This is a genomic window from Providencia sp. JUb39, assembly GCF_012272845.1.
Lineage (GTDB): Bacteria > Pseudomonadota > Gammaproteobacteria > Enterobacterales > Enterobacteriaceae > Providencia > Providencia lanzhouensis.
Map to the genome: position 1 here is coordinate 3,974,220 of NZ_JAAWXD020000001.1, position 42,388 is coordinate 4,016,607.

Sequence of the window (42,388 nt, forward strand, 5' to 3'; positions counted from 1 at the left end):
AATGGCGGGGTATACAAAATGCCATCTTTCACTTCAAAGATATTCTCGCCTGCACCCTCAGAAAGATAACCATGAACATCCAGAGCGATACCTTCTTGGTAACCATGGCGGCGCGCTTCGCTACCAACCAGTAATGAAGACAGGTAGTTACCACCTGCTTTTGCGCCAGTAGGGATAGTATTCGGTGCAACACGATTCCATGAAGAGACCATTGCATCAATTCCTTGGTCTAATGCCTCTTCACCTAAATATGCTCCCCATGGGAATGCCGCTAAAATGACATCAGTACTGTAGCCATCTGGTGGATTCACCCCCATGCCCACATCACCAATGAAAACTAATGGACGAATATAGGCGCTGACTAAGTTATTTTTACGCAGAGTTGCACGACAAGCTTCCATTAACTCATCAACACTATAGCTGACTGGCATACGGTAAATTTTCGCAGAATCATGTAAACGCTGCATGTGTTCACGATGGCGGAAAACCACAGGTCCCTTGTGTGAATCATAGCAACGGACGCCTTCAAATACGGAAGTTCCGTAATGCAGAGCGTGAGACATTACATGAACTTTAGCATCTGCCCATGGCGTCATTTCACCGTTAAACCAAATAAAGTCAGCTTTCTTAGTCATTTTATCTATTCCTTACATTGCACTTTGTGTGCGTAATAGTCGCGATTCTTGTTGTTTTATTTCAACTTCAGTGATGTCAGCCAACTTCGTTAACTGTGCACATAACTGTGCCAACGGTCTCTGGCTGCTGACAGTCAGTTCGATACTTACATTATCACTATCTGATAATTGATCCACATTCATAGAACTAATCCGAAATCCACGATGGCGAGTTACTCGCAAAATACGCTCTAAAACCTCGGGGCGGAAACGGGCTAATATCGAGAGTTGATGTTGCATCATAACGGTTTCTCCATCATTTTTTCGTTACTAGCCCCTGGTGGAACCAATGGCCAGACATTTTCTAATTCATTAATTGATACCTGTAATAAAAACGCGCCCTCACTTGTCAGTAGCTCATCGAGTGCTGCATCCACTTCTGATTTACATGTAATACGGCGACCTTGAATGCCAAAAGCGCTCGCTAATGCAACAAAATCTGGATTGTCAGTCAAAATGGTTTCACTGTAGCGTTGCTCAAAAAACAGCTCTTGCCATTGACGAACCATTCCTAATCGTTGGTTATCTAACAATAAAATCTTAACGGGTAATTGCTTACGCTTGATAGTTCCCAGCTCTTGCACGTTCATCATGAAAGATCCATCGCCAGATACACAAACAACGGTATCCTCAGGGCGAGCGACTTGGGCACCCACCGCTGCAGGGATCCCAAAACCCATCGTTCCTAACCCGCTTGACGTTAAAAAATTCTCTGGTCCATCAACAACAATATGTTGAGCAGACCACATTTGATGCTGGCCAACATCTGTTGTAACAACAGTATTGGGTTTCATTTTGTCTGACAGCTGTTTCAGCAATAATGGGGCGTAGATTGGTTCGCCGGGGTGGTCATAGCGCCAGCCAAACTCGTGCTTGAGTTGTTGAACTTCTTCCTGCCAACTTGTGATATTTTTTGTCACCATCAATTGAGGCAATAGCGCTTTCGCATCCCCCAATAGTGCTACATGGGTTTGACGTAATTTATCCAACTCAACGTGATCAATGTCGATATGAATAACTTTCGCATTAGGAGCAAAAGTGTTTAATTTACCTGTAACTCTATCGTCAAAACGCGCACCAACCGCGATGAGTAAATCACACCGTTGCACTGAAATATTCGCCGCTTTCGTACCGTGCATTCCCAACATACCGAGATAATTTTTGTCTGATGGATGTACGGCACCTAAACCTTTTAAAGTCACAACTGATGGGATCCCTGTTTGTTCTATAAAGGTTCTTAATTCAGTTACTGCCCCTGACATTCCTACTCCACCACCAATGTACAACATCGGTTTTTCTGACTGTTCCAACAGCGTTCTTGCTTGTTGGATTGCATCCTCAGAAGTCGAGTCTTGTTGCTCTACAGGCATTAAATAGGGCGATAAATCTGCACGTTGCAGCTGAATATCTTTCGGAATATCAATCAGTACTGGTCCGGGACGCCCACTATTTGCGATTGCGAAAGCTTCAGCAAGAATACGAGGTAAGTCCTCTATGGATTCCACCAAAAAACTATGTTTTGTACAGGCCAAAGATAATCCTAAAACATCAATTTCCTGAAAGGCATCTGTACCAATAAACTCTGAAGCTACCTGCCCGGTGATAGCAACAACAGGGACGGAGTCGAGCAATGCGTCAGCCAATCCTGTAATCACGTTTGTTGCTCCAGGACCTGAAGTCGCAATACAAACACCTGTTTTTCCTGTCGAACGAGCATAGCCGATGGCAGCGATAACTGCGCCTTGCTCATGGCGACACAGCAAATGCTCCACACCACCATCGTACAACGCGTCATAAACAGGCATGATAGCGCCACCTGGATACCCAAAAACAGTATCAACGCCTTGGGTTCTTAATGCTTGAACTAACCACTGTGCTCCGTTCATGTTTATCACCTATCTGCCTTTATTTATTTACTTGTATTTATTATGTTTTTATTATCTTTGTTGGTTTGCATAAATTTTATGTCAAAAAAAACCCCGCGCCTTTCGGTGCGGGGTTCTCGTAAGATTTAGCTATTATTTCAGCTTTCGTCGTCCAAGTGCAGCCCCGCACGGTGGGATAATAATCACCACCACGCTAATAATTAGGCTAATCACTTGGATGAATTTGTTCATGTGTTTAATCTTTTCAACTTTAATCGTTATCTTTATTAAAGAACTATCATTTTAAAATTACTTTGACAACTCTTATTTATTTTTTTAATGATTAAGTTTTTTATTTCATTTAAATTCAATGAATTACAATCAAATCAGACTAAACAACTATTAATAAATCAAAAAACTAGCGATTAGCAATAATATTTGCCCATGATTTAGCTCAATTCTCTATCTCTAATTTAGCGAAATGTACGCCATCAAGCCTATCTAAAAAATTAACCTCACTTAACCAATTTGCTGTTGAAACTATTGTTATTCAAAAAATAAAATGAATGTAACTAGCTAAATTAAAGCCTTCAAAGCGTATCTAGAAAAAATGAAACACCCATGCAATTAAACAATTTAATTATCGAGTCGCTTCGCAAATATCAAAATCACAATAGAAAAATACGTCTGATTCACAACAGAATATTATGCTAGTCAACCAAAGAGGTGATTTATGACATTAGCTATTGTTTACACTCGAGCATCTATTGGATTAGACGCTCCTCTTGTGACCGTTGAAGCTCATATTAGTAATGGACTACCGGGGTTAACTCTAGTTGGATTACCAGAAACTGCAGTTAAAGAAGCGCGAGATAGGGTACGGAGTGCTATGGTCAATAGTGGCTTTGAATATCCAGTAAAAAAGATGACGGTAAACTTAGCGCCAGCAGATTTACCTAAAGAAAGTGGTCGTTATGATTTAGCTATTGCGATTGCAATACTGGCGGCATCTGGACAAATTCCTGATCAATTATTGGAGCACCATGAGTTTCTTGGTGAATTAGCTCTCTCTGGAGATATACGTTATGTCAACGGCGGGATCCCTGCCGCTCAAGCAGCAATACACCAAAACAGACAATTAATTCTATCGAAAGATAATCAATATCAACTCAGTTTATTAGCAGATAGTAGCGTCTATTTTGCCGCATCCTTACTGGAACTTTGCCATTACTTGCATCAAAAAAGTACACTATCGAGTAATCAACAAGTTATTCAACATGCTTATCCCTCTGACCATGAAAATGATATTCGCGATATCATAGGTCAAGAGCAAGGAAAGCGAGCATTAGAAATCAGCGCAGCAGGTGGACACAATTTATTACTGCTAGGTCCTCCCGGTACAGGTAAAACTATGTTAGCCCACCGGTTGATAACTTTACTGCCGCCCTTAACGCCTCAAGAAGCACTGGAAGTCACAGCATTACATAGCCTTAGCCAAACCATGGAAACCATAAATAAGTGGCCTGCACGACCATTTAGGTGCCCTCATCACAATACATCAATGACCGCTTTGATTGGTGGTGGCTCCTTACCTAAGCCAGGAGAGATATCCCTCGCCCATCACGGCATATTGTTTCTAGATGAATTACCTGAATTTACACGCTCCGTATTAGACTCTTTACGAGAACCGCTAGAATCTCATCAAATTGTCATTTCAAGAGCAAAAGCTAAGGTGTGTTTCCCTGCTAACTTCCAATTAATCGCAGCACTTAACCCTAGCCCCACAGGGCATTACCAAGGAGAAATGAGCCGTACCTCTCCAGCGAAAGTACTACGATACTTATCACGCGTTTCAGGGCCATTCTTAGACAGGTTTGATCTCTCTATTGAGATCCCATTACTTCCTCTAGGTACTTTAAGCCAACAAACGCACCAAGGCGAAACTAGCAAGCAAATTCGCTTACGAGTTATTGAAGCAAGAAACCAACAAATTAATCGAGCGGGTAAAATTAATAGTCAGCTAACAGCAAGTGAAACAACAAAAACCTGCCTACTGGCTGCTGAAGATGCACTATTCTTAGAGAATGCACTTATTAAACTAGGGTTATCTATCCGTGCTTGGCACAGGATTCTTAGAGTTTCGCGAACAATTGCAGATCTTAGCTATTCACCGAATATACAACGTGAGCATTTACTAGAGGCGCTAGGGTATCGGACAATGGATAAGTTATTGCTTCATTTGCAAAAACAAGTAAGCTGAAGGAATTAAGACAAAAGTTAATGCTTAGACATAAACAACAAAAGGGACCTAAGTCCCTATTTGTTTTAATGCTTATACTGTTTTAATACTAATGAAATTAATCATCCGTATCAGTATAGTCTTCTGATGGATCTATCTGTGGCTTACCACCCGATAGTGTGTGGAAGCGCTTTGGACGGTTAATTCTGCTAGAATATTTCACCCATACTTTTTCTTCAAGGGTTGTAGGTTCGCGCTCTCCACGGCAAACAGCGACGAATAATTTTTCTTCTTCTGTTTGCGCTGCGCGTTTTCCTGTATCAAGCTCATTGAAAGCTTGACCATGACGTTCTAGCAACTGAGCTTCTTTGATGGTGAAATCACCATGACGAGAAAAGCCACGTGGGTAATGTTTATTATCAAAAAAACGATTAGTCGTGATGAAGCTATCTGCCATCTGACACACTCCTAACTGATTACGGTCAACTCTATATGGCGCGGAGTATTAGACAGCATTGACAATCTGTAAAACAAAACATTTGAATCATCACGACAAAAATTATTGGAGATACGTGTGGACAGCGAGTTATTAAGAACTTTTTTAGAAGTTAGTAGAACCAGACACTTCGGCAGAGCCGCAGAATCTCTCTACTTAACGCAGTCTGCCGTTAGCTTTCGTATCAGACAGTTAGAAACCCAATTAGGTACAAGTCTATTCACACGACACCGAAATAATATTCGTTTAACTGCTGCTGGAGAACGTTTAGTTCCTTATGCTGAATCTCTAATGAATACATGGCTTCAAGCCAAAAAAGAGATATCACACGCATCCCAGCATACAGAGCTGTCTATCGGCGCTACTTCATCATTATGGGAAAGTTATCTCACTGGCTGGTTGGAAGTTTTATATAACCAACATGATGAGCTACGATTAGAAGCTCGCGTATCTACACGCCAATCACTCGTCAAACAGTTACACTCTAGAGAATTAGACTTACTGATAGCGATCGAGCCACCAAAAATGGATGAATTTGAAAGTACCATCATTGGTTCTATTCAACTTCAATTAATGGCATCCCAAAAGAATATAGCCCTTACTCAGTATAATTTTATCAAGCTAGAATGGGGGGCTGATTTTCATCCCAAGAATGAACCAACGCTACTTCAAGATGATTCCCCTGTAATGATTACGACGTCCGCAGAAATTACGCGTCAATTGTTGCCTGTATCGCTTTCAGCGGCATTTTTACCAACACATTGGCTCCAACATTATCCAACGTTAAAAACACTCTCAAATAACGTTATTACTAAGCCTTTATATGCAATTTGGCTGAAAAAAAATGATCAGCAAGTTCTAATTAATCAACTTATTAAAACACCAATACCAAACACCCAATAGACATTAGAGAATTCAAAACAGGGCGAACTATCGCCCTTTTTTATTGTAAATAAGTTATGACTTAGATTGAGCATTTAAAGGGGTAGATAGGTAGATAGATAGGATAAGTGCTAGAAAATTTTATATTTAGGAAGAAAATGAATAGATGCAAAAAGAAAAACCCGATTAATATAATCGGGTTATCAATAGATACTTCTTTTATTATTACTTAATTGGTAACTGGCAGGGGCGGAGAGACTCGAACTCCCAACACCCGGTTTTGGAGACCGGTGCTCTACCAATTGAACTACGCCCCTAAATTAAGTGGCGGAACGGACGGGACTCGAACCCGCGACCCCCTGCGTGACAGGCAGGTATTCTAACCAACTGAACTACCGCTCCACTTATTCTTTTTGCCTTTCGGCAACTTATTGCTTCGCAATAAGTTTTAATTTAATGTCTGGCAGTTCCCTACTCTCACATGGGGAGACCCCACACTACCATCGGCGCTACGGCGTTTCACTTCTGAGTTCGGCATGGGGTCAGGTGGGACCACCGCGCTATTGCCGCCAAACAAATTCTGTTCGTTCCCGTCTAAGTTTTCTCTTAAACCAGAACTTCAATCCTGAACAAGCTGTGTGTCCTTCACCTTTCGGCTTCTCACTTGCTTTGAAAATCAACTCAATCTCTCTTCTCGAAAACACCTTCGGTGTTGTCAGGTTAAGCCTCACGGTTCATTAGTATTGGTTAGCTCAACGTATCGCTACGCTTACACACCCAACCTATCAACGTCTTAGTCTTAAACGTTCCTTTAGGACCCTTAAAGAGTCAGGGAAGACTCATCTCAAGGCAAGTTTCCCGCTTAGATGCTTTCAGCGGTTATCTCTTCCGCACTTAGCTACCGGGCAATGCCATTGGCATGACAACCCGAACACCAGTGGTGCGTCCACTCCGGTCCTCTCGTACTAGGAGCAGCCCCTTTCAATCTTCCAACGCCCACGGCAGATAGGGACCGAACTGTCTCACGACGTTCTAAACCCAGCTCGCGTACCACTTTAAACGGCGAACAGCCGTACCCTTGGGACCTACTTCAGCCCCAGGATGTGATGAGCCGACATCGAGGTGCCAAACACCGCCGTCGATATGAACTCTTGGGCGGTATCAGCCTGTTATCCCCGGAGTACCTTTTATCCGTTGAGCGATGGCCCTTCCATACAGAACCACCGGATCACTAAGACCTACTTTCGTACCTGCTCGAGCCGTCACTCTCGCAGTCAAGCTGGCTTATGCCTTTGCACTAACCGCATGATGTCCGACCATGCTTAGCCAACCTTCGTGCTCCTCCGTTACTCTTTGGGAGGAGACCGCCCCAGTCAAACTACCCACCAGACACTGTCCGCACCCCGGATTACGGGGCTACGTTAGAACATCAAACATTAAAGGGTGGTATTTCAAGGTTGGCTCCACGCAGACTGGCGTCCACGCTTCAAAGCCTCCCACCTATCCTACACATCAAGGCTCAATGTTCAGTGTCAAGCTATAGTAAAGGTTCACGGGGTCTTTCCGTCTTGCCGCGGGTACACTGCATCTTCACAGCGAGTTCAATTTCACTGAGTCTCGGGTGGAGACAGCCTGGCCATCATTACGCCATTCGTGCAGGTCGGAACTTACCCGACAAGGAATTTCGCTACCTTAGGACCGTTATAGTTACGGCCGCCGTTTACTGGGGCTTCGATCAAGAGCTTCTCCTTACGGATAACCCCATCAATTAACCTTCCAGCACCGGGCAGGCGTCACACCGTATACGTCCACTTTCGTGTTTGCACAGTGCTGTGTTTTTAATAAACAGTTGCAGCCAGCTGGTATCTGCGACTGGCTTCAGCTCCATGGGTAAACCACTTCACCTAATGCCAGCGTGCCTTCTCCCGAAGTTACGGCACCATTTTGCCTAGTTCCTTCACCCGAGTTCTCTCAAGCGCCTGAGTATTCTCTACCTGACCACCTGTGTCGGTTTGGGGTACGATTAATGATAATCTAGAGCTTAGAGGCTTTTCCTGGAAGCGGGGTATAAGCTACTTCGCCACCGTAGTGACTCGTCATCAGACCTCAGCATATAGTGAACCGGATTTGCCTAATTCACCTGCCTACATCCTTAAACCGGGACAACCGTCGCCCGGCCAGCCTAACCTTCTCCGTCCCCCCATCGCAATTATCACCAGTACGGGAATATTAACCCGTTTCCCATCGACTACGCATTTCTGCCTCGCCTTAGGGGTCGACTCACCCTGCCCCGATTAACGTTGGACAGGAACCCTTGGTCTTCCGGCGTGCGGGTTTTTCACCCGCATTATCGTTACTTATGTCAGCATTCGCACTTCTGATACCTCCAGCATGCCTCACAGCACACCTTCACAGGCTTACAGAACGCTCCCCTACCCAACAATATTTACATATCGCTGCCGCAGCTTCGGTGCATAGTTTAGCCCCGTTACATCTTCCGCGCAGGCCGACTCGACCAGTGAGCTATTACGCTTTCTTTAAATGATGGCTGCTTCTAAGCCAACATCCTGGCTGTCTGAGCCTTCCCACTTCGTTTCCCACTTAACTATGACTTTGGGACCTTAGCTGGCGGTCTGGGTTGTTTCCCTCTTCACGACGAACGTTAGCACCCGCCGTGTGTCTCCCGTGATAACATTCTTCGGTATTCGTAGTTTGCATCGAGTTGGTAAGTCGGGATGACCCCCTAGTCGAAACAGTGCTCTACCCCCGAAGATGAGTTCACGAGGCGCTACCTAAATAGCTTTCGGGGAGAACCAGCTATCTCCCGGTTTGATTGGCCTTTCACCCCCAGCCACAAGTCATCCGCTAATTTTTCAACATTAGTCGGTTCGGTCCTCCAGTTAGTGTTACCCAACCTTCAACCTGCCCATGGCTAGATCACCGGGTTTCGGGTCTATACCCTGCAACTCATTCGCCCAGTTAAGACTCGGTTTCCCTACGGCTCCCCTATACGGTTAACCTTGCTACAGAATATAAGTCGCTGACCCATTATACAAAAGGTACGCAGTCACACCATAAAGGTGCTCCCACTGCTTGTACGTACACGGTTTCAGGTTCTATTTCACTCCCCTCGCCGGGGTTCTTTTCGCCTTTCCCTCACGGTACTGGTTCACTATCGGTCAATCAGGAGTATTTAGCCTTGGAGGATGGTCCCCCCATATTCAGACAGGATAACACGTGTCCCGCCCTACTCGTCGAGTTCACAACACTAACACCTTCGGATACGGGGCTATCACCCTTTACTGCCGGCCTTTCCAGACCGTTCTCCTGATGCTAATGCTGATTAAGACTCTGGGCTGCTCCCCGTTCGCTCGCCGCTACTAGGGGAATCTCGGTTGATTTCTTTTCCTCGAGGTACTGAGATGTTTCAGTTCCCTCGGTTCGCTTCGTTTGACTATGTATTCATCAAACAATAGTGCAACGAATTGCACTGGGTTTCCCCATTCGGAAATCGTCGGTTGTAACGGTTCATATCACCTTACCGACGCTTATCGCAGATTAGCACGTCCTTCATCGCCTCTGATTGCCTAGGCATCCACCGTGTACGCTTAGTCGCTTAACCTCACAACCCGAAGGTGTCTTTACCAACTGACCCGACGGTCAATTGAACACATTCACGTTGAGATTTTTGAGAGACTCTCACATTGTTTAAGCGATAAACAATGTGCGTTGTTTTCAATTTTCAGCTTGTTCCAGATTGTTAAAGAGCATAATTGTTAAACCAACTACAACGTAATTGGCTTAATCATTATTTGTGGGGAACGTCTTTCACTCATTCTCCGCGCAATTGGCGTCCCCTAGGGGATTCGAACCCCTGTTACCGCCGTGAAAGGGCGGTGTCCTAGGCCTCTAGACGAAGGGGACACTACAGTCAGCTTCGCAGACGCGCTTTTTGCTCTACTTTCTATCAGACAATCTGTGTGAGCACTTCACAAGTACACTTCAATGGTAAGGAGGTGATCCAACCGCAGGTTCCCCTACGGTTACCTTGTTACGACTTCACCCCAGTCATGAATCACAAAGTGGTAAGCGCCCTCCCGAAGGTTAAGCTACCTACTTCTTTTGCAACCCACTCCCATGGTGTGACGGGCGGTGTGTACAAGGCCCGGGAACGTATTCACCGTAGCATTCTGATCTACGATTACTAGCGATTCCGACTTCATGGAGTCGAGTTGCAGACTCCAATCCGGACTACGACGTACTTTATGAGTTCCGCTTGCTCTCGCGAGGTCGCTTCTCTTTGTATACGCCATTGTAGCACGTGTGTAGCCCTACTCGTAAGGGCCATGATGACTTGACGTCATCCCCACCTTCCTCCGGTTTATCACCGGCAGTCTCCTTTGAGTTCCCGACCGAATCGCTGGCAACAAAGGATAAGGGTTGCGCTCGTTGCGGGACTTAACCCAACATTTCACAACACGAGCTGACGACAGCCATGCAGCACCTGTCTCAGAGTTCCCGAAGGCACCAAAGCATCTCTGCTAAGTTCTCTGGATGTCAAGAGTAGGTAAGGTTCTTCGCGTTGCATCGAATTAAACCACATGCTCCACCGCTTGTGCGGGCCCCCGTCAATTCATTTGAGTTTTAACCTTGCGGCCGTACTCCCCAGGCGGTCGATTTAACGCGTTAGCTCCGGAAGCCACTCCTCAAGGGAACAACCTCCAAATCGACATCGTTTACAGCGTGGACTACCAGGGTATCTAATCCTGTTTGCTCCCCACGCTTTCGCACCTGAGCGTCAGTCTTTGTCCAGGGGGCCGCCTTCGCCACCGGTATTCCTCCACATCTCTACGCATTTCACCGCTACACATGGAATTCTACCCCCCTCTACAAGACTCTAGCTGACCAGTCTTAGATGCCATTCCCAGGTTAAGCCCGGGGATTTCACATCTAACTTAATCAACCGCCTGCGTGCGCTTTACGCCCAGTAATTCCGATTAACGCTTGCACCCTCCGTATTACCGCGGCTGCTGGCACGGAGTTAGCCGGTGCTTCTTCTGTTGGTAACGTCAATCGTTGATGATATTAGCATCAACGCCTTCCTCCCAACTGAAAGTACTTTACAACCCTAAGGCCTTCTTCATACACGCGGCATGGCTGCATCAGGCTTGCGCCCATTGTGCAATATTCCCCACTGCTGCCTCCCGTAGGAGTCTGGGCCGTGTCTCAGTCCCAGTGTGGCTGATCATCCTCTCAGACCAGCTAGGGATCGTCGCCTTGGTGAGCCATTACCTCACCAACTAGCTAATCCCATATGGGTTCATCCGATAGCGCAAGGACCGAAGTTCCCCTGCTTTGCTCCTAAGAGATTATGCGGTATTAGCTACCGTTTCCAGTAGTTATCCCCCTCTATCGGGCAGATCCCCATACATTACTCACCCGTCCGCCGCTCGTCAGCGAGAAGCAAGCTTCCCCTGTTACCGCTCGACTTGCATGTGTTAGGCCTGCCGCCAGCGTTCAATCTGAGCCATGATCAAACTCTTCAATTAAAAAGCTTGATGCTCAAAGAATGTTACTGTCGTTTGATTTCCGAAGAAACCAAATTACCTATTAGTTCATATATATGAATTAACGTGTTAGTCACTCTTCAAGACTTAAAATCAAATATTTTTTTGATAGTGTCCTGTGAGTGCCCACACAGATTGTCTGATAAATTGTTAAAGAGCGGTGCGACTTAATCTTTTGATTATCGACTTTAGGTCGTTGTCGCGAGGTGTCGTATACTACGTTTTTTATTTAGAAAGTCAAGCGATTATTTTCAACTATTTTCTTTCTTCACCTCTGTTATCACGGGGCTTCGAGGTTTTCTTCGAGCCGGTTTGTCGTGATAACGGATGCGCATTATAGGGAGCTCGAAAAATTACACAACCTTTTTTTTTAAAAAAAATATCGTTTGCAGATAATTTCATCATTATGCTTTTTTTACTATCACTATGATTATAAAAACAGCTATTTTGTCGTATAATTCTATTCTTATCGCACCGTCTTAATTATTTAAATCTTAATTAAGATCATCCTTATAGTTACTTTTATATCCATCTACGTTTTATGGCTACGAATATGAATACATCTTTAAGACCTTATTTAGAAACTCTCCCTTCTGTCGCAGCAAATGTTTTTATTGACCCATCTTCTGTCGTCATTGGAGATGTTCGCTTAGCCGAAGATGTAAGCATCTGGCCACTATCAGTACTACGTGGTGATGTGAATTATATCTCTATAGGTGCACGAACAAATATTCAGGATGGTTCCGTGCTACATGTCACCCATAAGTCCACCAGCAATCCTGATGGAAATCCGTTAATCATTGGGGAAGATGTCACTGTTGGGCATAAAGTCATGCTGCACGGATGCACGATCGGTAATCGAGTTCTTGTCGGTATGGGATCTATCGTGATCGATGGGGCTATTATTGAAGATGATGTAGTGATCGGCGCTAATAGCCTCGTCACTCAAGGAAAAAGATTGGAGTCTGGCTACTTATATATGGGGAGCCCAGCCAAAGCGATTCGAAAACTCACCGAAGCTGAACTTAACCATTTACGTTATTCAGCTAATAACTATGTTGAGTGGAAAAATAATTATCTATCGTCCAACAATTCATAGAAGCCATTTTCATTATCGAGTCCTTGTTCAATCAAGGCCTCGAACTCTTCTTCTATATCCCAACGATAATGTTGAAAAAGCGCCAGTGGTGTTTCATTCTGGCCATATCGTTTAATAAGTAAGGTTTGTGAAATAACGCACTCTGACAGTAGTCCATTGACTAAAACAGGGAACCGTACCTTATTAATAGCCGAGTCCCATACTTCCCTATCTGGAAATTGAATCGCCTGATTCATTATTCAAGTTCCTTTTTTAACTCTTTTAATACTGGCTCAATCTCTGGTACCACCCCATGCCAAAGTTTAAAGGCAAATGCCGCTTGCCCAACCAGCATACCCAAGCCATCAGCTAGCTTATTCACTTGATGCTGCTTAGCGAATGACAAAAAGGGTGTTAAACCTCGTTGATAAAACATGTCATAACATGCGGTTTGTTGAGAAAATAATTCAGGGCTGATTTTAGGGATCTCGCCAGTCACCCCAGAAGAAGTACCATTTATGATTAGATCAAATTCTGCTGAAATGAGCTGTGCCATTGGTCTACTCTGTATTTTCCCAAGAGCCGAAAAATGGTGAGATAAAGATTCTGCTTTTATAAAGGTTCTGTTAGTCAATGTAATATCGCAGCCGTACTCAAGTAGAGGTAATAGAGCACCACGAGTTGCGCCACCAGCTCCAATAACCAATATTTTGCTTGAAGGCGACACAAACCCAAGACGCTGTAGATCAAGCAACAATCCCACACCATCAGTATTGTCACCCAACAAGCGATGATTATCGAGTTTTCTAATCGTATTGACGGCACCACAGATTTGAGCTCTTTCTGTCAACTCTGATACGAATTGAAAAGCCCTTTCTTTAAACGGCAATGTAATGTTTGCACCCTGCCCGCCTTTTTCGAAAAAATCTGATAAATAGACTTCGAAATCTTCTACAGGAGCAAGTATTTTCTGGTATTCAAGATCAATGCCTGTCTGCTTAGCAAACATTTGATGTATTGAAGGTGATTTACTGTGTTGAATCGGGTTACCAAAAACTGCAAACATTCCCATTAATCATTATCCTTTACGATATAATTGCCCAGTCATAGCATCACGAATTTCTGATGGATTTAATCTTCCACCAACAACACCATCAAGAACAGGGATTATGTCTTTAAACTGTGCGATTACTTCTTCTGTAGTTCGACATGGTTCCAATCCACTCAAATTTGCACTCGTTGATACGATTGGCTTGCCATATTCCCTGCAAAGCGCTTTCACTAATTCATGGTTTGTCACACGAACAGCTAAAGTGTCAAATTGCCCCGTCAACCATTTTGGTGTCGTTTTCTTTGCAGGGATCACCCAGGTGACAGGTCCCGGCCATGTAGCAAACATTGCTTGGCGCTGCTGTTCGTTTAGCTGGCTGTCATCGACATAATTTTTGAGCTGTTCATAATTATCAGCAATCAAAATTAACCCTTTTTCCCAAGGGCGCTGCTTCAATTCAAGTAATTTATTTACTGCAGCTTCACTATCAGGATCACAGCCTAAGCCAAAAACGGCCTCTGTTGGATACGCGATAACTTGTTGTTGTTTCAGTGCTTCAATTATATTTTTAATTGCAGGTGTAGATTGATTTTGCATAGTTTTAACTCATAATTCTTCTTGTAACTGACCGCAGCGTTTGCTGGCACAGAACAATCTTACTCCCTGTCCAACCTTTTTTTCCATAAGTAATGGATATTCACAAGACTGACATTTTCCCACTACAGGCTTATTATTCAGGATAAACTGACAGTTAGGATAGTTATCGCAAGCATAAAAAGTTTTACCAAAACGGGATTTTCTTTGTAGTAAATTACCTGTTTGGCATTGAGGACAAGGAACCTTAGTTTCATCCGGTTTATCGATGAGCTCTGTATGTTCGCATTCAGGATAGTGGCTACAGCCAATAAACATCCCAAAACGTCCTTGTTTTAACACCAAATCATATCCGCATTTAGGACAGCTTTGACCTTCCAATACTTTGACAATGTGAGTCTCAGCAACAGCTCTTAATGGCTTAATATAATGACATTGAGGGTAACCAGAGCACGCTAAAAAAGGCCCATGAGCTCCGTTTCGAATAACCAGCAAAGAGTTACATTCAGGACAGTATTCATTTTTATCTGTATCAAAAGGCAATTGCTTCGACATGTTTTTGTTTAATCCACTCTTTTCTTCAACAACTAGTTTACTCTGAGATATCCACCAGCCACAGATATAACTGCACCATCTATCTCCAGTTCAGTTAAGGCTGAAATTACTTGCGTGATAGGTAACTGTAATTCAGTCGCGATGATATCTGCAGGGATCGGTTGGTACCCTACCATACCTAAAATCCGACTTTCTGTCAGATTTAACTCTGGCTGCACAGAGGTTTCAATCTCCAATTCTGCTTGTATCCAATTTGGTGAGCATTCTAGATGTAATAATATGTCCTCGGGTTCTACCAGCAGGTATGCCCCTTGTTGTATCAACCAATGATTACCACTAAATGCTGAGTTACCTAATGGTGCCGGTAGTGTAAATAGATCTCGATTTTGTTCAATTGCATATCGGGCTGTAATCAATGATCCACTTTTCATACCCGCTTCGATAACCAATACCACTTTGCTTAACCCACTAATGATACGGTTCCTTCGAGGAAACTGTTTTGCTAATGGAGGAGTATCAGGAAAATACTCTGAAACTAATACCCCTTCAGACCTAATTCGTTCTGCTAGATCAAAGTGTTGTTTTGGATAAATATGGGAAAGTCCACTTCCTAATACTGCGACTGTCTTTCCTTGGTTTTCTATTGCAGTTCTATGACTGATACCATCAACACCGAGAGCCAAACCACTGGTGATCGTCAATTTGTAATTTATAAATTTTCGAACAAAAGCTTCCGTCCATTTCTTACCATATGCAGTAACTTGCCGGCTTCCTATGATGGCAATTTGCTTTTCAGATAATAATTCACTTCGTCCCGACACAAACAGTAATAAAGGAGGGTTATATATCTGCTTTAATAAAAAAGGATATTGCGCATCCAAAAATGTAATTAATTGATTTTCTTTGACTTCCAACCATTTCAAAGTTGAATCAATACGCTTTAAAGGGACATTTAGGAATTGCAATCGTTGCATTTCATTCAGCCCACAGGCTTTTAATACTGTATGACTTACTTTATCCACTTGTTTTAATTGAGATACTATCTTTGGTGCTGTTTTTATCCCAACCCGGCTAACTTGCGAAAGCCTTAGCCATATTTCCTGTTCATTCATTTTGTCTTCCTGACAGTAAGTTAGCACATTTGGAAACGAACAAATCATAACCAATACTGTCAATATGACTGATAAATGTCTAGAATAGACGGTAATTACCTTTCAAATTTTGGAAACTACTCGAAAAATTTATGTCAGTCTTAAACGTGTTACATTATCCAGACGAGCGCCTTCGCACCGTTGCAAAACCAGTTGAAAAAGTTGATGCATCTATCCAGCGTATTATTGATGATATGTTCGATACGATGTATGACGAGGAAGGCATTGGGCTCGCAGCAACGCAAGTGGATATCCACCAGCGCATCATTGTTATTGACGTTTCTGAATCACGTAATGAGCGCCTTGTACTTATCAATCCTGAGCTTCTTAATAAAGAAGGTGAAACAGGTATAGAAGAAGGCTGCCTATCAATCCCTGAACAGCTAGGATTTGTACCAAGGGCGGAGAAAGTGAAAATTCGTGCTCTTGATTATAACGGTACATCATTTGAACTTGAAGCTGATGGTCTACTGGCTATCTGTATTCAACATGAAATGGACCATTTAGTTGGAAAACTATTCGTTGATTACTTATCACCGTTAAAGCGCCAACGTATCCGCCAGAAAGTAGAAAAACTGGATAGACTGAGAGCTAAAGAAGCTAAAAATCGTTGATTTGATAAGAAGTTAGTCTTTATTACTATAAATGGGAAAGGATCGTGTCAGAACCATTAAGAATTATTTTTGCAGGTACGCCTGATTTCGCAGCTAAACATTTGGCTGCATTGTTAGAAACCAATCATAACGTTGTTGGTGTATTAACTCGTCACGATAAACCTGCAGGCAGAGGCAAAAAGCTAACACCGAGCCCAGTGAAAATCCTTGCGGAAGAATATGGAATACCTGTTTTCCAGCCCGTTACTTTACGTGATCCAGACAATCAACAATGGATCAAAGATCAAAGTGCTGATCTGATGATTGTCGTTGCTTATGGTTTGATCCTGCCACAAGCCGTTTTGGATATTCCCCGTTTAGGCTGTTTGAATGTTCATGGTTCATTGTTACCACGCTGGAGAGGTGCCGCTCCAATTCAACGATCCATTTGGGCTGGCGACCATGAAACTGGTGTCACGATCATGCAGATGGATGCCGGTCTTGATACTGGAGATATGTTATATAAAGCCACTTGCCCGATTACGGCTGAAGATACGAGTGCGACTTTATATGAAAAGCTAGCAATTACAGGACCTAAAGCACTTATTCATACAGTAGATTTACTCTCTTCGGGTCATTGCTCTCCAGAAAAACAAGATGATTCACTTGCCAATTACGCTGAAAAATTATCTAAAGATGAAGCGCGAATTGATTGGCAACTACCTGCTGAACATATTGAACGCTGTATTCGTGCCTTTAACCCTTGGCCAATGAGTTATTTCATGGTGCAAGAGCAATTAATCAAAGTATGGCAAGCGGAAGTCATCGCTCAAGCACATAATCTGCGCCCAGGTACTATTATCAGTGCCGATAAAAAAGGTATCAGTGTTGCAACTGGCAATGGAATATTAAATATTACTCAGCTACAGCCACCTGGTAAAAAAGCAATGAGTGCGCAAGATATCCTTAACTCCCGCCGCGAATGGTTCATACCTGAGCAATTGCTAGACTAATATATTGGTAGCATTACCTGAAAGAGCAGAATCCGGTAATGCTACTTAAATAACTAATAGACTCTCTTTCAATTATGAAAAACAAATATAATTTGCGTAGTATCGCTGCGACCGCCATTAGTCAGGTTTTAGATAACGGACAGTCATTGAGTACCGTTTTACCTGATCTGCAACGTAATATTAATGATAAAGATAAAGCACTACTGCAAGAGATTTGCTTCGGTGTTTTACGTTATCTACCAAAGCTCGAATGGTTTATTAGCCAGCTTATGGAAAAACCGCTAACAGGTAAGCAAAGAACTTTACATTACCTCATCATGGTTGGGATCTATCAATTGCTCTATACACGCATCCCTGCACATGCAGCTTTAGCAGAAACCGTGGATGGTGCTGTTGCATTGAAGCGCCCACAATTGAAAGGCCTAATAAATGGAGTACTACGATCTTTTCAGCGTCAGCAAGTTCAGTTAGAAGAGCGCAATACAAATAACAATAGCCAATATTTACATCCTAGTTGGTTACTAAAACGCATTCAAACTGCCTACCCTGATAACTGGGAAAATATCGTTGATGCCAATAACCAACGTCCCCCGATGTGGTTAAGAGTTAATTCTCAACATCATACTGCCGCGCAATATTTAGAGTTACTCGAACAAGCAGAAATTACAGCACACTTGCACCCATCCCATCCAAGTGCAATTCGCTTAGAAGAAGCGGCTCCCGTTACCGGTTTACCCGGTTTTGAAGATGGCTGGTCAACAGTGCAAGACGTTTCTGCGCAAGGCTGTGCTGAATTACTCTCTCCAGTTAATGGCGAGAATATTCTCGACTTATGCGCCGCTCCGGGCGGAAAAACAACACATATTTTAGAACTAGCTCCTAAAGCCCATGTTCTTGCTGTAGACATTGATGAGTCACGACTCAAACGAGTGAAAGAAAATCTGCAAAGATTGAAGCAACAAGCTATTGTTATTCAAGGGGATGGTACGAAACCTGAAGAGTGGGCAAAAGATCAACAATTTGATCGTATTTTGCTGGATGCTCCGTGTTCTGCAACGGGAGTTATTAGGCGCCACCCTGATATTAAATGGCTAAGGCGCGATTCAGATATTCAAGAGCTATCTCAGCTACAGGCTCAAATCTTAGAGGCTGTATGGCCATACTTAAAACCTGGCGGCATATTAGTGTATGCCACATGCTCCATCATGCCTGAAGAAAATAGCCAGCAGATTCAGCATTTCCTCTCTAAACATACTGATGCAAGTATGAATGATGGTACAGAATTAGGCTTACAAATATTACCAAGCGCAACTGGGGGCGATGGTTTCTTTTACGCCCGCTTACTCAAGCACGTACAGTAATATTTAACAAAGACTCTGAGATAGGAAGATGCTATGAAGATCATTATTCTAGGTGCAGGGCAAGTCGGTGGGACACTCGCTGAAAACTTAGTGGATGAAAATAACGATATTACCGTTGTTGATACCAATGCCGATCGCTTGCGTCAGCTACAAGATCAGTTTGATCTGCGCGTCGTTAATGGGCATGGATCCCATCCCCGAGTTCTTAGAGATGCTGGGGCTGAAGATGCGGATATGCTAGTTGCAGTGACTAACTCGGATGAAACCAACATGGTTGCTTGCCAAATTGCTTATAGCCTATTTAATACGCCGAATAAAATCGCGCGTATTCGTGCAACCGAATATATCCGCGAAGCTGACAAGCTTTTTTTGGCGGAGCAAATCCCTATTGATTATCTGATATCACCAGAACAGCTGGTTATTGAATATATCTATAAACTTATCCAATATCCGGGGGCTTTACAGGTCGTTAATTTCGCTGAAGGTAAAGTGAGTATTGTGGCGGTAAAAGCCTACTATGGGGGTTCTCTGGTAGGCAATGCATTATCTAGCTTACGTGAGCACATGCCACATATTGATACTCGAGTTGTCGCCATATTCCGTCAAGATAGGCCGATTCGTCCTCAAGGTTCAACCATTATTGAAGCAGGTGATGAAGTTTTCTTCGTTGCCTCCACTCAACATATTAGAGCAGTAATGAGTGAGCTTCAGCGATTAGAAAAACCATACAAGCGTTTAATGATTGTGGGTGGTGGTAACGTAGGTGCTGGTTTAGCTAAGCGATTGGAAAAAGACTATAGCGTTAAACTGATTGAACGTAATCAGGAAAGAGCAACTGAACTCGCTGAGTTGCTCCATGATACGATTGTTTTTTATGGTGATGCCTCAGATCAAGAGTTACTGACTGAAGAACACATTGAACAAATGGATGTGTTTATTGCACTTACCAATGATGATGAAGCAAATATCATGTCCGCTATGCTTGCAAAAAAAATGGGGGCCAAAAAAGCCATGGTATTAATTCAACGGTCTGCCTATGTTGAATTAGTTCAAGGTGGTGTTATTGATATTGCAGTATCTCCACAGCAAGCGACTATTTCAGCTTTACTTGGTCACGTCAGAAAAGCGGATATTGTCAGTGTCTCATCGTTACGCCGAGGAGTCGCAGAGGCCATTGAAGCGATCGCCCACGGTGATGAGAACACATCAAAAGTGGTTGGTAAAAAAATATCAGAAATTAAACTCCCTCCAGGCACAATTATTGGAGCCATCGTAAGAGAGGAAGAAGTCATCATTGCTAGCGATTACCATATTATTGAGCAAGGTGACCATGTCATTATGTTTATTACCGATAAAAAATATGTGCCGGATGTGGAAAAGCTGTTCCAACCAAGTCCATTCTTTTTATAATTATCTAAAATAAATAGTAAAGGTTTGCAGGTTAATAATTCTAGATACTATAATTTTCATACGTGGTTCCACACGTTTAGTCATTTAGTTAATAAATAAAGGGAAGGGGTCGTACATGAGTTTTTTAAAAGAGTTCCGCGAATTTGCCATGAAGGGCAACGTTGTGGATATGGCAGTCGGTATTATTATTGGTGCCGCATTTGGTAAAATTGTTTCTTCGCTAGTCGCCGATGTGATTATGCCCCCACTTGGATTAATCATTGGTGGTGTAGATTTTAAACAATTCAGCCTTGTACTTCGAGAAGCGGAAGGAAGTGTACCTGCCGTCGTAATGAATTATGGGATGTTTATCCAAACTGTTTTTGATTTTGTTATTGTCGCATTTGCTATTTTTATGGCGATCAAAGTAATGAACAAAGTCCGTCGTGAAAAAGAAGAAGCTGCACCAGCAGAGCCTGCTGCACCATCTACAGAAGAAGTTTTACTGTCTGAAATTCGTGACTTACTGAAAGAACAGAATAAAAAATAACTAAAAGGCCAGTGGTAATAAGTTTATTAACCGATTACCACTGGCCTCCCAGCTACCCGCCTTATTTGTTTTTCCTTTTCTTGTATAGCTTCCTTTGCCTTTCTTATTTTTCTCAACTCTCTGACGAAATAGAGGGTCATGCAACAGTGCCTCAATGGCATTATCTTTAATCTCACCACGCTTATGCTGATACTTATTCATAATCTACCTTCATAATCAGTTTTAAATTAATAAATTTTTGATGCGCCCTTTTCCAAGATCTCCATGATAGAGCAGTATGTTGATGCATGCTCATCACCACAGCATGCTGAACTCAAGGTTTTCAATGAGTCTCTCATGATGATCAGCTCCTGGATCTTCTTTTCCACTTCAATCAGTCTAATATCAACAATATTCTTTGATTCCTGACAAGTGTGATGTTCGGGGTCAACACGAATTGATAATAACTCAGTAATCGCTTCAAGTGTAAATCCTAGCTGCTTAGCATAACGGATAAAACGTAGGCGCTGTAAATCTTGCTCCGTAAACAACCGGTAGCCACCTTCCGTTCTCGTTTTGTGCCCCATTAACCCCTGTTTTTCATAAAAACGGATCGTATCTGGTGTAACATCTGCCAACTTAGCTATTTGACCTATCTTATACATGCTCATTTGCTTATGCCTATAAGTATGGATAGAAAATAAAAATTCAAGGATGGAAAAGAATTAATTTGGAGGGTTAGAATAGCAGGTACAAAAAAACCGGGCAATACACCCGGTTTTCTTGAAAGCAATTACAGATTACTCTGCAGCTGCTTCTTGAGACTCAACAGCACGGTCAACAAGCTCGATGTAAGCCATCGGAGCGTTGTCACCTGCGCGGAAGCCACACTTAAGAATACGAGTGTAACCACCTGCGCGAGCTGCGAAACGAGGTCCCAGTTCATTAAATAGTTTTGCAACGATCTCGTTATCACGAGTACGTGCGAATGCCAGACGACGATTAGCTACGCTGTCGGTCTTGGCAAGAGTAATCAGCGGCTCAACGACGCGACGCAGTTCTTTCGCTTTAGGCAGAGTCGTCTTGATGATTTCATGACGAACTAAAGAACCTGCCATGTTACGGAACATAGCTTGGCGGTGGCTGCTGTTGCGGTTCAATTGACGACCACTCTTACGATGGCGCATGACCTTATCCTTCTCAGTAAAACCTTAACCTGTGATCCTAATCATCAGCAATACTTGCTGGTGGCCAATTTTCTAAGCGCATGCCCAGAGAAAGACCACGAGATGCCAAGACGTCCTTAATTTCAGTAAGAGATTTCTTACCAAGGTTCGGAGTTTTGAGCAACTCAACTTCTGTACGCTGTACCAGATCACCGATGTAGTGGATAGCTTCTGCTTTGAGGCAGTTAGCAGAGCGGACAGTCAATTCCAGATCGTCAACTGGGCGCAGTAAGATAGGATCGAATTCTGGTTTCTCTTCTTTAACTTCTGGTTGACGAACATCACGTAGGTCAACAAAAGCTTCAAGTTGTTCAGCCAGGATGGTAGCTGCACGGCGAATCGCCTCTTCAGGATCGATTGTACCATTAGTTTCCATTTCGATTACTAACTTATCCAAGTCAGTACGCTGCTCAACACGAGCTGCTTCAACATTGTAGGCAATACGCTCTACAGGGCTATAGCAAGCATCGACTAACAGACGACCGATTGGGCGCTCATCTTCTTCCGAATGAACTCGGGCAGAAGCCGGCACATAACCACGACCACGCTGAACTTTAATACGCATATTTACAGATGCGCTTTCGTCAGTGAGGTGGCAGATCACATGCTGTGGCTTGACGATTTCGACATCACCATCATGGATGATGTCGGCTGCAGTCACAGGGCCAATGCCAGATTTATTCAAGGTTAAAATAACTTCATCTTTCCCCTGAACTTTTACCGCCAGCCCTTTCAGGTTGAGGAGAATCTCCAGGATATCTTCCTGTACACCTTCTTTGGTGCTGTACTCATGCAGTACACCATCAATCTCAACCTCTGTCACCGCACAACCCGGCATAGACGAAAGCAGAATACGGCGCAGTGCGTTACCTAGAGTGTGGCCAAAGCCGCGCTCTAAAGGCTCAAGGGTCACCTTAGCGTGCGTCGAACTCACTTGCTCGATATCTACCAGGCGCGGTTTTAGAAACTCTGTCACAGAACCCTGCATTGTGTCCTCTCTTTGGTGCTAAGCTTTACTTGGAGTAAAGCTCGACGATCAGGTGTTCGTTAATGTCCGCAGACAAGTCAGTACGTTCAGGAATACGCTTGAACACACCTTCCATTTTAGCAGCATCAACTTCCAGCCAAGTTGGCTTCTCACGCTGTTCAGCCAGCTCTAAAGCAGCCTTGATACGAGACTGTTTTTTAGCTTTCTCACGAACGCTGATAACGTCATTCGGGGAAACCTGATAAGAAGCGATATTAACTACACGACCATTTACCATGATAGCTTTGTGGCTAACCATTTGACGTGCTTCTGCGCGAGTTGCGCCAAAGCCCATACGATAAACGACGTTATCTAAACGACCTTCCAGCAGGGTCAGCAGGTTTTCACCTGTGTTGCCTTTCAGGCGAGTTGCTTCTTTATAATAGTTACGGAATTGACGTTCCAGAACACCGTAAATACGACGAACTTTTTGTTTTTCACGTAACTGAACACCATAGTCAGACAGACGCGGTTTACGCGCACCGTGCTGGCCAGGTGCCTGTTCTAATTTACACTTGGTGTCAATCGCGCGAACACCAGACTTCAGGAAGAGGTCTGTTCCTTCGCGACGGCTCAGCTTGAGCTTAGGACCCAAATATCTAGCCATTTTCTTTCTCCAACAGTCCTAAAAAAAACGAAACGTATTAAACGCGACGTTTTTTCGGTGGGCGACAACCGTTATGAGGGATAGGAGTCACATCAGTAATATTAGTGATGCGGAAACCAGCGGCGTTCAGAGCACGAATTGTTGATTCGCGACCCGGACCCGGTCCCTTAACCATAACTTCCAGGTTTTTGATTCCGTATTCTTTCACAGCTTCTGCGCAACGCTCTGCCGCAACTTGAGCTGCGAACGGAGTGGATTTGCGAGAACCACGGAAACCGGAACCACCGGCAGTTGCCCAACCTAATGCGTTACCCTGACGGTCAGTAATGGTAACGATTGTGTTGTTGAAAGAAGCATGGATATGAGCCACACCGTCTGAGACTTGTTTTCTTACACGCTTACGTGCACGAACTGGTGCCTTTGCCATTATTCAATACCCCGACTTATTTCTTGATCGGCTTACGCGGACCCTTGCGGGTACGAGCGTTAGTCTTAGTACGCTGTCCGCGCACAGGAAGACCACGACGATGACGTAAACCACGGTAACATCCAAGGTCCATCAGACGCTTGATGCTCAGGGTAATTTCACGGCGTAAGTCACCTTCTACAACGTATTTAGCAACTTCGTCACGCAGCTTGTCGATTTGTTCTTCAGACAGCTCACTGATCTTAACATTTTCAGCAATACCAGTTGCTTCACAGATAGCCTGTGAACGAGTTTTGCCGATGCCGAAAATCGATGTTAAAGCGATTACGGTATGTTTATGATCAGGAATGTTAATGCCTGCTATACGGGCCACTATGCACTCCTAAGTTAAAATATACATTACTGTGCTGAAAAGCCCGTTTTCAGGATACTCAAACAATAATGTATCTTAGATAAAAAAGATTGGCTGGCTAATTTAGCCAGCTCAACCCAACTTTGCAAGAAAAAAATGCTTTTTCTTAGCCTTGACGTTGTTTATGTCTTGGCTCAACACTGCAAATCACACGAACGCTACCATTGCGACGGATAATTTTGCAGTTACGGCATAATTTCTTGACGGAAGCACGAACTTTCATTTTTACTCTCCGTAACTTCTAAGCAAACCATAATCACTCGCGTGATTATTTACCTTTTAGATTTGCTTTCTTCAATGCAGACTCATACTGACTTGACATCATCAGAGTTTGCACTTGAGCCATAAAGTCCATGATAACGACAACCACGATTAAGAGGGAAGTACCACCAAAGTAAAAAGGTACTTTCATTGCGTCACGCATGAACTCCGGGATTAGGCAGATAAAGGTAATATAAAGAGCACCGATTAATGTTAATCGTGTCATTACCTTATCGATGTACTTGGCCGTTTGCTCTCCCGGACGAATTCCTGGTACAAATGCACCGGACTTCTTCAGGTTATCTGCTGTTTCTCTTGGGTTGAAAACCAACGCAGTATAGAAGAAACAGAAGAAGATGATCGCAGAGGCATAAAGCAACACATATAACGGTTGTCCAGGCTGTAAGTACATAGATACTGTAGTCAGCCAGTCCCAGCCAGTTCCATCACCAAACCAAGACGCTATTGTACCCGGGAATAGTATGATACTGGAAGCAAAAATTGCAGGAATTACACCCGCCATATTCACTTTTAACGGTAAATGTGTACTTTGTGCAGCGTAGACACGGCGTCCTTGTTGGCGTTTAGCGTAGTTTACGACGATACGACGTTGACCACGTTCCATAAACACTACAAAGAAAGTTACCGCGAATACTAATACCGCAACCAACAGCAACAGGAGGAAGTGCAGATCGCCTTGCCGAGCTTGCTCGATGGTATGGCCAATAGCCGGCGGGAGACCCGCAACGATACCAGCGAAGATAATAATTGAAATACCGTTACCGATACCTCTTTCAGTTATCTGCTCACCTAACCACATAAGGAACATAGTTCCTGTGACTAAGCTAACAACTGCCGTGAAGTAGAATGGGAGGCCTGGATCAAGAACTAATCCCTGCATCCCTGGCATATTCGGTAGACCCATTGCAATACCAATAGATTGGAATATTGCTAATACCAGAGTACCCCAGCGAGTATATTGGCTTATCTTCCGACGACCTGCTTCTCCTTCCTTCTTGATCTCTGCTAATCGTGGGTTAACCACAGATAATAACTGGACAATGATCGATGCCGAAATATACGGCATGATACCCAGAGCAAAGATAGAAGCACGGCTAAGAGCACCACCAGAGAACATGTTAAACATTTCAATGATGGTGCCTTGTTGCTGTTCGAGCAATTTGGCAAGCACAGTGGCATCAATACCAGGGATTGGAATAAAAGAACCAATTCGGAAAACAATTAGCGCCCCAATAACAAACAAAAGTCTGCGTTTTAGTTCGCCAGCTCCACCTTTGGCACTTTGGAAATCTAATCCTGGTTGTTTAGCCATCTGTCACTTATTCCTCAATTTTACCGCCGGCAGCTTCGATTGCAGCGCGAGCACCTTTAGTAACACGAAGGCCACGTACAGTAACTGCACGATTCACTTCGCCAGACAGAATAACTTTTGCGTATTCAATCTGGATGTCAATAACGTTCGCGGCTTTCAGTGCGTTCAGATCAATAACATCGCCTTCAACAGAAGCAAAATCAGACAGACGGATTTCCGCAGTGATCATTGCTTTACGTGAAGTGAAACCGAATTTCGGTAAACGACGGTATAAAGGCATCTGGCCACCTTCGAAACCACGACGTACGCCACCGCCAGAACGAGACTTCTGACCTTTGTGACCACGACCGCCAGTTTTACCCAGACCAGAACCGATACCACGACCTACGCGTTTAGGCGCGTGCTTGGCACCTTCAGCCGGAGACAGAGTATTTAAACGCATCTCTTACTCCTCAACTTTAACCATGTAGGAAACCAAGTTGATCATACCACGAACAGCAGGAGTATCCTCGCGCTCTACTGTATGACCAATGCGACGCAGACCTAAACCGACCAGTGTTGCCTTGTGTTTCGGCAGACGACCGATTGAACTGCGAACTTGTGTAATTTTAATAGTCTTAGCCATGGCTGATTACCCCAGAATTTCTTCGACGGATTTTCCACGCTTAGCTGCGACCATTTCTGGAGACTTCATGCTGTCTAAAGCATCCAGTGTTGCACGAACCACGTTGATTGGGTTAGTGGAACCATAGGTTTTAGCCAGTACGTTGCGAACTCCAGCTACCTCTAAAACAGCACGCATTGCACCACCGGCAATAATACCGGTACCTTCGTGAGCAGGTTGCATAAACACGCGAGAACCGGTGTGTGTACCTTTCACTGGGTGGAATAATGTGCCGTTGTTTAGAGCAACGGTTTTCATACTGCGACGGGCTTTTTCCATCGCTTTCTGGATTGCTGCCGGAACTTCGCGCGCTTTGCCGTAACCAAAACCAACGCGACCGTTACCATCACCAACTACAGTCAGTGCGGTAAAGCTGAAAATACGGCCACCTTTAACGGTTTTAGCTACGCGGTTTACCGCGATCAGCTTTTCCTGCAGTTCGCCAGCTTGTTTTTCGATGTGAGACATCTTACACCTCTACCTTAGAACTGAAGGCCAGCTTCACGGGCAGCATCTGCCAGTGCCTGGACTCTACCATGATATTGGAAACCAGAACGGTCAAAAGCAACAACAGTGATGCCTTTTTCCAGTGCACGCTCAGCAATTAATTTACCAACTGCTGCTGCTGCATCTTTGTTTCCAGTGAATTTCACTTGCTCATTGATAGCTTTTTCTGTAGTAGAAGCGGCAACCAATGTTTCAGAACCGTTAGGTGCAATAACCTGCGCATAAATATGGCGTGGAGTACGATGTACCACCAGGCGAGTCGCACCCAACTCTTGGATCTTGCGGCGTGCGCGGGTCGCACGACGGATACGAGCTGCTTTCTTATCCATAGTGTTACCTTACTTCTTCTTAGCCTCTTTAGTACGCACGATTTCATCGGCGTAACGAACACCTTTGCCTTTATAAGGCTCAGGACGACGGTAAGCACGCAGTTCTGCTGCAACTTGACCAATCACTTGCTTATCCGCACCTTTCAGTACGATTTCAGTTTGTGTTGGACATTCAGCAGTAATGCCTGCTGGCAGTGCGTGTTCAACCGGATGCGAGAAACCTAAAGACAAGCTTACTGCGTTGCCTTTGATTGCTGCACGGTAACCAACACCGACCAGTTGAAGTTTTTTGGTGAAGCCTTCGGTAACACCGATAACCATTGCATTCAGCAGTGAGCGAGAAGTACCCGCTTGTGCCCATGCATCAGCAAAACCTTCGCGCGGAGCGAAAGTTAAGTGGCCATCTTCATGTTTAACTTCAACTGCATTATGGATAGTACGAGTAAGCTCGCCGTTTTTACCCTTGATCGAAATAACCTGACCGTTGAGTTTTACCTCTACGCCGGCAGGAATGACGACGGGTGCTTTTGCCACACGAGACATTCTTTCCTCCCGAATTAAGCTACGTAGCAGAGAATCTCGCCACCAAGACCAGCTTGGCGAGCTGCACGATCAGTCATGACACCTTTAGAGGTAGAAACAACAGCGATACCTAAGCCAGCCATAACTTGTGGCAGCTCATCTTTTTTCTTATAGATGCGCAGACTTGGGCGGCTTACACGCTGGATGCTTTCTACGACAGCCTTACCTTGGAAATAACGTAAAGTCAGTTCCAATTCTGGCTTGATGTCGCCTTCAATTTTAAAATCTTCAATATAACCTTCTTCCTTCAGCACTTTGGCAATCGCCACTTTCAGCTTGGAGGAAGGCATGGTGACCGCAACTTTATTCGCGGCCTGACCGTTACGGATACGGGTCAGCATATCCGCGATGGGATCTTGCATGCTCATCTGTCTTTACTCCCGTGATTCAATATGGTGACAATTACCAACTAGCCTTTTTAAGGCCCGGGATTTCACCGCGCATAGCGGCTTCACGGACTTTAATACGGCTCAGACCAAATTTCCGCAGGAAACCATGCGGACGCCCAGTTTGACGGCAGCGGTTACGCTGACGAGAAGGACTTGAATCACGTGGCAGTGTTTGCAGCTTGAGAACAGCGTCCCAGCGATCTTCATCAGATGCTTTAACATCAGAGATGATAGCTTTCAGTTCTACGCGTTTTGCGAAGAATTTCTCAGCTAATTTAGCACGCTTAACATCACGCGCTTTCATAGATTTCTTAGCCATGAGTAACCTGCCTTACTTGCGGAACGGGAAGTTGAACGCTGCTAACAGTGCGCGACCTTCATCATCAGATTTCGCAGTAGTGGTGATAGTAATATCTAAACCACGTACACGATCCACTTTATCGTAATCGATTTCAGGGAAGATGATTTGTTCACGTACACCCATGCTGTAGTTACCGCGACCATCGAAAGACTTAGCGGACAAGCCACGGAAGTCACGAATACGTGGTACAGCAATAGAAATCAGACGCTCAAGGAACTCCCACATGCGTTCGCCACGCAGAGTTACTTTACAGCCGATTGGATAGCCCTGACGGATTTTGAAGCCTGCAACAGATTTGCGTGCTTTGGTGATCAATGGTTTTTGACCAGAGATTGCTGTTAAGTCAGCTGCTGCGTTATCCAGCAGTTTTTTATCAGCGATCGCTTCACCAACACCCATATTCAGGGTGATCTTCTCGACCCGAGGGACTTGCATGACAGAAGTGTAGTTAAACTCAGTCATGAGTTTATTAACTACTTCGTCTTTATAGTAATCATGCAGTTTCGCCATCGTATACTCCAAAAATTACTTGATAGTTTCACTGTTAGATTTGAAGAAACGGACTTTTTTGCCGTCTTCGAATCTAAAGCCTACACGGTCAGCCTTGCCAGTTGCCGCGTTAAAGATTGCAACGTTAGAAACTTGAATAGCCGCTTCTTTTTCAACGATGCCACCTGGTTGGTTCAGAGCCGGAACTGGCTTCTGATGTTTTTTAACCAGATTGATACCTTCAACGATAACTTTACTAGAAGAAATAACCTGCTTTACTTTACCGCGCTTACCTTTGTCTTTCCCAGTTAGCACGATAACTTCGTCATCACGACGGATTTTCGCTGCCATAGTTCGCTCCTTAGAGTACTTCAGGTGCCAGAGAGATAATTTTCATAAACTTCTCATTACGAAGTTCACGAGTTACCGGCCCAAAAATACGCGTACCGATTACTTGCTCACTGTTATTGTTTAATAACACACAAGCATTACCATCGAAGCGAATGACAGAACCGTCAGGGCGACGTACACCCTTCTTGGTGCGCACCACTACCGCTTTCAGGACATCACCCTTTTTAACTTTACCGCGTGGAATTGCTTCCTTAACAGTAATTTTAATGATGTCGCCTACATGTGCATAGCGACGGTGCGAGCCACCTAGAACCTTGATACACATTACGCGACGTGCACCGGAGTTGTCGGCCACGTTCAGCATAGTCTGTTCTTGGATCATTTTAGTGCTCCGCTAAATGTCAACTACTACTGAGCCACCTCATTATGAAGAGGCCGTTCAAATATACCCATACTACGAGGGCGCGGCATTATAACACCACATCTTCGTGTTGGACAGGAAAAAATAAACGGCTCGATCAAAAAGAGCCGTTTATTCATCACGAAAAATCTATTCTATTACAGAACAGCTTTTTCTACAACGCGAACTAAGGCCCAAGACTTAGTCTTAGACAGTGGACGAGTTTCGCGGATTTCTACCACGTCACCAATTCCACATTCATTGTTCTCGTCATGTACGTGCAATTTAGTCGTACGACGGATGAATTTACCATACAGAGGGTGTTTCACCATACGCTCGATAGCAACAACAATAGATTTCTCCATTTTGTCACTAACTACACGACCTTGCAGAGTACGGATTTTATCGTTCATTACGCACCTGCCTTCTCAGTCAGTAAAGTCTTCACGCGTGCGATATCACGACGCACTTGTTTCATTAGATGAGACTGTTGCAGCTGACCACTCGCAGCCTGCATACGTAAGTTAAATTGCTCACGTAACAGGTTTAAAAGTTCAGCGTTCAGCTCTTCTACGCTTTTTTCGCGCAGCTCTTGTGCTTTCATTACATCACCGTCTTAGTTACAAAGGTGGTTTTGATAGGCAGTTTCGCTGCTGCCAGAGAGAATGCTTCACGAGCCAGCTCTTCAGGCACACCGTCCATTTCATACAGGACTTTACCAGGCTGAATTAAGGCAACCCAATATTCTACGTTACCTTTACCTTTACCCATACGAACTTCGAGTGGCTTTTCAGTGATTGGCTTGTCTGGGAATACACGAATCCAGATTTTACCTTGACGCTTAACAGCACGGGTCATAGCACGACGTGCCGCTTCGATCTGACGTGCAGTCAGACGACCACGGCCAACAGCTTTAAGACCGAAAGTGCCGAAGCTAACATCCGTACCTTGCGCCAGACCACGGTTGCGGCCTTTGTGCACCTTACGGAATTTTGTACGCTTTGGTTGTAACATAGCGACGCTCCTTACTTGCGGCCTTTACGCTGCTGCTTTTTAGGTTGAGCTGCTGGTTTCTCAGCTTGTTCAACTGCAGCCATACCACCCAGAATCTCACCTTTGAAGATCCATACCTTAACGCCGAGAACACCATAAGTGGTGTGCGCTTCTGAAGTGTTGTAATCGATGTCAGCACGTAATGTGTGCAGTGGCACACGGCCTTCACGATACCACTCGGTACGAGCGATTTCAGCACCGCCTAAACGGCCACTGACTTCAACTTTGATACCTTTAGCGCCCAGACGCATTGCGTTCTGTACTGCACGCTTCATAGCACGACGGAACATAACACGACGTTCCAGCTGTGAAGAGATGCTGTCAGCAACTAATTTAGCGTCCAGTTCTGGTTTACGAACTTCGGCGATATTGATTTGCGCAGGAACACCAGCGATATCCGCTACTGTTTTACGCAGTTTTTCAACGTCTTCACCTTTCTTACCGATAACGATACCTGGGCGAGCAGTGTGAATAGTCACACGGATGCTTTTAGCAGGACGCTCGATTACGATGCGTGAAATTGACGCTTTTGCCAATTCTTTATTCAAGTACTGGCGTACTTTAAAGTCGCTGTCTAGGTTGTCAGCGAATTCATTAGTATTCGCATACCAAGTAGAGTTCCAAGGTTTGACAATACCCAGGCGAATACCATTAGGATGTACTTTCTGACCCATTGCTAGTCTCCAGAGTCTCAGCGATCGGACACAACCACAGTAATGTGGCTGGTGCGCTTAAGAATACGATCTGCACGGCCTTTCGCACGCGGCATGATGCGTTTCATAGTTGGACCTTCGTCTACGAAAATTTTCGCAACTTTCAGGTCATCAATGTCAGCGCCATCGTTTTGCTCTGCGTTAGCAATAGCAGATTCCAGTACTTTCTTCACTAAACCAGCAGCTTTCTTGTTGGTGTAGGTCAGAATTTCCAGAGCTTGCGACACTTTCTTACCGCGAATCAGGTCGGCTACTAAGCGAACCTTCTGGGCAGAAGAACGAGCGTGGCGATGCATAGCTAAAGTTTCCATCTCTTCCTCCTATCCTTAACGTTTCTTAGCTTTCTTATCTGCCGCGTGGCCGCGATAAGTGCGAGTCGGTGCGAATTCACCCAGTTTGTGACCAACCATTTCGTCGGTTACGAATACTGGAACATGCTGACGACCATTATGGACAGCGATGGTCAATCCGATCATATTAGGAAAGATCGTTGAACGACGGGACCAAGTCTTGAGAGGCTTCTTGTCTCCGCTTTCCACCGCTTTCTCTACCTTCTTCAGCAAGTGCAGGTCAATAAAAGGACCTTTCTTGAGAGAACGTGGCATGGCTTATCCTCTAATTATTTTTTAGAACGATGACGTACGATGAATTGATCAGTACGCTTGTTACTACGAGTTTTCTTACCTTTGGTCTGAACGCCCCATGGTGTTACTGGGTGTTTACCAAAGTTACGGCCTTCACCACCACCATGTGGATGGTCAACTGGGTTCATCGCAGTACCGCGAACGGTAGGACGAATACCACGCCAGCGGCTAGCACCAGCTTTACCAAGAACTCGTAACATGTGTTCAGCGTTACCAACTTCACCTAAGGTTGCACGGCAATCAGCTAAAACTTTACGCATTTCACCAGAACGCAGACGCAGGGTGACATAAGCACCATCACGAGCAACGATTTGAGCGTAAGTACCTGCTGAACGCGCTAACTGACCACCTTTACCTGGTTTCAGTTCGATGTTATGAACTGTAGAACCAACAGGGATGTTGCGCATTGGCAGTGCGTTACCAGCTTTGATAGCTGAATCAACGCCAGATTGAATCTGGTCACCAGCTTTCAGGCCTTTTGGTGCAAGAATATAACGACGTTCACCGTCTTTATATAGTACCAGTGCAATGTTCGCAGAACGGTTTGGATCATATTCCAAACGTTCAACAACTGCAGGGATACCGTCTTTGTTGCGTTTGAAGTCAACTAAACGATAATGCTGCTTATGGCCACCACCGATATGACGGGTAGTGATACGGCCATTGTTGTTACGACCACCGGATTTGCTGTTTTTTTCTAACAGCGGAGCATAAGGCTTACCCTTATGCAGCTCAGGGTTAACCACTTTAACAACGTGGCGACGGCCCGGAGACGTAGGTTTACATTTAACAACTGCCATTGTTCTTTACTCCTCCGACTTACTCTGCGCCGCTAACGAAGTCCAGATTCTGGCCTTCTTTCAGCGTAACGTAAGCTTTTTTCCAGTCACTACGACGACCAGAACGCTGACCGTGGCGTTTAGTTTTGCCTTTAACCAGCAAAGTGTTAACACCTTCAACTTCAACTTCAAACAGTTTCTGTACAGCAGCTTTGATTTCTGCTTTAGTTGCGTCTTTTGCAACTTTGAGAACGATGGTATTGCTTTTTTCCATCGCTGTAGAAGCTTTTTCAGATACGTGCGGCGCGCGCAGTACTTGTAGCAGACGTTCTTCACGGATCATGCCAGCATCTCCTCAACTTGCTTCACAGCATCAGCAGTCATAACCACTTTGTCGAAAGCAATCAGGCTAACTGGGTCGATACCTGCTGCATCACGAACGTCAACCTTGTACAGGTTACGTGCTGCTAAGAACAGATTTTCATCTAATTCAGCAGTGATGATCAGAACATCTTGCAGAGCCATATCTTTCAGTTTCTGTGCCAGCAGCTTAGTTTTAGGCGCTTCTACAGAGAACTGCTCGACAACGATCAGACGATCTTGACGTACCAATTCAGACAGGATGCTTTTCAGAGCACCGCGGTACATCTTCTTATTAACTTTTTGACTGTGGTCCTGTGGTTTAGCTGCGAAGCTAACACCACCAGAGCGCCAGATTGGGCTCTTGATTGAACCAGAACGTGCACGGCCTGTGCCTTTTTGACGCCATGGTTTTTTACCAGAACCAGAAACTTCAGCACGAGTTTTCTGAGCACGAGTACCTTGACGAGCACCAGCTGCATACGCAACAACTACTTGGTGAACAAGCGCTTCATTGAAATCACGCCCGAAGGTAGTTTCGGAAACAGTCAGCGCGCTTTGCGCGTCTTTCATTACCAATTCCATTCCTATCTCCTCGACGTTAAGCCTTGACAGCCGGTTTTACGATCAGGTTGCTACCAGTTGCTCCTGGAACAGCACCTTTGACCAGCAGCAGGTTGCGCTCAGCGTCAACACGTACTACATCTAAGCTTTGAACAGTTACACGTTCATTACCCAGTTGGCCTGCCATTTTCTTGCCTTTGAACACTTTGCCCGGAGTCTGGTTCTGACCGATAGAACCCGGAACACGGTGAGACAAGGAGTTACCGTGAGTAGCATCTTGAGTACGGAAATTCCAGCGCTTAACTGTGCCGGCAAAACCTTTACCTTTAGATGTACCAGTAACGTCGACTTTTTTAACGTCAGCGAAAATTTCAACGCTAATGCTTTGACCTACGTTAAATTCAGTACCTTCTTCAGTACGGAATTCACGCAGAATGCGGCCAGCTTCAACGCCAGCTTTAGCGAAATGACCTGCTTCAGGCTTAGTTACACGGTTAGCTTTTTTGCTACCAGTAGTAACCTGAATTGCATTGTAACCGTCAGTTTCTGCAGTTTTAACCTGAGTAACGCGGTTATTTTCAATTTCGATAACAGTTACAGGGATAGATACGCCATCTTCAGTGAAGATACGAGTCATTCCCACTTTCTTACCGACTAAACCAATCATTGTTTCAACCTCTCAATCGTTCGACGACCTGATTAACCCAGGCTGATCTGCACGTCAACGCCGGCAGCCAGATCCAGACGCATCAGAGCATCAACGGTCTTCTCGGTTGGCTCAACGATGTCAACCAGACGTTTGTGAGTGCGAATTTCGTACTGATCACGCGCGTCTTTGTTAACGTGCGGAGAGATCAGAACGGTAAAACGCTCTTTACGTGTCGGCAGCGGGATAGGACCACGTACTTGCGCACCAGTGCGCTTAGCAGTCTCTACGATTTCCGCAGTTGATTGATCGATTAAACGATGATCAAAAGCTTTCAGGCGGATACGGATTCTTTGGTTCTGCATGAGACCAGAGCTCCAACTATTTTATAAACGTAAATGATTACTCCTCGCACCCATTTCGATTGATAGGGGAGTGTAATCGTTCTTGATGTAACCCCCATATCGGGAGTATTGTCTAAATGAGCAACAAATCGTTGACTCAATACTGAGATTTCAGTCCTAAAATTTAGGGCTTACTCATCAGTAAGCCCGCGCATTATACGTAATTTGTCGCGAAACGCAAGCAATCGGGGAAAATATGTGCGAATTTTCTGATGTGCAAATTTAGCAGATATAAAAAAGGCCCATCACTGGGCCTAATTACATTTTCATCAATCCTACAAAACTATTCTTCGATAACTTGTGCTTGAAGATAGTTTTGAATACCTAAACGCTTGATCAATTCCAGCTGAGTTTCAATCCAATCTATATGATTTTCTTCATCTGCAAGAATTTCTATCATTAAATCTCGGCTAACATAATCATGGATTGAATCCGCATAGCTAATGGCTTCTTTTAAATTTTTGGCGCCATCAAGTTCTAATTTCAGATCTGAAGCCAGCATCTCTTCGACATCTTCACCAATATTCAGCTTACCGAGATCTTGTAGATTCGGAATACCTTCGAGAAATAAAATGCGCTCAATGTACTTATCCGCGTGTTTCATTTCATCAATCGACTCGTGATATTCCATTTCATTGAGTTTAGTTAGCCCCCAATTTTTAAACATCCGGGCATGTAGAAAATATTGATTAATTGCAACAAGTTCATTGCCCAGCAATTTATTTAAGTGGGCTATCATTTTTTTATCGCCTTTCATATTACCTCCATCGCTTCCAGTCCTATAAGTGTAGTACTGAAATTGATGATAAGAATAATATTTACACAGTTATCTGCGTGACGAATTTTAACTAAACAATAAAGGGGTATGTGAAAGGGTTATGCGACGTGTTCAATACACTGTTCTTCAAGATGCAGAAGTTCTTCCTGCAGAATCTCGCGTGTTTGTCGGATGCATTTTCCGCATTCACGCCCTACTGGTAAAATTTGACGTAGCCCTTTCAAAGAGGTGACGTGATATTTACGCGCCACATTCCTGATTTGTTTATCAGTGATTGCTTCACAAAGGCATACATACATGATCATTTACCTGCACAAATTACATACAGCAAGTTTAAATGAAAATGATTGGCATTTCAATTATCATTAATTGCAATATTTGAAAATAAAACAAATTAATGAGCTATATAAAAACAAAAAGGACGTCCTAAGACGTCCCTTTTTCTGTGGTTCTTTCTTATTCAGAAAGAGCGGTATTATGCAATGATTTTTGCAACAACACCCGCACCTACAGTACGACCACCTTCACGGATTGCGAAACGTAAACCATCATCCATCGCGATTGGGTGAATCAGAGTCACGATCATGTTGATGTTATCGCCTGGCATTACCATCTCTACGCCTTCTGGCAGTTCGATAGTACCGGTTACGTCAGTTGTACGGAAGTAGAACTGTGGACGGTAGCCTTTGAAGAATGGAGTATGACGACCACCTTCATCTTTGCTCAGAATATAAACTTCTGATTCGAATTGGGTGTGTGGCTTGATTGAACCTGGTTTAGCCAGTACTTGACCACGTTGAATTTCTTCACGCTTAGTACCACGCAGCAGAACACCAACGTTCTCACCCGCACGACCTTCGTCCAGCAGTTTACGGAACATTTCAACGCCAGTACAAGTAGTTTTAGCCGTTGCTTGAATACCAACGATTTCAACTTCTTCACCAACTTTGATGATACCACGCTCAACACGGCCTGTTACTACTGTACCACGACCAGAGATTGAGAATACGTCTTCGATTGGCAGCAGGAATGGCTTGTCAATTGCACGCTCTGGTTCTGGGATGTAAGAATCCAGGTAGCCTGCTAATTCAACAATTTTCGCTTCCCACTCTGGGTTGCCTTCCAGCGCTTTCAGTGCTGAACCGCGAACAACTGGAGTGTCATCGCCTGGGAAATCGTATTGAGACAGAAGTTCACGAACTTCCATTTCAACTAATTCTAACAGTTCTTCGTCGTCTACCATGTCACATTTGTTCAGGAAAACGATGATGTAAGGAACACCTACTTGGCGACCTAACAGGATGTGCTCACGAGTTTGTGGCATTGGGCCATCAGTCGCAGCAACAACCAGAATTGCACCGTCCATCTGCGCAGCACCAGTGATCATGTTTTTAACATAGTCGGCGTGACCTGGGCAGTCTACGTGTGCGTAGTGGCGAGTTGGAGTATCGTATTCTACGTGAGAAGTAGAAATGGTGATACCACGCGCTTTTTCTTCTGGTGCGTTATCGATTTGGTCGAATGCACGAGCGTTACCGCCGTAAGTTTTAGCCAGAACAGTAGTGATTGCTGCTGTCAGGGTAGTTTTACCATGGTCAACGTGGCCGATTGTACCAACGTTAACGTGCGGTTTTGAACGTTCAAATTTTTCTTTAGACATTAGATTGTCCCTCTAAGACACGGAATCGGTGGTTAAACCACATCAACCAAGCAAGGATTAAATTCGCTTGTATTCTTTCTTTACAGGAGACAAAACAGGAGATAATTGAGAACATCGGGGAAGTGGTGCTGATAGGCAGATTCGAACTGCCGACCTCACCCTTACCAAGGGTGTGCTCTACCAACTGAGCTATATCAGCACATCTTGGAGCGGGCAGCGGGAATCGAACCCGCATCATCAGCTTGGAAGGCTGAGGTAATAGCCATTATACGATGCCCGCAATGAACTCGGCTACCTGAGTTATCAGCTGTTAAACTGTTTTCCGCAAAGCTTATAGAAGCTCATTGGAGATGGTGGTGGGAGAAGGATTCGAACCTTCGAAGTCTGTGACGGCAGATTTACAGTCTGCTCCCTTTGGCCGCTTGGGTATCCCACCTATCCAAATTTTTAATGGTGCCGGCACCAAGAGTCGAACTCGGGACCTACTGATTACAAGTCAGTTGCTCTACCAACTGAGCTATGCCGGCATCAAGTGCTGCGCATTCTAGGAAGAGTGAGCTCAGGTTGCAACAAAAAAATTTAATTTTTTGTTCATTCGCTCATATTTTATTCACTTTTTGCGATTTTGTTGATTTTTTATCTATTTTGAGATTAAAACATCAACAGCAGCCATTAACTATAATCGATTATAATCTGAGGAGTAAAGCACCGTTATCGAGTTTGGTTTCGTAAAATATAATTTTTTTATTCACTATCACAGTTTTTCCCCTGTTTTTATCGTTTAGTTTTTCAGCAAAAATCCTGTTTTTTTTTGCACACGTCAAAAAAAATTCACATAAAACACAAAAAAACCTACGCCTACTTCTCTTCACTCGCTATGATGCTACCAAATTTTATGGATACAGATGCTTTTGCAGCCTGTCCAACCTGCACACAATAGGCAGATGTTGGCTTATGAAACAAAAAGAAAATTTTATGACGACACCATATTTAGAGTTCGATAGAGAGCATTGGGCCACTTTGCGTGATTCTGTACCTCTAACATTATCATCAAGTGAGCTTCTTGAACTTAAAGGTATTAATGAAGAGCTCTCCATGGATGATGTCATCGAAATTTATCTTCCTCTTTCGCGTCTGCTGAACTTTTATATAAGTTCCAATTTGCGCCGTCAGGCGGTGTTAGAGCAATTTTTAGGGACTAATGGTGCAAAGGTACCCTATATCATTGGTATCGCTGGTAGTGTTGCTGTAGGAAAAAGCACTACCGCTCGTTTGCTACAAGCGCTACTAACCCGTTGGCCAGAACATCGAAAAGTTGACTTGATTACTACCGATGGCTTTTTATATCCAAACCAAGTCTTACGCGACAAAGATATAATGAAGAAAAAAGGCTTTCCTCAATCTTACGATATGCGAAAGTTGGTTAACTTTGTTTCTCAAATCAAGTCAGGAGCGCGCAATGTTGCAGCACCTGTTTATTCGCATTTAACATACGATATTGTTCCTGATCAGACACAAGTTATCGATCAACCTGATATTTTAATATTAGAAGGGTTAAATGTCCTGCAAAGTGATATGGACTACCCTCAAGATCCTCACCATGTCTTTGTTTCTGATTTTGTTGATTTTTCCATTTATGTTGATGCCGATCCTCAATTACTGAAGCAATGGTATATCGGACGCTTTTTGAAATTTAGACAAGGCGCGTTTTCTGATCCCGATTCATATTTCCATAATTATTCTAAGCTCAGTGAAGAAGAAGCTATCAATGTGGCGAGCTCAATTTGGGATGAGATTAACGGTTTAAATCTTGAAGAGAATATTTTGCCAACTAAAGAACGGGCAAGTTTAATTATGACCAAGGGTGAAAATCATTCTATTAGGAATGTACGCTTAAGAAAATAATTGATAAGGCCGGTATTATCCGGCCACTTTAATTAGTTTTCATTCGATCTTAATGATATTTCACCGCCAATATAGGGAATAAGTTCTCCATTTTCTTTTTGTAATAACAGAGCACCCTGCTCATTTATTCCCCTTTCAACACCAACAACAATATCATTACCAATCAATAACTTAACTTTGCGATCTAAAAAGTTATCTAATTCAAACCACCGAGATAAAAATGGTTTCAATCCTTGTTTTTCAAATATATGTAATGATTCTTTTAATGAATTAATAATATTTCCAGCTAACTCATTTCTCTCAATATTTTCAATTTCATCAATTAATGCAGACCAAGCTTGATTAATTGTTTCTTCTTTTTTAATGATATTTTTACTCATACCAATATTGATACCAACACCAATAATAATATGCGCTGCATCACCAGTTTTGCCGGTTAGTTCAACCAGAATTCCAGCAAGCTTCTTATCATTCATGTAGAGGTCATTAGGCCATTTAACTTTGACTTTATTTCCACATAATTTATTTAAGGTTTCAGCAATCACAATACCAACAACTAAGCTCAAACCAATCGCAGCAGCAGGACCTTGCTCTAACTTCCAATATGTTGAAAGGTAAAGGTTACATCCGAATGGCGAAATCCATTGGCGCCCGCGACGACCTCTTCCCGCACTTTGGTATTCAGCTAAGCAAGTATCCCCAGATTGCAGATGAGGGATTCGATCCAACATATATTGGTTAGTTGAATCGATAACCGGTTCAACTATGACATTAGAGTCAGTAACATATTGTTCAATTCGTTCTTTACTCAATAGGTTAATTTGCGAAGGAAGCTGATATCCTTTGCTAGTCACTGTTTGAATATCAAGACCCCATGAGCGCAATGTTTTGATATGTTTGTTAATTGCTGCTCTCGTCATTCCTAAGCGCTCACCCAGTTGTTCCCCTGAATGAATTTGTCCATCCGCCAAAATATCGATAACCTGTAATGGAATACTCATCTCTTTCATTGTATACAGTCCACCGCATTGACTTCGCCATTTCGCCCTATAAAACGAACTTCAGGCTCCAAAAATATATCGAAATGCTGTGCAACTGTATGGCTGACATGCTTAGCGAGCTCCACAATATCTTTTCCTGTCGCATTCTCTTTATTGATCAATACCAAAGCTTGCTGTGTATGAACTGCAGCACCACCTAGTTCATAACCTTTTAAGCCGCATTGGTCAATCAACCAACCTGCCGCTAATTTCACATTTCCATCTGCCTGAGCATATTGGGGGCAATTAGGATAGTTAGCTTTGATTGTCTCCGCGAGTTCAGCAGAGACGACGGGATTTTTAAAGAAACTACCAGCATTACCTGTTACAGCGGGATCCGGTAATTTACTTCTACGAGTCGCACATACCGTTTCAAACACATCAGAAGGCGTTACAGTATTAGGATCGAGCTTAGCTAAATCACCATATGCTAGCTTTGGCGACCATTCCTTAGCAAAAACCAATCCAACGCTGATAATCGCATGTGAATTCTGATATTCATGTTTAAAGATGCTGTCTCGATATCCAAAACCACATTCTTCAGCAGGGATTCGAGTGATTTGGCCTGTATCTAAGCAGAGGATATCCACATACTCACAAACATCTTTTAGCTCTAACCCATAAGCTCCAATATTTTGGATTGGTGCAGAACCTACGCATCCGGGGATCAGCGCTAAATTCTCTGCACCATGTATCCCTTTATGAAGCAATGTTTCAAGTAGCTGATGCCAGTTTTCCCCTGCAGATGCGTGTACATGCCAAGCACCTGCAGATTCAGTAATTTCGATACCTTTAATTCTGTTTACAATGACCACACCTTCAAAGTCTTCAGTAAATAACACATTGCTTCCCCCGCCTAATAGCAGTACTGGAAGATTGTCATTTTTTGCTGTTATCCACTGTTGGTACAGCGCATCAGCGCTTTGTACAATATTCACCTTAATAGCTTTGGCATCAATACCGAAGCTATTAAGTGATTTGAGTTCGGCGGTCAGGTTCATTGCTACCTTCATTTCAAATAATAATCTAAGATTTTATAAGTCTATCAGCCAGACCTAGCAGTGAATAGCATGTAGGCGGAAATAATATGATAAGTAAGAAATTGAGAAGAGTTTTGGAAAGTACAGATCGTTAGATAGCAAAAAGCCACCCATTGGGTGGCTTCTTATATTTAAAACCTAGCAGTTCCCTACTCTCACATGGGGAGACCCCACACTACCATCGGCGCTACGGCGTTTCACTTCTGAGTTCGGCATGGGGTCAGGTGGGACCACCGCGCTATTGCCGCTAGGTAAATTCTTTTAAACTATTTTAGTATTCATGGTGCTGATACCCAGATTCGAACTGGGGACCTCACCCTTACCAAGGGTGTGCTCTACCAACTGAGCCATATCAGCAATATGGTACGGTCAGTCAGCACTGACACAACCTTAAAAATTG

The 42,388-nt window shown here is 43.8% G+C and carries 54 protein-coding genes, 8 tRNA genes and 4 rRNA genes (1 of these 66 running past the window's edge); 9 read left to right on the plus strand and 57 right to left on the minus strand.

What is annotated here, in order from left to right:
• From HFU86_RS18430 to ilvL, 4 genes are all read right to left on the minus strand, one after another.
• Positions 1-635: the 5' portion of a branched-chain amino acid transaminase gene (locus HFU86_RS18430; protein WP_006658220.1), read on the minus strand. It extends 295 nt beyond the left edge of the window; 635 of the gene's 930 nt are visible here — the first part of the coding sequence; the start codon lies at positions 633-635; the stop codon falls past the left edge of the window.
• A gap of 12 nt (positions 636-647) precedes the next feature.
• Positions 648-917 (minus strand): acetolactate synthase 2 small subunit, encoded by a 270-nt coding sequence (ilvM, locus tag HFU86_RS18435; protein ID WP_036948778.1) that lies wholly within the window; start codon positions 915-917, stop codon positions 648-650.
• Positions 914-2,560 (minus strand): acetolactate synthase 2 catalytic subunit, encoded by a 1,647-nt coding sequence (ilvG, locus tag HFU86_RS18440; protein WP_132496292.1) that lies wholly within the window; start codon positions 2,558-2,560, stop codon positions 914-916. The genes ilvM and ilvG overlap by 4 nt, the downstream gene beginning before the upstream one ends.
• 132 nt (positions 2,561-2,692) lie before the next feature.
• Positions 2,693-2,791, minus strand: coding sequence for an ilv operon leader peptide (gene ilvL, locus HFU86_RS18445; protein WP_108478773.1), 99 nt, complete (start codon positions 2,789-2,791; stop codon positions 2,693-2,695).
• A 481-nt stretch (positions 2,792-3,272) separates the two neighbouring features.
• Between ilvL and HFU86_RS18450 the strand changes: the two genes are divergently transcribed.
• A complete protein-coding gene (locus HFU86_RS18450; protein WP_187129793.1) occupies positions 3,273-4,799 on the plus strand; it encodes a YifB family Mg chelatase-like AAA ATPase in 1,527 nt (508 codons plus the stop codon).
• A gap of 97 nt (positions 4,800-4,896) precedes the next feature.
• Here HFU86_RS18450 and HFU86_RS18455 read toward each other — a convergent pair whose 3' ends face one another.
• Positions 4,897-5,235 (minus strand): DUF413 domain-containing protein, encoded by a 339-nt coding sequence (locus HFU86_RS18455; protein WP_036948772.1) that lies wholly within the window; start codon positions 5,233-5,235, stop codon positions 4,897-4,899.
• A gap of 111 nt (positions 5,236-5,346) precedes the next feature.
• Between HFU86_RS18455 and hdfR the strand changes: the two genes are divergently transcribed.
• Positions 5,347-6,177, plus strand: a complete 831-nt coding sequence (hdfR, locus tag HFU86_RS18460) for an HTH-type transcriptional regulator HdfR (RefSeq protein ID WP_036948769.1) — start codon at positions 5,347-5,349, stop codon at positions 6,175-6,177.
• 220 nt (positions 6,178-6,397) lie between these two features.
• Here hdfR and HFU86_RS18465 read toward each other — a convergent pair.
• The 6 genes from HFU86_RS18465 to HFU86_RS18490 form a co-directional block, all read right to left on the minus strand.
• A tRNA-Trp gene (locus HFU86_RS18465) sits at positions 6,398-6,473 on the minus strand.
• An 8-nt stretch (positions 6,474-6,481) separates the two neighbouring features.
• A tRNA-Asp gene (locus HFU86_RS18470) sits at positions 6,482-6,558 on the minus strand.
• 56 nt (positions 6,559-6,614) lie between these two features.
• Positions 6,615-6,730: ribosomal RNA gene (gene rrf / locus HFU86_RS18475) — 5S ribosomal RNA — on the minus strand.
• Between the two features lie 142 nt (positions 6,731-6,872).
• Positions 6,873-9,778, minus strand: a 23S ribosomal RNA gene (locus tag HFU86_RS18480).
• Between the two features lie 226 nt (positions 9,779-10,004).
• A tRNA-Glu gene (locus HFU86_RS18485) sits at positions 10,005-10,080 on the minus strand.
• An 85-nt stretch (positions 10,081-10,165) separates the two neighbouring features.
• A 16S ribosomal RNA gene (locus HFU86_RS18490) occupies positions 10,166-11,705 on the minus strand.
• The 16S, 23S and 5S rRNA genes sit together here with 3 tRNA genes alongside, the layout of an rRNA operon.
• Positions 11,706-12,276: 571 nt before the next feature.
• Here HFU86_RS18490 and HFU86_RS18495 point away from each other — a divergent pair.
• Positions 12,277-12,822 (plus strand): gamma carbonic anhydrase family protein, encoded by a 546-nt coding sequence (locus HFU86_RS18495; protein ID WP_132497302.1) that lies wholly within the window; start codon positions 12,277-12,279, stop codon positions 12,820-12,822.
• Here HFU86_RS18495 and HFU86_RS18500 read toward each other — a convergent pair.
• From HFU86_RS18500 to dprA, 5 genes are read right to left on the minus strand one after another with little or no spacing between them, the layout of a single operon-like run.
• Positions 12,798-13,058: a DUF1488 domain-containing protein gene (locus HFU86_RS18500; RefSeq protein ID WP_132497303.1), complete on the minus strand. Its 261-nt coding sequence runs from the start codon at positions 13,056-13,058 to the stop codon at positions 12,798-12,800. The genes HFU86_RS18495 and HFU86_RS18500 overlap by 25 nt on opposite strands.
• Positions 13,058-13,873: a shikimate dehydrogenase gene (gene aroE, locus HFU86_RS18505; protein WP_187129794.1), complete on the minus strand. Its 816-nt coding sequence runs from the start codon at positions 13,871-13,873 to the stop codon at positions 13,058-13,060. Before aroE ends, HFU86_RS18500 begins: the two co-directional genes overlap by 1 nt.
• 6 nt (positions 13,874-13,879) lie before the next feature.
• Positions 13,880-14,449, minus strand: coding sequence for an L-threonylcarbamoyladenylate synthase type 1 TsaC (gene tsaC, locus HFU86_RS18510; protein ID WP_132497305.1), 570 nt, complete (start codon positions 14,447-14,449; stop codon positions 13,880-13,882).
• 9 nt (positions 14,450-14,458) lie between these two features.
• Entirely contained in the window at positions 14,459-15,001 is a 543-nt protein-coding gene (locus tag HFU86_RS18515) for a DNA topoisomerase family protein (RefSeq protein ID WP_036955862.1), read from the minus strand.
• Positions 15,002-15,033: 32 nt separating this feature from the next.
• Entirely contained in the window at positions 15,034-16,113 is a 1,080-nt protein-coding gene (gene dprA / locus HFU86_RS18520) for a DNA-processing protein DprA (RefSeq protein WP_132497307.1), read from the minus strand.
• Positions 16,114-16,244: 131 nt separating this feature from the next.
• On the opposite strand from dprA, the gene def reads away from it, so the two are divergent.
• From def to mscL, 5 genes are all read left to right on the plus strand, one after another.
• Positions 16,245-16,766 (plus strand): peptide deformylase, encoded by a 522-nt coding sequence (gene def / locus HFU86_RS18525; protein WP_132497308.1) that lies wholly within the window; start codon positions 16,245-16,247, stop codon positions 16,764-16,766.
• A 44-nt stretch (positions 16,767-16,810) separates the two neighbouring features.
• The gene (gene fmt / locus HFU86_RS18530) at positions 16,811-17,758 is read left to right on the plus strand and encodes a methionyl-tRNA formyltransferase (RefSeq protein WP_132497309.1); all 948 of its coding nucleotides are present in this window, start codon (positions 16,811-16,813) and stop codon (positions 17,756-17,758) included.
• 74 nt (positions 17,759-17,832) lie between these two features.
• The gene (gene rsmB, locus HFU86_RS18535) at positions 17,833-19,119 is read left to right on the plus strand and encodes a 16S rRNA (cytosine(967)-C(5))-methyltransferase RsmB (RefSeq protein WP_132497310.1); all 1,287 of its coding nucleotides are present in this window, start codon (positions 17,833-17,835) and stop codon (positions 19,117-19,119) included.
• Between the two features lie 33 nt (positions 19,120-19,152).
• Positions 19,153-20,529: a Trk system potassium transporter TrkA gene (trkA, locus tag HFU86_RS18540; RefSeq protein WP_036955884.1), complete on the plus strand. Its 1,377-nt coding sequence runs from the start codon at positions 19,153-19,155 to the stop codon at positions 20,527-20,529.
• Positions 20,530-20,644: 115 nt separating this feature from the next.
• Entirely contained in the window at positions 20,645-21,058 is a 414-nt protein-coding gene (gene mscL / locus HFU86_RS18545; protein WP_036955890.1) for a large-conductance mechanosensitive channel protein MscL, read from the plus strand.
• On the opposite strand, the gene HFU86_RS18550 is transcribed toward mscL, so the two are convergent.
• From HFU86_RS18550 to HFU86_RS18730, 37 genes are all read right to left on the minus strand, one after another.
• The gene (locus HFU86_RS18550) at positions 21,059-21,259 is read right to left on the minus strand and encodes an alternative ribosome-rescue factor A (RefSeq protein ID WP_132497311.1); all 201 of its coding nucleotides are present in this window, start codon (positions 21,257-21,259) and stop codon (positions 21,059-21,061) included.
• Positions 21,260-21,285: 26 nt separating this feature from the next.
• A complete protein-coding gene (gene zntR, locus HFU86_RS18555; protein ID WP_036955922.1) occupies positions 21,286-21,702 on the minus strand; it encodes a Zn(2+)-responsive transcriptional regulator in 417 nt (138 codons plus the stop codon).
• Positions 21,703-21,837: 135 nt separating this feature from the next.
• Positions 21,838-22,224 (minus strand): 50S ribosomal protein L17, encoded by a 387-nt coding sequence (gene rplQ, locus HFU86_RS18560; protein ID WP_036955900.1) that lies wholly within the window; start codon positions 22,222-22,224, stop codon positions 21,838-21,840.
• A 37-nt stretch (positions 22,225-22,261) separates the two neighbouring features.
• Positions 22,262-23,251 (minus strand): DNA-directed RNA polymerase subunit alpha, encoded by a 990-nt coding sequence (locus HFU86_RS18565; RefSeq protein WP_036955903.1) that lies wholly within the window; start codon positions 23,249-23,251, stop codon positions 22,262-22,264.
• A gap of 25 nt (positions 23,252-23,276) precedes the next feature.
• Complete coding sequence (gene rpsD, locus HFU86_RS18570) at positions 23,277-23,897, minus strand: 30S ribosomal protein S4 (RefSeq protein WP_004265487.1); 621 nt, start codon at positions 23,895-23,897, stop codon at positions 23,277-23,279.
• 37 nt (positions 23,898-23,934) lie between these two features.
• Entirely contained in the window at positions 23,935-24,324 is a 390-nt protein-coding gene (rpsK, locus tag HFU86_RS18575; RefSeq protein ID WP_004388621.1) for a 30S ribosomal protein S11, read from the minus strand.
• A 16-nt stretch (positions 24,325-24,340) separates the two neighbouring features.
• The gene (gene rpsM / locus HFU86_RS18580) at positions 24,341-24,697 is read right to left on the minus strand and encodes a 30S ribosomal protein S13 (protein WP_004907144.1); all 357 of its coding nucleotides are present in this window, start codon (positions 24,695-24,697) and stop codon (positions 24,341-24,343) included.
• Between the two features lie 145 nt (positions 24,698-24,842).
• Positions 24,843-24,959, minus strand: a complete 117-nt coding sequence (rpmJ, locus tag HFU86_RS18585; RefSeq protein WP_004265484.1) for a 50S ribosomal protein L36 — start codon at positions 24,957-24,959, stop codon at positions 24,843-24,845.
• A 45-nt stretch (positions 24,960-25,004) separates the two neighbouring features.
• Positions 25,005-26,330 (minus strand): preprotein translocase subunit SecY, encoded by a 1,326-nt coding sequence (gene secY / locus HFU86_RS18590; protein WP_036955906.1) that lies wholly within the window; start codon positions 26,328-26,330, stop codon positions 25,005-25,007.
• Between the two features lie 7 nt (positions 26,331-26,337).
• A complete protein-coding gene (rplO, locus tag HFU86_RS18595; protein ID WP_006657024.1) occupies positions 26,338-26,772 on the minus strand; it encodes a 50S ribosomal protein L15 in 435 nt (144 codons plus the stop codon).
• A gap of 3 nt (positions 26,773-26,775) precedes the next feature.
• Positions 26,776-26,955, minus strand: a complete 180-nt coding sequence (gene rpmD, locus HFU86_RS18600) for a 50S ribosomal protein L30 (protein ID WP_006657023.1) — start codon at positions 26,953-26,955, stop codon at positions 26,776-26,778.
• A 6-nt stretch (positions 26,956-26,961) separates the two neighbouring features.
• Positions 26,962-27,462: a 30S ribosomal protein S5 gene (gene rpsE, locus HFU86_RS18605; RefSeq protein WP_006657022.1), complete on the minus strand. Its 501-nt coding sequence runs from the start codon at positions 27,460-27,462 to the stop codon at positions 26,962-26,964.
• 14 nt (positions 27,463-27,476) lie between these two features.
• Positions 27,477-27,830 (minus strand): 50S ribosomal protein L18, encoded by a 354-nt coding sequence (gene rplR / locus HFU86_RS18610; protein WP_006816326.1) that lies wholly within the window; start codon positions 27,828-27,830, stop codon positions 27,477-27,479.
• 9 nt (positions 27,831-27,839) lie between these two features.
• Entirely contained in the window at positions 27,840-28,373 is a 534-nt protein-coding gene (rplF, locus tag HFU86_RS18615) for a 50S ribosomal protein L6 (RefSeq protein ID WP_006657020.1), read from the minus strand.
• A 14-nt stretch (positions 28,374-28,387) separates the two neighbouring features.
• Positions 28,388-28,780, minus strand: a complete 393-nt coding sequence (gene rpsH, locus HFU86_RS18620; RefSeq protein WP_004907134.1) for a 30S ribosomal protein S8 — start codon at positions 28,778-28,780, stop codon at positions 28,388-28,390.
• Between the two features lie 34 nt (positions 28,781-28,814).
• Positions 28,815-29,120, minus strand: a complete 306-nt coding sequence (rpsN, locus tag HFU86_RS18625; RefSeq protein WP_004265458.1) for a 30S ribosomal protein S14 — start codon at positions 29,118-29,120, stop codon at positions 28,815-28,817.
• Between the two features lie 12 nt (positions 29,121-29,132).
• Positions 29,133-29,672, minus strand: a complete 540-nt coding sequence (gene rplE / locus HFU86_RS18630; RefSeq protein ID WP_006657019.1) for a 50S ribosomal protein L5 — start codon at positions 29,670-29,672, stop codon at positions 29,133-29,135.
• Positions 29,673-29,687: 15 nt separating this feature from the next.
• Complete coding sequence (rplX, locus tag HFU86_RS18635; RefSeq protein WP_004265452.1) at positions 29,688-30,002, minus strand: 50S ribosomal protein L24; 315 nt, start codon at positions 30,000-30,002, stop codon at positions 29,688-29,690.
• A 10-nt stretch (positions 30,003-30,012) separates the two neighbouring features.
• Complete coding sequence (gene rplN, locus HFU86_RS18640; RefSeq protein ID WP_004265449.1) at positions 30,013-30,384, minus strand: 50S ribosomal protein L14; 372 nt, start codon at positions 30,382-30,384, stop codon at positions 30,013-30,015.
• A 176-nt stretch (positions 30,385-30,560) separates the two neighbouring features.
• The gene (gene rpsQ / locus HFU86_RS18645; protein WP_006657018.1) at positions 30,561-30,815 is read right to left on the minus strand and encodes a 30S ribosomal protein S17; all 255 of its coding nucleotides are present in this window, start codon (positions 30,813-30,815) and stop codon (positions 30,561-30,563) included.
• Entirely contained in the window at positions 30,815-31,006 is a 192-nt protein-coding gene (gene rpmC / locus HFU86_RS18650; protein WP_006657017.1) for a 50S ribosomal protein L29, read from the minus strand. The genes rpsQ and rpmC overlap by 1 nt, the downstream gene beginning before the upstream one ends.
• A complete protein-coding gene (gene rplP / locus HFU86_RS18655; protein ID WP_004926449.1) occupies positions 31,006-31,416 on the minus strand; it encodes a 50S ribosomal protein L16 in 411 nt (136 codons plus the stop codon). The genes rpmC and rplP overlap by 1 nt, the downstream gene beginning before the upstream one ends.
• Before the next feature lie 11 nt (positions 31,417-31,427).
• On the minus strand, positions 31,428-32,129 hold the full coding sequence (rpsC, locus tag HFU86_RS18660) for a 30S ribosomal protein S3 (RefSeq protein WP_004907131.1): 702 nt from the start codon (positions 32,127-32,129) through the stop codon (positions 31,428-31,430).
• A 17-nt stretch (positions 32,130-32,146) separates the two neighbouring features.
• A complete protein-coding gene (gene rplV, locus HFU86_RS18665) occupies positions 32,147-32,479 on the minus strand; it encodes a 50S ribosomal protein L22 (protein ID WP_004265430.1) in 333 nt (110 codons plus the stop codon).
• A gap of 15 nt (positions 32,480-32,494) precedes the next feature.
• Entirely contained in the window at positions 32,495-32,773 is a 279-nt protein-coding gene (gene rpsS / locus HFU86_RS18670; RefSeq protein WP_004265426.1) for a 30S ribosomal protein S19, read from the minus strand.
• 14 nt (positions 32,774-32,787) lie between these two features.
• Positions 32,788-33,612, minus strand: a complete 825-nt coding sequence (rplB, locus tag HFU86_RS18675; RefSeq protein WP_006657016.1) for a 50S ribosomal protein L2 — start codon at positions 33,610-33,612, stop codon at positions 32,788-32,790.
• Between the two features lie 19 nt (positions 33,613-33,631).
• The gene (gene rplW / locus HFU86_RS18680; RefSeq protein WP_006657015.1) at positions 33,632-33,934 is read right to left on the minus strand and encodes a 50S ribosomal protein L23; all 303 of its coding nucleotides are present in this window, start codon (positions 33,932-33,934) and stop codon (positions 33,632-33,634) included.
• On the minus strand, positions 33,931-34,536 hold the full coding sequence (rplD, locus tag HFU86_RS18685) for a 50S ribosomal protein L4 (RefSeq protein WP_036955909.1): 606 nt from the start codon (positions 34,534-34,536) through the stop codon (positions 33,931-33,933). Before rplD ends, rplW begins: the two co-directional genes overlap by 4 nt.
• A gap of 16 nt (positions 34,537-34,552) precedes the next feature.
• Complete coding sequence (gene rplC, locus HFU86_RS18690; protein WP_036955911.1) at positions 34,553-35,182, minus strand: 50S ribosomal protein L3; 630 nt, start codon at positions 35,180-35,182, stop codon at positions 34,553-34,555.
• Between the two features lie 32 nt (positions 35,183-35,214).
• Complete coding sequence (gene rpsJ / locus HFU86_RS18695; RefSeq protein WP_001181005.1) at positions 35,215-35,526, minus strand: 30S ribosomal protein S10; 312 nt, start codon at positions 35,524-35,526, stop codon at positions 35,215-35,217.
• Between the two features lie 322 nt (positions 35,527-35,848).
• Positions 35,849-36,322, minus strand: coding sequence for a bacterioferritin (gene bfr / locus HFU86_RS18700; protein WP_036955915.1), 474 nt, complete (start codon positions 36,320-36,322; stop codon positions 35,849-35,851).
• Positions 36,323-36,441: 119 nt separating this feature from the next.
• The gene (gene bfd / locus HFU86_RS18705) at positions 36,442-36,642 is read right to left on the minus strand and encodes a bacterioferritin-associated ferredoxin (RefSeq protein WP_132497312.1); all 201 of its coding nucleotides are present in this window, start codon (positions 36,640-36,642) and stop codon (positions 36,442-36,444) included.
• Positions 36,643-36,818: 176 nt separating this feature from the next.
• Positions 36,819-38,003: an elongation factor Tu gene (gene tuf, locus HFU86_RS18710; RefSeq protein ID WP_187128653.1), complete on the minus strand. Its 1,185-nt coding sequence runs from the start codon at positions 38,001-38,003 to the stop codon at positions 36,819-36,821.
• A gap of 123 nt (positions 38,004-38,126) precedes the next feature.
• Positions 38,127-38,202: transfer RNA gene (locus HFU86_RS18715), tRNA-Thr, on the minus strand.
• 6 nt (positions 38,203-38,208) lie between these two features.
• Positions 38,209-38,283 (minus strand) — tRNA-Gly (locus tag HFU86_RS18720).
• Positions 38,284-38,354: 71 nt separating this feature from the next.
• A tRNA-Tyr gene (locus tag HFU86_RS18725) sits at positions 38,355-38,439 on the minus strand.
• A 15-nt stretch (positions 38,440-38,454) separates the two neighbouring features.
• A tRNA-Thr gene (locus HFU86_RS18730) sits at positions 38,455-38,530 on the minus strand.
• Positions 38,531-38,957: 427 nt separating this feature from the next.
• Here HFU86_RS18730 and coaA point away from each other — a divergent pair.
• A complete protein-coding gene (gene coaA / locus HFU86_RS18735) occupies positions 38,958-39,908 on the plus strand; it encodes a type I pantothenate kinase (RefSeq protein ID WP_036950939.1) in 951 nt (316 codons plus the stop codon).
• Between the two features lie 32 nt (positions 39,909-39,940).
• On the opposite strand, the gene birA is transcribed toward coaA, so the two are convergent.
• The 4 genes from birA to HFU86_RS18755 form a co-directional block, all read right to left on the minus strand.
• Positions 39,941-40,918, minus strand: a complete 978-nt coding sequence (birA, locus tag HFU86_RS18740) for a bifunctional biotin--[acetyl-CoA-carboxylase] ligase/biotin operon repressor BirA (RefSeq protein WP_132497362.1) — start codon at positions 40,916-40,918, stop codon at positions 39,941-39,943.
• A complete protein-coding gene (gene murB, locus HFU86_RS18745) occupies positions 40,915-41,949 on the minus strand; it encodes a UDP-N-acetylmuramate dehydrogenase (protein WP_187129795.1) in 1,035 nt (344 codons plus the stop codon). The genes birA and murB overlap by 4 nt, the downstream gene beginning before the upstream one ends.
• A 175-nt stretch (positions 41,950-42,124) precedes the next feature.
• Positions 42,125-42,240: ribosomal RNA gene (gene rrf, locus HFU86_RS18750) — 5S ribosomal RNA — on the minus strand.
• A gap of 29 nt (positions 42,241-42,269) precedes the next feature.
• Positions 42,270-42,345: transfer RNA gene (locus tag HFU86_RS18755), tRNA-Thr, on the minus strand.
• Positions 42,346-42,388: the final 43 nt, after the last annotated feature.

Excerpts from the sequence above, each read along its gene's own strand:
- def (WP_132497308.1), top strand. The coding sequence starts at position 16,245 with ATGTCAGTCTTAAACGTGTTACATTATCCAGACGAGCGCCTTCGCACC.
- rpmD (WP_006657023.1), bottom strand. The coding sequence starts at position 26,955 with ATGGCTAAGACTATTAAAATTACACAAGTTCGCAGTTCAATCGGTCGT.
- zntR (WP_036955922.1), bottom strand. The coding sequence starts at position 21,702 with ATGTATAAGATAGGTCAAATAGCTAAGTTGGCAGATGTTACACCAGAT.
- secY (WP_036955906.1), bottom strand. The coding sequence starts at position 26,330 with ATGGCTAAACAACCAGGATTAGATTTCCAAAGTGCCAAAGGTGGAGCT.
- rpsH (WP_004907134.1), bottom strand. The coding sequence starts at position 28,780 with ATGAGCATGCAAGATCCCATCGCGGATATGCTGACCCGTATCCGTAAC.
- mscL (WP_036955890.1), top strand. The coding sequence starts at position 20,645 with ATGAGTTTTTTAAAAGAGTTCCGCGAATTTGCCATGAAGGGCAACGTT.
- HFU86_RS18550 (WP_132497311.1), bottom strand. The coding sequence starts at position 21,259 with ATGAATAAGTATCAGCATAAGCGTGGTGAGATTAAAGATAATGCCATT.
- dprA (WP_132497307.1), bottom strand. The coding sequence starts at position 16,113 with ATGAATGAACAGGAAATATGGCTAAGGCTTTCGCAAGTTAGCCGGGTT.
- trkA (WP_036955884.1), top strand. The coding sequence starts at position 19,153 with ATGAAGATCATTATTCTAGGTGCAGGGCAAGTCGGTGGGACACTCGCT.
- rplF (WP_006657020.1), bottom strand. The coding sequence starts at position 28,373 with ATGTCTCGTGTGGCAAAAGCACCCGTCGTCATTCCTGCCGGCGTAGAG.
- HFU86_RS18455 (WP_036948772.1), bottom strand. The coding sequence starts at position 5,235 with ATGGCAGATAGCTTCATCACGACTAATCGTTTTTTTGATAATAAACAT.
- rpsD (WP_004265487.1), bottom strand. The coding sequence starts at position 23,897 with ATGGCTAGATATTTGGGTCCTAAGCTCAAGCTGAGCCGTCGCGAAGGA.
- HFU86_RS18450 (WP_187129793.1), top strand. The coding sequence starts at position 3,273 with ATGACATTAGCTATTGTTTACACTCGAGCATCTATTGGATTAGACGCT.
- rpsQ (WP_006657018.1), bottom strand. The coding sequence starts at position 30,815 with ATGAACGATAAAATCCGTACTCTGCAAGGTCGTGTAGTTAGTGACAAA.
- HFU86_RS18515 (WP_036955862.1), bottom strand. The coding sequence starts at position 15,001 with ATGTCGAAGCAATTGCCTTTTGATACAGATAAAAATGAATACTGTCCT.
- murB (WP_187129795.1), bottom strand. The coding sequence starts at position 41,949 with ATGAACCTGACCGCCGAACTCAAATCACTTAATAGCTTCGGTATTGAT.
- aroE (WP_187129794.1), bottom strand. The coding sequence starts at position 13,873 with ATGGGAATGTTTGCAGTTTTTGGTAACCCGATTCAACACAGTAAATCA.
- rplP (WP_004926449.1), bottom strand. The coding sequence starts at position 31,416 with ATGTTACAACCAAAGCGTACAAAATTCCGTAAGGTGCACAAAGGCCGC.
- bfd (WP_132497312.1), bottom strand. The coding sequence starts at position 36,642 with ATGTATGTATGCCTTTGTGAAGCAATCACTGATAAACAAATCAGGAAT.
- rplE (WP_006657019.1), bottom strand. The coding sequence starts at position 29,672 with ATGGCGAAACTGCATGATTACTATAAAGACGAAGTAGTTAATAAACTC.
- rpsS (WP_004265426.1), bottom strand. The coding sequence starts at position 32,773 with ATGCCACGTTCTCTCAAGAAAGGTCCTTTTATTGACCTGCACTTGCTG.
- rplC (WP_036955911.1), bottom strand. The coding sequence starts at position 35,182 with ATGATTGGTTTAGTCGGTAAGAAAGTGGGAATGACTCGTATCTTCACT.
- rpmJ (WP_004265484.1), bottom strand. The coding sequence starts at position 24,959 with ATGAAAGTTCGTGCTTCCGTCAAGAAATTATGCCGTAACTGCAAAATT.
- rplV (WP_004265430.1), bottom strand. The coding sequence starts at position 32,479 with ATGGAAACTTTAGCTATGCATCGCCACGCTCGTTCTTCTGCCCAGAAG.
- rpsJ (WP_001181005.1), bottom strand. The coding sequence starts at position 35,526 with ATGCAGAACCAAAGAATCCGTATCCGCCTGAAAGCTTTTGATCATCGT.
- rpsK (WP_004388621.1), bottom strand. The coding sequence starts at position 24,324 with ATGGCAAAGGCACCAGTTCGTGCACGTAAGCGTGTAAGAAAACAAGTC.
- HFU86_RS18500 (WP_132497303.1), bottom strand. The coding sequence starts at position 13,058 with ATGAATCAGGCGATTCAATTTCCAGATAGGGAAGTATGGGACTCGGCT.
- rplQ (WP_036955900.1), bottom strand. The coding sequence starts at position 22,224 with ATGCGCCATCGTAAGAGTGGTCGTCAATTGAACCGCAACAGCAGCCAC.
- HFU86_RS18565 (WP_036955903.1), bottom strand. The coding sequence starts at position 23,251 with ATGCAGGGTTCTGTGACAGAGTTTCTAAAACCGCGCCTGGTAGATATC.
- rpmC (WP_006657017.1), bottom strand. The coding sequence starts at position 31,006 with ATGAAAGCACAAGAGCTGCGCGAAAAAAGCGTAGAAGAGCTGAACGCT.
- rplR (WP_006816326.1), bottom strand. The coding sequence starts at position 27,830 with ATGGATAAGAAAGCAGCTCGTATCCGTCGTGCGACCCGCGCACGCCGC.
- bfr (WP_036955915.1), bottom strand. The coding sequence starts at position 36,322 with ATGAAAGGCGATAAAAAAATGATAGCCCACTTAAATAAATTGCTGGGC.
- coaA (WP_036950939.1), top strand. The coding sequence starts at position 38,958 with ATGAAACAAAAAGAAAATTTTATGACGACACCATATTTAGAGTTCGAT.
- ilvM (WP_036948778.1), bottom strand. The coding sequence starts at position 917 with ATGATGCAACATCAACTCTCGATATTAGCCCGTTTCCGCCCCGAGGTT.
- tsaC (WP_132497305.1), bottom strand. The coding sequence starts at position 14,449 with ATGCAAAATCAATCTACACCTGCAATTAAAAATATAATTGAAGCACTG.
- rpsN (WP_004265458.1), bottom strand. The coding sequence starts at position 29,120 with ATGGCTAAGAAATCTATGAAAGCGCGTGATGTTAAGCGTGCTAAATTA.
- HFU86_RS18495 (WP_132497302.1), top strand. The coding sequence starts at position 12,277 with ATGAATACATCTTTAAGACCTTATTTAGAAACTCTCCCTTCTGTCGCA.
- rpsC (WP_004907131.1), bottom strand. The coding sequence starts at position 32,129 with ATGGGTCAGAAAGTACATCCTAATGGTATTCGCCTGGGTATTGTCAAA.
- ilvL (WP_108478773.1), bottom strand. The coding sequence starts at position 2,791 with ATGAACAAATTCATCCAAGTGATTAGCCTAATTATTAGCGTGGTGGTG.
- rplD (WP_036955909.1), bottom strand. The coding sequence starts at position 34,536 with ATGGAATTGGTAATGAAAGACGCGCAAAGCGCGCTGACTGTTTCCGAA.
- rplO (WP_006657024.1), bottom strand. The coding sequence starts at position 26,772 with ATGCGTTTAAATACTCTGTCTCCGGCTGAAGGTGCCAAGCACGCGCCT.
- rplW (WP_006657015.1), bottom strand. The coding sequence starts at position 33,934 with ATGATCCGTGAAGAACGTCTGCTACAAGTACTGCGCGCGCCGCACGTA.
- rplB (WP_006657016.1), bottom strand. The coding sequence starts at position 33,612 with ATGGCAGTTGTTAAATGTAAACCTACGTCTCCGGGCCGTCGCCACGTT.
- tuf (WP_187128653.1), bottom strand. The coding sequence starts at position 38,003 with ATGTCTAAAGAAAAATTTGAACGTTCAAAACCGCACGTTAACGTTGGT.
- rplX (WP_004265452.1), bottom strand. The coding sequence starts at position 30,002 with ATGGCAGCGAAAATCCGTCGTGATGACGAAGTTATCGTGCTAACTGGG.
- ilvG (WP_132496292.1), bottom strand. The coding sequence starts at position 2,560 with ATGAACGGAGCACAGTGGTTAGTTCAAGCATTAAGAACCCAAGGCGTT.
- rplN (WP_004265449.1), bottom strand. The coding sequence starts at position 30,384 with ATGATCCAAGAACAGACTATGCTGAACGTGGCCGACAACTCCGGTGCA.
- rpsE (WP_006657022.1), bottom strand. The coding sequence starts at position 27,462 with ATGTCTCACATCGAAAAACAAGCTGGCGAACTGCAGGAAAAGCTGATC.
- rsmB (WP_132497310.1), top strand. The coding sequence starts at position 17,833 with ATGAAAAACAAATATAATTTGCGTAGTATCGCTGCGACCGCCATTAGT.
- birA (WP_132497362.1), bottom strand. The coding sequence starts at position 40,918 with ATGAAAGAGATGAGTATTCCATTACAGGTTATCGATATTTTGGCGGAT.